56 protein-coding genes and 1 tRNA gene (1 of these 57 cut by a window edge) are annotated in these 55,954 nt (G+C 68.9%); 30 read left to right on the top strand and 27 right to left on the bottom strand.

All coding sequences use genetic code 11. The annotated features are described in order from the left end of the window. A partial coding sequence (locus ACP96_RS19440; protein WP_237561585.1) for a hypothetical protein occupies positions 1-228 on the top strand: 228 nt, incomplete at its 5' end. Positions 229-513: 285 nt separating this feature from the next. On the opposite strand, the gene ACP96_RS00385 is transcribed toward ACP96_RS19440, so the two are convergent. After that, positions 514-586: transfer RNA gene (locus tag ACP96_RS00385), tRNA-Arg, on the bottom strand. A 349-nt stretch (positions 587-935) separates the two neighbouring features. Between ACP96_RS00385 and ACP96_RS00390 the strand changes: the two genes are divergently transcribed. The 6 genes from ACP96_RS00390 to ACP96_RS00415 all read left to right on the top strand — a co-directional run bounded on the left by ACP96_RS00390 (position 936) and on the right by ACP96_RS00415 (position 6,623). After that, complete coding sequence (locus ACP96_RS00390; RefSeq protein ID WP_050031701.1) at positions 936-2,546, top strand: PAS domain-containing protein; 1,611 nt, start codon at positions 936-938, stop codon at positions 2,544-2,546. A gap of 103 nt (positions 2,547-2,649) precedes the next feature. After that, positions 2,650-3,123, top strand: coding sequence for a ribosomal protein S18-alanine N-acetyltransferase (gene rimI, locus ACP96_RS00395; protein WP_050024695.1), 474 nt, complete (start codon positions 2,650-2,652; stop codon positions 3,121-3,123). 82 nt (positions 3,124-3,205) lie between these two features. Next, positions 3,206-5,005 (top strand): oligoendopeptidase F, encoded by a 1,800-nt coding sequence (pepF, locus tag ACP96_RS00400; protein ID WP_050024697.1) that lies wholly within the window; start codon positions 3,206-3,208, stop codon positions 5,003-5,005. Between the two features lie 88 nt (positions 5,006-5,093). Next, positions 5,094-5,993: a tetratricopeptide repeat protein gene (locus ACP96_RS00405; RefSeq protein WP_050024722.1), complete on the top strand. Its 900-nt coding sequence runs from the start codon at positions 5,094-5,096 to the stop codon at positions 5,991-5,993. Then, positions 5,994-6,293: a DUF424 domain-containing protein gene (locus ACP96_RS00410; protein ID WP_004047822.1), complete on the top strand. Its 300-nt coding sequence runs from the start codon at positions 5,994-5,996 to the stop codon at positions 6,291-6,293. 18 nt (positions 6,294-6,311) lie between these two features. Further along, entirely contained in the window at positions 6,312-6,623 is a 312-nt protein-coding gene (locus tag ACP96_RS00415; protein ID WP_050031702.1) for a hypothetical protein, read from the top strand. 26 nt (positions 6,624-6,649) lie between these two features. On the opposite strand, the gene ACP96_RS00420 is transcribed toward ACP96_RS00415, so the two are convergent. Next, a complete protein-coding gene (locus tag ACP96_RS00420) occupies positions 6,650-7,762 on the bottom strand; it encodes a pyridoxal-phosphate-dependent aminotransferase family protein (RefSeq protein ID WP_050031749.1) in 1,113 nt (370 codons plus the stop codon). Positions 7,763-7,995: 233 nt separating this feature from the next. Between ACP96_RS00420 and ACP96_RS00425 the strand changes: the two genes are divergently transcribed. Further along, positions 7,996-10,380 carry an amino acid permease gene (locus ACP96_RS00425; RefSeq protein ID WP_050031703.1) on the top strand — a complete coding sequence of 795 codons (2,385 nt, stop codon included), beginning with the start codon at positions 7,996-7,998 and terminating at the stop codon, positions 10,378-10,380. A 41-nt stretch (positions 10,381-10,421) separates the two neighbouring features. Here the strand turns inward: ACP96_RS00425 and ACP96_RS00430 are convergent, their stop codons facing one another. The 3 genes from ACP96_RS00430 to ACP96_RS00440 form a co-directional block, all read right to left on the bottom strand. Beyond that, positions 10,422-11,975: a TrkH family potassium uptake protein gene (locus ACP96_RS00430; RefSeq protein ID WP_050024708.1), complete on the bottom strand. Its 1,554-nt coding sequence runs from the start codon at positions 11,973-11,975 to the stop codon at positions 10,422-10,424. 46 nt (positions 11,976-12,021) lie between these two features. Continuing rightward, positions 12,022-12,729 (bottom strand): potassium channel family protein, encoded by a 708-nt coding sequence (locus ACP96_RS00435; protein WP_050024709.1) that lies wholly within the window; start codon positions 12,727-12,729, stop codon positions 12,022-12,024. A gap of 131 nt (positions 12,730-12,860) precedes the next feature. Continuing rightward, positions 12,861-13,217 carry a hypothetical protein gene (locus tag ACP96_RS00440; RefSeq protein ID WP_050024711.1) on the bottom strand — a complete coding sequence of 119 codons (357 nt, stop codon included), beginning with the start codon at positions 13,215-13,217 and terminating at the stop codon, positions 12,861-12,863. Between the two features lie 241 nt (positions 13,218-13,458). Between ACP96_RS00440 and ACP96_RS00445 the strand changes: the two genes are divergently transcribed. Beyond that, entirely contained in the window at positions 13,459-14,208 is a 750-nt protein-coding gene (locus ACP96_RS00445; RefSeq protein WP_050024713.1) for an Lrp/AsnC family transcriptional regulator, read from the top strand. Between the two features lie 39 nt (positions 14,209-14,247). On the opposite strand, the gene ACP96_RS00450 is transcribed toward ACP96_RS00445, so the two are convergent. From ACP96_RS00450 to ACP96_RS00465, 4 genes are all read right to left on the bottom strand, one after another. Beyond that, entirely contained in the window at positions 14,248-14,505 is a 258-nt protein-coding gene (locus ACP96_RS00450) for a DUF7561 family protein (RefSeq protein ID WP_050024715.1), read from the bottom strand. 393 nt (positions 14,506-14,898) lie between these two features. Further along, entirely contained in the window at positions 14,899-16,002 is a 1,104-nt protein-coding gene (locus ACP96_RS00455) for an ABC transporter ATP-binding protein (RefSeq protein WP_082222420.1), read from the bottom strand. Then, positions 15,992-17,836 (bottom strand): ABC transporter permease, encoded by a 1,845-nt coding sequence (locus ACP96_RS00460; protein ID WP_050031705.1) that lies wholly within the window; start codon positions 17,834-17,836, stop codon positions 15,992-15,994. The genes ACP96_RS00455 and ACP96_RS00460 overlap by 11 nt, the downstream gene beginning before the upstream one ends. 7 nt (positions 17,837-17,843) lie before the next feature. Further along, positions 17,844-19,151 carry a thiamine ABC transporter substrate-binding protein gene (locus ACP96_RS00465; protein WP_050031707.1) on the bottom strand — a complete coding sequence of 436 codons (1,308 nt, stop codon included), beginning with the start codon at positions 19,149-19,151 and terminating at the stop codon, positions 17,844-17,846. 168 nt (positions 19,152-19,319) lie between these two features. On the opposite strand from ACP96_RS00465, the gene ACP96_RS00470 reads away from it, so the two are divergent. Together ACP96_RS00470 and hisA are read left to right on the top strand one after the other, a co-directional pair. After that, positions 19,320-20,165 carry a hypothetical protein gene (locus tag ACP96_RS00470; RefSeq protein WP_050031708.1) on the top strand — a complete coding sequence of 282 codons (846 nt, stop codon included), beginning with the start codon at positions 19,320-19,322 and terminating at the stop codon, positions 20,163-20,165. Between the two features lie 73 nt (positions 20,166-20,238). Beyond that, positions 20,239-20,979, top strand: a complete 741-nt coding sequence (gene hisA, locus ACP96_RS00475; protein WP_050024268.1) for a 1-(5-phosphoribosyl)-5-[(5-phosphoribosylamino)methylideneamino]imidazole-4-carboxamide isomerase — start codon at positions 20,239-20,241, stop codon at positions 20,977-20,979. Between the two features lie 22 nt (positions 20,980-21,001). Here the strand turns inward: hisA and ACP96_RS00480 are convergent, their stop codons facing one another. Continuing rightward, complete coding sequence (locus ACP96_RS00480) at positions 21,002-21,850, bottom strand: universal stress protein (protein ID WP_080509922.1); 849 nt, start codon at positions 21,848-21,850, stop codon at positions 21,002-21,004. A 1-nt stretch (position 21,851) separates the two neighbouring features. Then, positions 21,852-23,300 carry an APC family permease gene (locus ACP96_RS00485; RefSeq protein ID WP_050031709.1) on the bottom strand — a complete coding sequence of 483 codons (1,449 nt, stop codon included), beginning with the start codon at positions 23,298-23,300 and terminating at the stop codon, positions 21,852-21,854. A 102-nt stretch (positions 23,301-23,402) separates the two neighbouring features. Here ACP96_RS00485 and hisB point away from each other — a divergent pair, with 102 nt between their 5' ends. The 4 genes from hisB to ACP96_RS00510 all read left to right on the top strand — a co-directional run bounded on the left by hisB (position 23,403) and on the right by ACP96_RS00510 (position 28,171). Beyond that, the gene (gene hisB, locus ACP96_RS00490) at positions 23,403-23,999 is read left to right on the top strand and encodes an imidazoleglycerol-phosphate dehydratase HisB (protein WP_050024272.1); all 597 of its coding nucleotides are present in this window, start codon (positions 23,403-23,405) and stop codon (positions 23,997-23,999) included. A gap of 73 nt (positions 24,000-24,072) precedes the next feature. After that, positions 24,073-26,550 (top strand): ATP-dependent DNA helicase, encoded by a 2,478-nt coding sequence (locus tag ACP96_RS00495; RefSeq protein ID WP_050031710.1) that lies wholly within the window; start codon positions 24,073-24,075, stop codon positions 26,548-26,550. Continuing rightward, entirely contained in the window at positions 26,547-27,125 is a 579-nt protein-coding gene (gene cgi121 / locus ACP96_RS00500) for a KEOPS complex subunit Cgi121 (RefSeq protein ID WP_050024274.1), read from the top strand. The genes ACP96_RS00495 and cgi121 overlap by 4 nt, the downstream gene beginning before the upstream one ends. Before the next feature lie 437 nt (positions 27,126-27,562). After that, positions 27,563-28,171, top strand: a complete 609-nt coding sequence (locus ACP96_RS00510; protein WP_050024276.1) for an IMP cyclohydrolase — start codon at positions 27,563-27,565, stop codon at positions 28,169-28,171. Between the two features lie 4 nt (positions 28,172-28,175). On the opposite strand, the gene ACP96_RS00515 is transcribed toward ACP96_RS00510, so the two are convergent. The 4 genes from ACP96_RS00515 to ACP96_RS00530 all read right to left on the bottom strand — a co-directional run bounded on the left by ACP96_RS00515 (position 28,176) and on the right by ACP96_RS00530 (position 29,952). Then, positions 28,176-28,553, bottom strand: a complete 378-nt coding sequence (locus tag ACP96_RS00515) for a helix-turn-helix domain-containing protein (RefSeq protein WP_050024279.1) — start codon at positions 28,551-28,553, stop codon at positions 28,176-28,178. Positions 28,554-28,623: 70 nt separating this feature from the next. Beyond that, positions 28,624-28,866 carry a hypothetical protein gene (locus ACP96_RS00520; protein WP_050024280.1) on the bottom strand — a complete coding sequence of 81 codons (243 nt, stop codon included), beginning with the start codon at positions 28,864-28,866 and terminating at the stop codon, positions 28,624-28,626. A 68-nt stretch (positions 28,867-28,934) separates the two neighbouring features. Then, the gene (locus ACP96_RS00525; RefSeq protein ID WP_050024282.1) at positions 28,935-29,621 is read right to left on the bottom strand and encodes a DUF5828 family protein; all 687 of its coding nucleotides are present in this window, start codon (positions 29,619-29,621) and stop codon (positions 28,935-28,937) included. Positions 29,622-29,718: 97 nt separating this feature from the next. Further along, positions 29,719-29,952 carry a hypothetical protein gene (locus ACP96_RS00530; RefSeq protein ID WP_050031712.1) on the bottom strand — a complete coding sequence of 78 codons (234 nt, stop codon included), beginning with the start codon at positions 29,950-29,952 and terminating at the stop codon, positions 29,719-29,721. Positions 29,953-30,100: 148 nt separating this feature from the next. On the opposite strand from ACP96_RS00530, the gene ACP96_RS00535 reads away from it, so the two are divergent. Together ACP96_RS00535 and ACP96_RS00540 are read left to right on the top strand one after the other, a co-directional pair. After that, positions 30,101-30,481: a cupin domain-containing protein gene (locus tag ACP96_RS00535; RefSeq protein ID WP_050031713.1), complete on the top strand. Its 381-nt coding sequence runs from the start codon at positions 30,101-30,103 to the stop codon at positions 30,479-30,481. Continuing rightward, on the top strand, positions 30,474-31,106 hold the full coding sequence (locus ACP96_RS00540; RefSeq protein WP_050024286.1) for a hypothetical protein: 633 nt from the start codon (positions 30,474-30,476) through the stop codon (positions 31,104-31,106). The genes ACP96_RS00535 and ACP96_RS00540 overlap by 8 nt, the downstream gene beginning before the upstream one ends. A 53-nt stretch (positions 31,107-31,159) precedes the next feature. Here ACP96_RS00540 and ACP96_RS00545 read toward each other — a convergent pair whose 3' ends face one another. From ACP96_RS00545 to ACP96_RS00560, 4 genes are all read right to left on the bottom strand, one after another. Further along, a complete protein-coding gene (locus ACP96_RS00545) occupies positions 31,160-33,013 on the bottom strand; it encodes a carbon starvation CstA family protein (protein WP_050024289.1) in 1,854 nt (617 codons plus the stop codon). 162 nt (positions 33,014-33,175) lie between these two features. Continuing rightward, positions 33,176-34,153, bottom strand: a complete 978-nt coding sequence (locus ACP96_RS00550; RefSeq protein ID WP_050024291.1) for an ArsA family ATPase — start codon at positions 34,151-34,153, stop codon at positions 33,176-33,178. Beyond that, positions 34,153-34,449 (bottom strand): hypothetical protein, encoded by a 297-nt coding sequence (locus ACP96_RS00555; RefSeq protein ID WP_050024293.1) that lies wholly within the window; start codon positions 34,447-34,449, stop codon positions 34,153-34,155. Before ACP96_RS00555 ends, ACP96_RS00550 begins: the two co-directional genes overlap by 1 nt. 60 nt (positions 34,450-34,509) lie before the next feature. Then, positions 34,510-34,719 (bottom strand): hypothetical protein, encoded by a 210-nt coding sequence (locus tag ACP96_RS00560; RefSeq protein WP_050024295.1) that lies wholly within the window; start codon positions 34,717-34,719, stop codon positions 34,510-34,512. A gap of 155 nt (positions 34,720-34,874) precedes the next feature. Here ACP96_RS00560 and ACP96_RS00565 point away from each other — a divergent pair, with 155 nt between their 5' ends. The 7 genes from ACP96_RS00565 to ACP96_RS00595 all read left to right on the top strand — a co-directional run bounded on the left by ACP96_RS00565 (position 34,875) and on the right by ACP96_RS00595 (position 39,771). Next, entirely contained in the window at positions 34,875-36,137 is a 1,263-nt protein-coding gene (locus ACP96_RS00565; RefSeq protein WP_050024298.1) for a CobW family GTP-binding protein, read from the top strand. 118 nt (positions 36,138-36,255) lie between these two features. After that, positions 36,256-36,471 (top strand): hypothetical protein, encoded by a 216-nt coding sequence (locus ACP96_RS00570; protein WP_050031715.1) that lies wholly within the window; start codon positions 36,256-36,258, stop codon positions 36,469-36,471. A 78-nt stretch (positions 36,472-36,549) separates the two neighbouring features. Then, on the top strand, positions 36,550-37,227 hold the full coding sequence (gene upp / locus ACP96_RS00575) for a uracil phosphoribosyltransferase (RefSeq protein WP_050024301.1): 678 nt from the start codon (positions 36,550-36,552) through the stop codon (positions 37,225-37,227). Between the two features lie 103 nt (positions 37,228-37,330). Next, positions 37,331-37,549, top strand: coding sequence for a DUF7569 family protein (locus tag ACP96_RS00580; protein WP_050024304.1), 219 nt, complete (start codon positions 37,331-37,333; stop codon positions 37,547-37,549). Between the two features lie 90 nt (positions 37,550-37,639). Continuing rightward, a complete protein-coding gene (gene thrC / locus ACP96_RS00585) occupies positions 37,640-38,923 on the top strand; it encodes a threonine synthase (protein WP_050031716.1) in 1,284 nt (427 codons plus the stop codon). Positions 38,924-39,034: 111 nt separating this feature from the next. Continuing rightward, positions 39,035-39,373, top strand: a complete 339-nt coding sequence (locus ACP96_RS00590) for an antitoxin VapB family protein (RefSeq protein ID WP_050024305.1) — start codon at positions 39,035-39,037, stop codon at positions 39,371-39,373. After that, positions 39,370-39,771 (top strand): type II toxin-antitoxin system VapC family toxin, encoded by a 402-nt coding sequence (locus ACP96_RS00595; RefSeq protein WP_050024307.1) that lies wholly within the window; start codon positions 39,370-39,372, stop codon positions 39,769-39,771. Before ACP96_RS00590 ends, ACP96_RS00595 begins: the two co-directional genes overlap by 4 nt. Positions 39,772-39,842: 71 nt before the next feature. On the opposite strand, the gene ACP96_RS00600 is transcribed toward ACP96_RS00595, so the two are convergent. The 3 genes from ACP96_RS00600 to serA form a co-directional block, all read right to left on the bottom strand. Beyond that, positions 39,843-41,156, bottom strand: a complete 1,314-nt coding sequence (locus ACP96_RS00600; RefSeq protein ID WP_050031717.1) for a hydroxyacid-oxoacid transhydrogenase — start codon at positions 41,154-41,156, stop codon at positions 39,843-39,845. Next, complete coding sequence (locus tag ACP96_RS00605) at positions 41,153-41,959, bottom strand: N-acyl homoserine lactonase family protein (RefSeq protein ID WP_050024310.1); 807 nt, start codon at positions 41,957-41,959, stop codon at positions 41,153-41,155. The genes ACP96_RS00600 and ACP96_RS00605 overlap by 4 nt, the downstream gene beginning before the upstream one ends. A 189-nt stretch (positions 41,960-42,148) precedes the next feature. Further along, positions 42,149-43,753: a phosphoglycerate dehydrogenase gene (gene serA / locus ACP96_RS00610; protein ID WP_050031718.1), complete on the bottom strand. Its 1,605-nt coding sequence runs from the start codon at positions 43,751-43,753 to the stop codon at positions 42,149-42,151. A gap of 224 nt (positions 43,754-43,977) precedes the next feature. On the opposite strand from serA, the gene ACP96_RS00615 reads away from it, so the two are divergent. Both ACP96_RS00615 and ACP96_RS00620 read left to right on the top strand, forming a co-directional pair. Beyond that, a complete protein-coding gene (locus ACP96_RS00615; RefSeq protein ID WP_050031719.1) occupies positions 43,978-45,309 on the top strand; it encodes a hemolysin family protein in 1,332 nt (443 codons plus the stop codon). A 77-nt stretch (positions 45,310-45,386) separates the two neighbouring features. Then, on the top strand, positions 45,387-46,217 hold the full coding sequence (locus ACP96_RS00620; protein WP_050024314.1) for a DUF7504 family protein: 831 nt from the start codon (positions 45,387-45,389) through the stop codon (positions 46,215-46,217). 30 nt (positions 46,218-46,247) lie between these two features. Here ACP96_RS00620 and ACP96_RS00625 read toward each other — a convergent pair whose 3' ends face one another. The 3 genes from ACP96_RS00625 to ACP96_RS00635 all read right to left on the bottom strand — a co-directional run bounded on the left by ACP96_RS00625 (position 46,248) and on the right by ACP96_RS00635 (position 50,612). Then, positions 46,248-47,579, bottom strand: coding sequence for a HEAT repeat domain-containing protein (locus tag ACP96_RS00625; protein WP_050031720.1), 1,332 nt, complete (start codon positions 47,577-47,579; stop codon positions 46,248-46,250). A 151-nt stretch (positions 47,580-47,730) separates the two neighbouring features. After that, on the bottom strand, positions 47,731-48,321 hold the full coding sequence (thpR, locus tag ACP96_RS00630; RefSeq protein WP_050031721.1) for an RNA 2',3'-cyclic phosphodiesterase: 591 nt from the start codon (positions 48,319-48,321) through the stop codon (positions 47,731-47,733). A 497-nt stretch (positions 48,322-48,818) separates the two neighbouring features. Further along, the gene (locus tag ACP96_RS00635; protein WP_050031722.1) at positions 48,819-50,612 is read right to left on the bottom strand and encodes an excinuclease ABC subunit C; all 1,794 of its coding nucleotides are present in this window, start codon (positions 50,610-50,612) and stop codon (positions 48,819-48,821) included. A 142-nt stretch (positions 50,613-50,754) separates the two neighbouring features. On the opposite strand from ACP96_RS00635, the gene ACP96_RS00640 reads away from it, so the two are divergent. The 3 genes from ACP96_RS00640 (at position 50,755) to ACP96_RS00650 (ending at position 54,085) form a co-directional block, all read left to right on the top strand. Continuing rightward, positions 50,755-52,365: a methyl-accepting chemotaxis protein gene (locus tag ACP96_RS00640; protein ID WP_050024326.1), complete on the top strand. Its 1,611-nt coding sequence runs from the start codon at positions 50,755-50,757 to the stop codon at positions 52,363-52,365. Positions 52,366-52,457: 92 nt separating this feature from the next. After that, complete coding sequence (locus ACP96_RS00645; RefSeq protein ID WP_050031723.1) at positions 52,458-53,867, top strand: cytochrome P450; 1,410 nt, start codon at positions 52,458-52,460, stop codon at positions 53,865-53,867. Between the two features lie 5 nt (positions 53,868-53,872). Beyond that, complete coding sequence (locus ACP96_RS00650) at positions 53,873-54,085, top strand: hypothetical protein (RefSeq protein WP_050031724.1); 213 nt, start codon at positions 53,873-53,875, stop codon at positions 54,083-54,085. Positions 54,086-54,506: 421 nt separating this feature from the next. Here ACP96_RS00650 and ACP96_RS00655 read toward each other — a convergent pair whose 3' ends face one another. Beyond that, positions 54,507-55,103 carry a 2'-5' RNA ligase family protein gene (locus ACP96_RS00655; protein WP_050031725.1) on the bottom strand — a complete coding sequence of 199 codons (597 nt, stop codon included), beginning with the start codon at positions 55,101-55,103 and terminating at the stop codon, positions 54,507-54,509. Positions 55,104-55,106: 3 nt separating this feature from the next. Then, positions 55,107-55,310, bottom strand: a complete 204-nt coding sequence (locus ACP96_RS00660; RefSeq protein WP_050024341.1) for a DUF7554 family protein — start codon at positions 55,308-55,310, stop codon at positions 55,107-55,109. Between the two features lie 97 nt (positions 55,311-55,407). Between ACP96_RS00660 and serB the strand changes: the two genes are divergently transcribed. After that, positions 55,408-55,954, top strand: partial view of a phosphoserine phosphatase SerB gene (gene serB, locus ACP96_RS00665; RefSeq protein WP_050031726.1) — the 5' portion only. The gene runs 98 nt beyond the window's last position; 547 of the gene's 645 nt are visible here — the first part of the coding sequence; the start codon lies at positions 55,408-55,410; its stop codon lies beyond the right edge, outside the window.

The following is a 55,954-nucleotide window of genomic DNA, read 5'->3' on the forward strand; positions in this document are numbered from 1 at the left end:
ACAGCGATTCAACACAGCCGGACGAAGACAAATATTCAAACGATTATCGAACTTGTAACAATTGCAACTGTCAGTTTAGTAGTTATTAATAGTCTTGTCCTGTCAGTAGACAGTTTCTCACCGACTACACCCACTTATGCCTCCTTCCTTGCAGGATTAGGAATTGTCATTACAAAACATTTTCTCGATACATATATCACGACTGTTGAAAATACGGCCGAGATGTAGGCCTTGGATTCAAATATGTTGAATTAATGTTCTATTGAGATGGTGGTTGGAACCGCTGTACCGACCGTTTGAGGATCGGGATACGAACTTTTGTATAAGTCTTCTGACACTAGAACTACCAACTACCCAAAGGACTTTACCCCGACTCCGTCACGTGTATTTCACGAACCGCACGAAGGCGACGACCCCCGTCACGCTGCGTGACGAACTCAAAATCGTCACTGGGGGTTCGGCTTATATACACCCGGCCGCCGTCCTGTCAATCCACCCCGTCAGAAAATATGACGGGCGCGACGGGATTTGAACCCGCGGCATCTTGGTCCGGAACCAAGTGCTCTGTCCGCTGAGCTACGCGCCCTCACGACCGGATATCCGCGGCGAGCGTTTAACGCTTCTGACTGCGGTCGTCGGATCGATCGATGGCGGGGGATCGACGCGGCTCGAAGCGGCTTCCGCTCTTTAACCAGATCTTCGATCAGGTGCGGGCTCCACTCGAAATCGCTCCCTTCGTCGACTTCGACGGTCCCACTGTCGGTACGCGCGGGGGTCGGCGGTGGTGGACGAGGAACTCTGCTCGACGACCGAGAATTTCCGACTCGATGACTGGAAATCGCCCGTAGTCGTCCGATATCTTCTCTGATTATCTCTTGTGATATTTCTAGGGCGCAGCTTTATCCGATCGCGTCCGAAAGGGAAACAGAATCAGCGTGACCCTCCGTCCAACCGACCGCCCGTCGACCGCCCGCGGCGACGACGACCGACGGGAACCGATCGACGAGGCCGGCGACGGCACCGGTCCCGGACCGAGGGACGAGGACGGCGAGTCGTGGACCGGCGGGCGGCCCGACGCGGGTGGATTGCCCGACTCCACTGCGTCGGCCGGCCCGTCGGTCCCGGGCGCCGACCGGTTCGTCTCGGCCGTCGCGGTCGACGGCGAGGTGCTCTTCGCCGGCCCCTCGGTGCCCGCGGTACTCGGGGTCGAGCGGGCGTCCCTCGCCGGCGAGAACCTGTTGGACCGCGTCCATCCGAACGACCGCGAGCCCGTCTCCGACGCGCTCTCTGCGGTCGCGACCGACCGCGTCGTCACCCACCGGCTCCGCCACGCCAACGGCGGGTTCGTCTGGGTCGAGTCCGTCGTCGACGAGGAGCTGGCCCCCGAGTTCGGGGGGCGCGTCGTTACCGCGCGCCGCGTCGACTCGGAATCGGCCTTCCCGGAGCGGTTCCGTGAGTTTCTGGAGTACGGCACGGATCTCGTCACCGTCGTCGACGGCGACGGCCGGGTGCGCTACGAGAGCCCGTCGGTCGAGGAGGTGCTCGGGTACGAACAGGGGTCGACCGTGGGACGCTCGCCGCTCGGCTACGTCCACCCGGACGACCGCGAGCGCGTGACGGAGCGGTTCTACCGCGCACTCAACGACTCCGACGCGACGCCTACGATGGAGTACCGCTACCGCACCGCCGACGGCGACTGGGTCTGGTTAGAGTCCCGGACGCGGTCGCTACCGGCCGACGCCGCGGTCGGGCGCCTGCTCATCAACTCGCGGGACGTGAGCGAGCGAAAGGCGCGGGAACGCCGGCTCACGGACCGAAACGAACGGCTCGACCGCTTCGCCAGCATCGTCTCCCACGACCTCCGGAACCCGCTGTCGGTGATCCGGGCGTCGATGGAGATGGCGCAGTTGAAAGGGGAGACCGAGCCCCTGGAGCGCGGCGAGCGCGCCGTCGACCGGATCGACCAGCTGGTCTCGGAGCTGCTGACGCTCGCCAGACAGGGTTCGGGGATCGACGAGCCGACCGAGTTCGCGCTCGGGGCCGTCGCCCGCGAGGCGTGGGACACCGCCGGGAGCGCGGATGCGAGACTCGTCGTGGGCGCCGACGCTCGGGTGCGCGGCGACCGCGGCCGGCTGCAACAGGCCTTCGAGAACCTGTTCCGGAACGCGACGGAACACGCCGCGCAAGGCGGTGCTGGCGGCGGGGACGCCCACGCGACCGACGGCGGCGAGGACGCGCCCCTCACCGTCGTCGTGACCGCGACCGACGAGGGGTTCCTCGTCGCCGACGACGGCCCGGGGATCGACCCGGCACACCGCGAGGAGGTGTTCGACCCGGGCTTCACGACCCGCGAGGACGGGACCGGCTACGGGCTCGACATCGTCCGCGAGGTCGTCGAGTCGCACGGCTGGACGGTCGACCTCCGGGGAGACGACGCCGACCCGGCGAGTCCCGACGACGTGCGGGTCCCCGACGGGGCGTGCTTCGTGGTCCGCGCTCCCGACCCCGACGCGGCCGACACGGGCGAGCCCTGGATCGACGGGTGACCGCTGTCGGCGCGGCGGCGTTCCGTCGCTGAGTCCGGGCCGCCCCCTCGTCGACGCCGCGCCGTCCCGTCGCGTTTATTTCTCTCGCGGGCCAATCCGACCCGTGACCCCCGTCGACGCGACCGTCCGGCCGGTCGAGCGCGCCGACCTACTCGCCGTGGTGCGGATCGAGCGCGCGTGCTTCTCGGACCCGTGGCCGTACGACGCCTTCGAGCGGCTGCTCGACGAGCCCGCGTTCCTCGTCGCGGAGCGGGAGGGGGCGGTCGTCGGCTACGTCGTCGCGGACTCCACCCCGAACCACGGGCGCGACATCGGCCACGTGAAGGACCTCGCGGTCCACCCAGAGGCGCGCGAGGAAGGGATCGGCCGGACGCTGCTGCGGTCCGCACTCGCGCGGCTCCACGCCGTCGGCGTCGCCGTCGTGCGGCTGGAGGTCCGCGAGAGCAACGCGGCGGCGCGCTCCCTGTACGCGGACGAGGGGTTCGACCCGATCCGCCGCGTCTCGAACTACTACCGGGACGGCGAGGACGCGCTCGTGCTCGTCGTCGACCTCGCGGAGTGGACGGCGGGGGAGTGACCGGCGGGGGAGACGGCCGACGCCCCTCACGCGAACTTCCGCGTTTGACAAGCCTTAGTGCCCCGGCGGCGAATCTCGTAGTATGAGTTCGGTTCCCGAGCGGGCAGAGATCGACGAGGCGTACAAGTGGGACCTCCAGAGCATCTACGCCGACGACGAGGCGTGGGAAGAGGCGTACGAGGCAGTCTCGGAACGGATCGACGAGCTGGCGGCCTACGAGGGACGCGTCACAGACGACGCCGCGACCCTCCTCGAACTGCTGGAGCTGCGCGAGGAGATCTTCCGCGACCTCCAGCGGGTGACGACGTACGCCCGGCTCCGCAGCGCCGAGGACACCCGGAACCAGGAGTATCAGGCGATGTCCGCGAAGGCGTCGTCGCTCGGCTCCGAGGCGTCGAGCGCGATCTCCTACCTCGAACCGGAGCTCCAGTCGCTCACCGAGGAAGAGGTGGAGTCCTTTGTCGACGCCGAGCCCGCCCTCGCCGAGTACGAGCACTACCTCGACGACGTGTTGCGGATGAAAGCACACACGCGCTCGGCCGAGGTCGAGGAGGTGCTCGCCGACCTGTCGGAGGTCACCGACGCGCCGAGCGAGATCTACTCGATGCTGACGAACGCCGACATGACCTACGGCGTCGTCGAGGACCCCGACGGCGAGGAGGTGGAGATCACGCAGGCGAACTTCACGAAGCTCCAGAAGAACCCGGACCGCGAGTTCCGCGAGCGCGTCCACGAGACGTTCTACGACGAGTGGGCGAGCGTCCGCAACACGGTCGGCACCTCTCTCGAAAAGGCCGTCAGAGAGCACGCGACGAGCGCCGAGATCCGCGGATACGACTCGGCGCGCGAGGCCGCGCTTGACGGCTCGAACGTCCCGGTCGAGGTGTACGACACCCTCGTCGACAGCGTCGACGACAACCTCGACGTGCTCCACCGCCACGCCGAGCTGAAGGAGGAGGCGCTCGGCGTCGACGGGCTGCAGAGCCACGACCTCTACATGTCGCTGACGGGCGATCAGGGCCCCGACGTGGAGTACGAGCAGGCCCGCGAGTGGGTGATCGAGGCGGTCGCGCCGCTCGGCGAGGCGTATCAGGACCGGATGGCCGAGGGGCTCGACTCGCGGTGGGTCGACGTGTACGAGAACCGCGGGAAGCGCTCGGGCGCGTTCTCGTCGGGCACCTACGACACCCAGCCGTTCATCCTGCTGAACTACCAGGACGACATCGCCTCGATGTTCACGCTCGCGCACGAGCTGGGCCACTCGATGCACTCGGAGCTGGCCGGCGACGCCCAGCCGTGGCACGACGCGAGCTACGAGATCTTCGTCGCCGAGATCGCCTCCACCGTCAACGAGACGCTGCTCACCCACCACCTGCTCGACACCGTCGAGGACGACGAACTCCGCACCCACGTGCTCGACGAGTACCTCGAACGCTTCCGCTCGACCCTCTTCCGGCAGACGATGTTCGCGGCGTTCGAACAGCGGATTCACGAGCGCGTCGAGGCGGGTGAGGCGCTCACCCCCGACGCCTTCGACGAGATCTACGCTGACCTCAAGGGCGACTACTACGCGCCCGCGGAGCTGACCGGCGGCATCGAGCGCGAGTGGGAGCGGATTCCGCACTTCTACTACAACTTCTACGTCTACCAGTACGCGACCGGCATCTCCGCGGCCGCCGCCATCGTTGAGCGCGTCCTCGACGAGGGCGAGTCCGCGGCCGCCGACTACCGCGAGATGCTGAAGGCGGGCGGCTCCGACTACCCCCTCGACGTCGTCGAACTCGCGGGGATCGACATGGCCTCGCCCGACCCGATCGAGTCGGCCGTCGGGATCTACGACGACTACCTCGACGAGGTCGCGGCGCTGCTGGATCTGGAGTAATCGGGCGAGGTGACGGACGCGGCGGGCGCATCCTCACCGCGACGCTCCGACGCAACCCTTACGCGTCGTGACCGTCAAAACCGGGTATATGACCGACGAACGCGACGACGACCGCCACGAGTTCTCCGCCGGGCAGGGCGTCGACGCCGGCTACGAGGAGTTCACCCTCGACCCCGAGGAGATCGACGCCGACCCGAACACGGTCGACCCCGTCGACTCCCGCGTCCTCACCGACATCATGGACAAGCGCAACGTCGAGAGCGACGCCGTCGACGTCGAGCGCCTGGTCGACGTGGGGCTGTCGTACATGGGGATCAACCGCTTCGAGGAGGCGACGGAGACGTTCGAGCGCGCCGCCAGCTTCGCCGAGGAGGACTCGCTGGACGCCCAGGAGGCGTGGGTGAACAAGGGCGCGGCCCACGCGGAGCTCGAGGAGTACGATCAGGCGATCGGGGCGTATCAAGAGGCGCTGCGCATCGACGGCGACTCCGAACACGCCGCGACCGCCGAGACCAACCTCGCGTACGCACTCTGGGAGTCGGGGCAGGGCGAGCAGGCCCTCGAACACGCCGAGCGCGCCGTCGAGACCGACCCGCGCTTCGCGGAAGCGTGGTACAACCGCGGGTTCCTGCTGGTCGAGCGCGGGCTCGCCGAGGACGCCGTCAGCTGCTTCGACAACGCGATCCGCCTCGGCTACCGGAGCGCGGGCGTCTTAGAGGAGAAGGCCCGCGCGCTCGAAGAGGCCGGCGAGCACGAGCAGGCCGAGGAGGTCGCTGACCGCGCCGACGAGATCCGCCGCGAGGCGGAAGAGCAGATGGTCGAGGAACAGACCGGCCAGGCACCCGGTCCCGGCGGGGCCCGTCAGGGCGGTCGCCCCGGAGCCGGCGGACAGCCCGGTGCAGGGGGTCGCGGCGGTCGCGGCGGGCAGGGCGGCGGCCGCGAGGAGCCGGAGCGAGAGCTCCAGGGCGAGGGGCCTGAGGGCTTCTGAATGCTCCTCCGCGAGCGCGAGACCGCCGAGGGGCGGCTCGTCTCCGTCTGCGACGCCGACTGCCTCGGCGAGACGTACGACAACGGGCGCGCGACGATCACCGTCAGCGAGGAGTTCTACGGCGGCGACGACGCGGTCGAGGCGACCGCCGAGGAGGTCGTCGCGGGGCTCCACCGCGCGCAGGTCGCGAACATCGTCGGCACCGAGGCCGTCGGCGTCGCGGTCGAGGCCGGGCTCGTCGACGAGGAGACCGTCTTGGAGTTCGAGGAGACTCGACACGCACAACTGCTCTGGCTGTGATCGATCGGCGGTGACACGATGAAGCGACTGACGAGAGCCGAATTGGCCGAGCGCGTGGGGCCGCAACCGCCCTCGGACGCGTTCTGGAATCGCGTGATCGCGGCCGAGAGCGGGACGATCAGCGTCGGACCCGAGGTCGTCGGCGACACCGACCGCCGCGCGCGGGAGAACCGACGGCGACGCGGCGAGTCCGGCGACGACGGCCCCCTCTCGCCGGGCGACATGATCGACGTGGGCGAGAAGTCGTTCGTCGTCGTCGGGGTCGAGGAAACGGAGCCGGGCGGTCGGCGGTACCGGATCGATCTGGTCGAACCGCGGCGGGACGACTGAAAGAGGGCTCCGACTGGTCGGCCGCGCTACAGGTCCGCGACGTCTTCGATCGCGTCGGTGAGCTCCTTCACGCTCGCGACGGTGTGTTCGCCCATGTGGCCGATCCGGAACGTCTCCTCGCCGAGCTGCGAGCCGTAGCCGTTCGAGAACGCCATGTCGTACTCCTCGCTCACTTCCTCGATGGTCGCGGCGACGTCGATGCCCTGCGTGTTCTCGATGCAGGCGACCGTCTGCGACTCGTAGCCCGCCTCGGGGAACATCGCGAAGTGCTCGTCGGCCCAGTCGTGGACGTACTCCATCATCTCGCGGTGGCGCCCGTCGCGGGCGCGGTGGCCCTCGTCGAGCATGTGTTTCATCTGCTTGCGGTACGCTAACATGACCGGGATGGCCGGCGTCGAGTGGGTCTGGCCCTTCCGGTCGTAGTAGTCGATGGTGCGGCGGAAGCCGCCGTACCACGAGGAGTCGCCCTTCTCGACCTCGCGGTCGTAGGCGTCGTCGCTGACGACGCAGACCGCGAGCCCCGGCGGCATCGCGAACGCCTTCTGGGTGGACGCGAAGATCACGTCGATGTCGTGGTCGTCGATGTCGACGTGGTCGCCGCCCAAGGCGGAGACGGCGTCGACGACGAAGTAGGTGTCCGGGTAGTCGCTGATCACGTCGCCGATCTCCTCGATGGGGTTGCGGACGCCGGTCGACGACTCGTTCATCACGGTCGCGACCACGTCGTACTGTTTATCGGTCGATTCGAGGTGCTCGCGGATGTCCTCGGGCTTGACGGCCTCGCCCCACTCGTACTCCAGTCGGTCGACATCCTTACCGAGCCGCTCGGCGACGTTGGCGTGGCGCTCGCTGAAGCTCCCGCAGGTCGGCACGAGGATGTTCTCGTCGACGAGGTTGAGCGTCGACGCCTCCCAGAACTCGGTGCCGGAGGCGGTGAGGATGACGACCTCGTTGTCGGTGCCGAGGAACGTCTTCGTGTCCTCGACGATGGTGGTGTAGAGGTCGGTCATCCGGTCCATCCGGTGACCGAACATCGGCTCCGCCATGGCCTCGATCACGTCGTCGCGGACCTCGGTCGGACCGGGGATGTACAGCGTCTTGTCGTCGTAGTCGTCGCGGTATTCGCGTTTCTTCGTCACGGGATCCACCTGATGGATCGTATCGCGTCGCGCTGGGGTATGTTCCTTGTGATACGTTCGAAAGTCGCGGTCGTCGCGGCCGCGTCCGCGGTCGGAGCGACGGTCGGTACGGATCGCCGCGCTCCTTCCGGAGACGGCGCCGTTGCCCGGATTAGTCGGGTTTATACGAACAGGGACAAGAGAGACGGTATGACACACGCCCGAAGAGTTACAACCGTCCGAGGTGGTCCGCCGTGAGCGGCGACGAGGAGCTCGCGAAGGACCTCGGCCCGCTTGCGGCGCTCACGATCGGGATCGGGACGATGATCGGCGCCGGGATCTTCGTGCTTCCCGGCACCGCGGTCGCCCGTGCCGGGCCGCTCGCGGCGGCTACGTTCGTTCTCGGCGGCGTGATCGCCTTATTCACCGCGCTGTCCGCCTCCGAATTGGGGACCGCGATGCCGAAGTCCGGCGGGGCGTACTTCTACGTCAACCGCGCGCTCGGGCCTATGTTCGGCTCGATCGCGGGGTGGGCGAACTGGCTCGGGCTCGCGTTCGCGTCCGCCTTCTACATGTACGGGTTCGGCGAGTACGTCAACGCGCTCGTCGGGCTCGAACCGGTCGGACTCGGGATCGTGACGCTGGAGGCGGCGCAGGTGATCGGGCTCGCCGGCGCGCTGCTGTTCATCGCGGTCAACTACTTCGGCGCGAAGGAGACGGGCGGACTCCAGATCGTCATCGTGATGTCGCTGCTCGGCATCCTCGCCGTCTTCACCGTCGTCGGCCTTCTCAATGCCGAGATGTCGTCGCTACGACCCTTCACGACGCCGGAGACGGTGAGCGAGATACTGCCGGTGACGGGGGTCATCTTCGTCTCGTATCTCGGCTTCGTCCAGATCACCTCTGTCGCCGAGGAGATCAAAAACCCCGGCCGGAACCTCCCGCTCGCGGTCCTCGGCTCGGTCGTCATCGTCACGGTCGTGTACGCGCTGTTCCTGCTGGTGCTGCTCGCGGCGGTGCCGAACGAGCTCGTCGCGAACAACGAGACCGCGGTCGTCGACGCAGCGAGGCTGCTGTTCGGTCAGTACGAGGTGTTCGGCTACTCTCTCGGCGCGGTCGGCGCCGGGATGCTCCTGATCGGCGGGCTGCTCGCGACCGCCTCCTCGGCGAACGCGTCGATCCTCTCGTCGTCACGGATCAACTTCGCGATGGGCCGCGAGAAGATCGTCACCCCGAAGCTCAACGAGATCCACGAGCGGTTCGGCACCCCCTACAAGTCGATCGCGCTCACCGGCGCGCTCATCCTCGTGTTCCTCGTCGCCGGCGGCGTGGAGTCGCTGTCGACGATGGGCTCCGTCCTCCACCTCATCGTCTACGGGCTGCTCAACCTCGCGCTGATCGTGATGCGCGAGTCGGAGGTCGAGGGGTACGACCCCGACTTCGAGGTCCCCTTTTACCCCGCCGTCCCGATAATCGGGACGCTGTCATCGTTCGCGCTGATCGCGTACATCGAGCCGCGGATCATCGCGCTGTCGGCCGGGCTCGTCGCCTTCGCAGTCCTCTGGTACCTGCTGTACGCCCGCGGGAAGGTGGAGGCGCGCGGCGTGTTGGGGACGTGGATCCTCGATCGGTCCGACGAACTCCCGAAGGCCGCCGTGTCCGCGGCCACGTCGGTCCAGCCGAGCGGCGACGACTACCGGGTGATGGTGCCGCTGGCGAACCCCAAGACCGAGGAGCACCTGATCACGCTCGCGTCCGCCATCGCCAAGCAGCGGAACGGGACGGTCGTCGCGGTCAACATCGCGAACGTCCCCGACCAGACCTCGCTGGAGGCGGCTCGCGACCGCGGCGCCCACGAGGCGGCCCACGACCTGTTAGCGCAGGCCCGCGAGGACGCCGAGACGTTCGGCGTCGACGTGGAGACGCACGTCGTCCTCTCGCACCGCGTGTTTGAGGAGGTGTTCGACGCCGCGCGCACCTACGGCGCTGACATGACCGTGATGGGCTGGGGCGAGGACTCCCACGGGGCGCCGGGGCGCGCCGAGTCCGCCGTCGACGAGCTGGCGCACTCGCTGCCCTCCGACTTCCTCGTGTTCCGCGACCGCGGCTTCGACGCCTCCCGAATCCTCGTGCCGACCGCCGGCGGCCCGGCCTCGGACCTGTCCGGCGCGGTCGCGAAGATGTTGCAGGCCGAGTTCGGCAGCGAGGTCACGCTGCTGCACGTCGCCGACGACGAGGCCGAGGGGCGGCGGTTCCTCTCCGCGTGGGCCGACGAACACGGCCTCTCGGACGCGACGCTGCGCATCGAGAGCGGCGACGTCGAGGCGTCCATCGAGCGCGCCGCACGCGACGCGACGATGCTCATCATCGGCGCAACGCAGAAGGGCCTGCTCTCGCGGCTGGTCCGCGGATCGCTCGTGTTGGACGTGCTCGGCGACGTGGAGTGCTCCGTACTGCTCGCGGAGAAGCGTAGCGACCGCGGCGTCTTCGCCCGGCTGTTCGGCAGCGGCGCGGGGGCGAACGACATCGTCGAGACGAGCGAGACGCCCGCCGAGACCGGGGTCGAACCGGAGCCGTCGACGCCGGAGATCGACGACTCCGGGGACGACTCGACGGGCGATTCGAAGGACGGCGCCTGACCGACGAGGCGGGGTCCGAAGCCGCGTCCCTCACGCCTCCGTCAGGCGGAGCGGTCGAACCGTCGGATGATCGCTCCGAGCAACACCGCGACCGGGATGATTTCGAGCCGACCGACCCACATGTTGACGATCAGCATCGCCTTCCCCGTCTCGGGCATGGTCGGCCCGGTGACCCCCGAGTCGAGGCCGACGTTGCTCTGCGCGCTCATCACGTCGAAGATCACGTACTCCAGCGGGTACGTCGGGGGGAGGACCCGAAGCAGGACGGCGACGCCGATCACGAGGAACGCGATCCACAGCAGGAACACGACGGTCGCCTCGGTGTACTCCCGCTGCGCCTGCGCCTCGCTGAGGCGCCGGTCGCCGATCCGGAGGTAGCGAATCGCCGCCTGCGGTCGGAACACGTCCTGTATCTGCCAGACCGTCCCCTTGATCAGCGTGATGACGCGGATGAGCTTGAGGCCGCTCACCGTCGACCCGGCCGCCGCGCCGGTTAACATTCCGAGGCAGGCGAACAGCGTCGGGCCCGCGGTCCAGACGCGTTCGGTTCCCCCGCCGATCGACGTGCTCCCGAAGCCGGTGTTCGACGTCGCGGAGACGAACTGGAACAGGCTCACTCGGAACGTCTCCTCCAGCGTGGCGTACTGGCCGTTCGCGTAGAGGATCGCGGTCAACACGAGCGACCCGACGGTGAACCAGATGAACACCCACCGCGTCTGGAGGTCGGCGTAGAAGTTCCGGAGCTCCCCTTTGAAGATCAGGTAGTGAATCGGGAACGCGATGCTCCCCGCCACCATGATCGGGACCGTGGCGTACTCGATCAGCGGGCTGCCGTAGTGGCCGATCGAGTCCGCGTGGACGGAGAACCCGCCGGTCGCGATGCCGGTCATCCCGTGGTTGATCGCGTCCCACAGGGGCATCCCGGCGAGTAGGAACAGGGCGATCGAACCGAGCGTGAGGCCGACGAAGATCTTCCAGATCTCGCGGACGGTCGTCACGATACTGGGGTGGATCTTCTCGGAGCGCGCCTCGCTCTCGTACAGCGTGTACGAACCGCTGCTCCCGCCGGAACGACGGAGGATCGCGACCGTCAAGACGATCACGCCGACGCCTCCGACCCACTCGATGAACGACCGCCACCAGTGGATCGCCCGGGGGAGCTCCTCCTCGACGGCCGCCATCGTGAGCCCGGTCCCGGTGAAGCCGCTCATGCTCTCGAACACCGCGTCGAGAGGGTCGAGGAACACCACGGTCGTTGAGTCCATCGGCGGCGTGTTCATCCAGACGGGAAACGGGTTCACCTGGATCGTCCACGCGATCAGGACGAACGGGAGCCCGCCGAGGACGCCGACAAACGCCCACGCCGTGGCGGCAGTGACCATCGCCTCGCGTTTCTCCGGCGGATCGGCGCCGCGGTACCGCCGGACCAATCCAGTGCCGATCCCCGCCATGACGACCGCGGAGACCACGAACGCGGGGACCGTGTAGAACTCCCCGTTGACCGCCGCCACAACGAGCGATATCAGCATCATCAGCGAGACGGCCTGGACGATGCGACCCACGTCGCGTCCGACGGTGTCCGTCTTGACTCTCATGAGTCACCCGCGTTGGATCGATCGACCCACGAGACCGGACTGACGGTCACAGTCGCACCCCGTTCGAGCCGTTCTCCTGATCCTCGTAGTGACCGAAGATGTCTGTCACGTCCGGCGTCGCGCCGGTCCCGGAGTAGACGGTCAGCAGGTCGCCCGTTTCGATTCGAGTCCGTCCACGCGGCGTGATCGGCGAGTCTACGTCGTCCCGTTCGATGGCCACGACGAGCGTCTCGTCGCCGAGGAGCCCCTCCTCGTCGGCCTCAATCAGGGTCTTCCCGGCGATCGGCGCCTCGTCGGCGACCGTGATCTCGAACACCTCTGCGACCTCGCCGACCCGCATGTAGTCGACGATAGAGGGGCGATCGACCGACCGGAAGAGCGACTCCGCGATGAGCCGCTGCGGGTTCTGCATGGTGTTCACGCCGATCTGGCGGAACAGGTTCATGTGCTCGGGGTTGTGGACGACCGAGACGACGTTGGGAACGTCGAGTTCCTGTGCTAGCAGCGAGACCATCACGTTGGTCGCGTCCTGATCGGTCGTCGTGATGATCGCGTCCGCGCGGTCGCTTCCGGCGTCGACGAGGTTCTCCTTGACCGTTGCGTCGGCGTTGAGGACCATACAGTCGTAGTCGCTCGCGGCCGCGTCGGCCCTTTCCGAGTTGGACTCGATGACGACGACCTCGTACCCGGCGCGTGTTGCGATTTCGATGAGCGGCGTACCGATGTCGCCGGCTCCGACGATGATGATGTACATGGGTTGTGTTCGTGTCTGTGATCGATCGGTTTCTCAGGCGATTCCCGGTCCGAGTCGCGGGCTCGCGTCCCGGTCGCTCGGCCGGCAGTCACGGTCGGGTACCGGACCGCCGATTCGGTGGGAGCACTCACTCATCGTCCCTCCCCGTCGGGCTCACCGTGGAGCTTTCCGAGGTAGTGCCACCGGTACTGACCGTCCCCGTCATCCTTTGTGGGCTCCCAGTTGACCCTGTACGCGAACGGGCCGCGCGTCCAGCCGGTCTCTGTCGGACGCTCCACGACGGCGATCGTGTACGCGCCGTGGTCCTCCGTGTAGACAAGTTCCTCGTCGCCTCTAGATTCGATCGCGTCCGTCAGCGACGGATGGTCTCGGAGGAGCCGTTGGGCGTAATGGATGATCTCCCTGAGTTGCGTGTCACTGCAGTCTTCGAGGGCAGCGATCACGTCGTCCGAGACGCCGTCAGGGGGATCGATGTCGGATGAAGTCATGGTGTGAGTGTGTGACGGCTGGTTCGATTCCGGCCGAGATGGTCCCGGAGATCGACCGGGAATCATCGTGTGTTTCCGTTTCGGAACCTGTTCTGCCTCAAATTTTCGCTTAAGCATAAATATTGCTTTTTGATTTTTCTTCTCCTAATCTAGAGAGTGCGTAGATTTCTTTTGGAAAAGTAATATTCCCAGAGAGAACAGTTATGGGAAATCCTTTGTGGCGTCCGATCGTTGTTCAAGTATGGAACACCGCATCGACGAAATAGACAAGCGAATCCTCTACTATTTCGGGGTGGACGCGCGGAACACGGCGACATCGGAGGTCGCCGAGGAGATGGGGGTGACGCCGGCGACGATCCGAAACCGGATCGACCAACTCGAAGAGCAGGGCATCCTCCGCGGCTATCTCGCCGACATCGACTACAAGTCGATCGGCGGGTACATCACCTACCTGTTCAGGTGTACGGCCCCGATTCCGGAGCGGACGCAGCTCGCGCAGTCGGCGTTGGACGTATCAGGGGTCGTGGGCGTCCAAGAACTGATGTCCGGTTCGGGCAACCTCCTCGTAACCGTAGTCGGTGCGGACACCGACGACATCAACCACGTCGCCGGCGAGCTCTCTGATCTCGGGCTGACGATCGAAGACGAGAGCGTGATGCAGGGGGAGTACCACAGGCCGTACGACCCGTTCGGTCCCGAGACTGTCCCGAAGGGACCGTCGCTGACCGACTTCATGAGCCTGGCGGGCGACGCCGAAGTCGCCGAGTTCTCCGTCTCGGAGGACGCCGAAATCGCGGGCAACACCATCGAGCAAGCGGTCGCGTCCGGACAGATCTCGCGAGAGGCCCACGTTGTCGGCATCGAACGCGACGGCGACGTGCTCACGCCGAAGGGTGACACGGCGTTTCAGACGGGCGATGTCGTCTCGCTGCTCTCGACGGCGCCGTTCAAGAAGGACTCGCTGAAGGCGTTCGGGACGCAGCGGGAGTGAGTCGTCGCTCGGCCGTACCTCTACCGCCGGCGATCGAGTCTACCCCCAGTGCCAGAAGTCGTTCCCGTCCTCCTCGACGGGGTCGGTGCGCTCGCGAAGGGCGTCGACATCCGCTTCGGTTGGTTCGTGATCGTCCGGCAGCTGCTCCATGCACTCGAAACAGAGGAAGAATTCGGAGCCGTCCGTCAGTTCGAGGGTCATTCCCTGTGTCGACTCGAACGCGAAGTTCCACAGGTCGCCGATCCCGCCGGCGATCCTGACGGACCGCTCGCAGACGAAACAGGACTCCGAGGCCATACGCAGGGTAGCGGCTCGGAGCGGTAATGCGTGTCGCCCTCGATCGATGTCGTGACCGTGTATCGGTTGTGAACGACTTCAAAGGCCCAGCCGCTCGCTTATAAATGATTGCTATCGGCGGATCGACGGTGAACTCCTCCAAAGCCCTACGGGAGGGCGGCGCACACTCGTTGCGGTCCCCAGTCGGTCGCTTCGCTCCCTCGTTGCGGTGTCGCCGGCGGCTGCCCCTTTGAGTCCCACCCCGCACCGCACAGCACCGCAGCCTCACGCCTCCCCAGCCTCGTCGGTCGCCCGTCGCTTCGCTCGGGCGACCGACTCCCTCACGGGCTCCTCGCGGGCCGATGGCCCGCTCGGAGGCGCGCCACCGCCTCGTTCAGTTATAAATCGTCGCACTCACTCCTCGCCAATCCCGATCACGTGCGCGTCTTCGGGATCGAAGCCGACGACGACCTCGCCGGAGAGGGGGTCGCGCGTCCGGACCACGAGGTCGCGGCCGCCCCAGTCGAGGGTCACCCGAGTCGTCTCGCCGAGGAACTCCGCGCTTGCGACGGTCGCCGTGAGTCGGCTCTCTCCCTCGTCGATCCGGAGGTACTCGGGCCGGACGCAGAAGGTGAGGTGGTCGCCAACAGTCACCTCAACCCCTTCGTCCACCCCCACCCGGAGCGTCTCGCCGCCGACATCGACGACGGCGATTCGGAGCTCTCTCCCCACCTCATCACCCTCGACGTCCACCACCCGCCCAGCGAACACGTTGTTGTCGCCGACGAACTCCGCGACGAACCGGCTCGACGGCTCCCGGTACACCGTCCGCGGGGGCGCGATCTGCTCGGGCCGCCCGTCGCGCATCACCGCGATGCGGTCGGAGATCGCCAGCGCCTCCTCCTGATCGTGGGTGACGTAGACGGTGGTGATCCCGAGCTCCGACTGGATGCGCCGGACCTGCACCCGGAGGCGCTCGCGGAGCTGCGCGTCGAGCGCACTCATCGGCTCGTCCAGCAGGAGGAGGTCGGGACCCGGCGCGAGCGCGCGGGCCATCGCGACGCGCTGCTGTTGCCCGCCCGAGAGGCTCTCCGGGTCGCGGTCGGCGGCGTCGGGGAGGTCCACCAGTTCGAGCAGTTCGTCGACGCGCTCCGAGCGGCTCATTCCTTTGGGCGGATCGGCGAAGTTGAGTCCGTAGCCGACGTTCTCGCCGACGGTCATATGCGGGAACAGCGCGTAGTTCTGGAAGACGACGCCCACGTCGCGGTCCTCGGGCGGTACCCCCGCGACCGACTCGCCCGAGAAGCGGATCGCCCCCGCGGTCGGCTCCTCGAACCCCGCGATCAGCCGGAGCGTGGTCGTCTTCCCGCAGCCGGAGGGGCCGACCAGCGTGAAGAACTCCCCCTCGCGCACCCGGAGGGTCACGTCGTCGACGGCGGCGGTGTCGCCGTATCGCTTCGTCACGCCGTCGAGCTCGACGGCGGGATCAGCCCCCTCGCCTCCCGACTCAGAACCCACGGTGTTCACCTCCGAGCCGCTCGATCACCACGAAGCTGAGCCCGGTGACCACGAGGAGGACGACGCCCATTGCGGTCGCCGGTCCGAGCCGGCGCCCGATGAAGCGTTCGATGGCGACCGGCATCGTGTACGCGTCGGCGCCGGTTGCGAGCACGACGGTCGCCGTGAACTCCCCGATCGAGATGGCGAACGCGAACGCCGCGCCCGCGACGACACCCGGCCACACGAGGGGGAGTTCCACGTCGCGGATCACCCGCGCCCGCGACGCGCCGAGCGCCCGCGCCGACTCGATCAGCGAGCGGTCGAGCCCCTCGAGCCCGGGCGCGACCGTCCGGACGACGAAGGGGTAGCCCGCGACTGCGTGCGCGACGACGATGGCGACCGCGCCGGTCGCCGCGAACCGCCAGCCCGCGATCTCGACGCCGAAGACGAGCCCCCGGAGGAGCCCGAGGCCGACGATGATCCCGGAGACCGCGAGGGGGGCCATCGCGGCCGCGTCGACCAGCTTCCGCCCGCGGTACCGCCGGGTCGTCAGCACCGCGACGACGACGCCCATCGGGAGGGCAAGCAGGGTCGCGGCGCTCGCGAACGTCAGCGAGTTGCGAATTGCGGGCCACGGCCGCACCTGGAACGCCGCCCCCGTCTGCTGGCGGTCAAGGAGGAACCGGTAGTGGTCGAGCGTGAGCGCGCCGTCCCCGCCCATGACGCTCGCGAGGACCATCGAGGCGATCGGCGCGACGAAGACGAGCCCCGCGACGACGGCGTAGGCGGCGAGTCCGAGTCGGGGGACGACCTCCCGGAGGGACGGCGCCGAAGGAGTCAGAGACTTACGCGGGAGGGGCCGAACGCCCCGCGAGCTGACCGTGTTTTTCGCCTCGTACCGCAGGTACGCGAGCAGCACGCCGAGCGATATCACGAGTTCGACGATCGCCAGCGCGGCGGCCTCGGCGTAGCTCAGGTCGCGCACCAGCCGGTAGACGAACACCTCGACGGTCGCCAACTGGAACCCGCCGAGCGCGAGGACGATGGGGAAGGTGCCGAAGGTGAACACGAACGTCAGCGCCGCGCCGGTCAGCACGGCGGGGTACACCTGCGGCGCGACCACGTCGAAGAACGCCCGGACCGGCCCCGCGCCGAGGCTCCGGGCGGTCTCGACCGCACTCGCGTCGACCGACTCCCACGCCGCGGTCGTCACCCGAGCGACGAGCGGCGCGTTGTAAAAGGCGTGGGCGATCACGATCGCCTCCAGCGTGAACATGAGGTCGACGGGCGGGAGCCCGACGGCGGCCAAGACCGCGTTCAGCGTCCCGTTGGTGCCGAACGTGGCGACGAAGCCGACGGCGACCATGATCGACGGGAGCACGAACGGGACGATCGTCAGCGACCGCAGGGTGCGCCGCCCCGGGAACTCGAAGCGCGCGAGCAGGTAGGCGGCCGGGAGCCCCAGGGCGACGCTGGCGACCGTCGACAGCGCGGCCTGATACGCGGTGAACCCGACGATCCCGAGCCGGCGGTCCGGCGAGAGGAGGGCGCGCGCGACCGCCACCGGCGACTCGCCCGCGAACAGCCGGGCGAACTCCCCGAAGTAGAACGGGTCGCGGAGCAGCTCGGCAAAGACGGCGAGGGTAGGGGCGCCGTCGACGACGACCGCCTCGATCAGGACCGTCCCGACCGGGTAGTAGAACGCAGCGACGAGCACGGCGCTCGTGACGACCGCGAGCGCGGTCAGGAGGCGACCGCGGAGGCGTCGCGCGAGGCGGTCGCGGAGGGAGCGGCCTCGGCGGGGGTCGGCGGCGTCGCCGCCCTCGCCGGCACCGGGGCTGGCGTCGGACACGCTGCCGTCAGTTCCCGGCGAACTGCCGCTCCCAGTCTTCGACCCACTCACTGACCGAGCCTTGGAGCTCGTCGTACGTGAACGTCACCGGTTCGGAGGGCTCCTGCGCCAGCTCGGCGTAGTCGTCGGGGAGCTCGGCCGTGTCAGTCGCGGGGAAGGCGACGTTGCGCTCGGCGATCTGCCCCTGCACGTCCGGCTCCAGCATGAACGACATGAACTCGCGGGCGAGCGCCGGCTCGTCGGCGTCGGCGAAGACCGCCATCCCCTCCGGGTTGGCGTACGCCTGATCGTTCAGGAAGCGGACCTGGTGTTTCTCCAGGTCCTGTCCCTCCATGTTCGCGAATACCTGATCGGTCGAGTAGGAGACGACCATCGGGGCCTCGCCCCCGCTCCAGGCGCTGTAGGCGTCGTCCCACGACCCGAGCACGCGCACGTCGTTGTCCTGCAGCTCCGCCCAGTAGTCGAGGTAGTCGTAGTCGGGGTCGCCGTCGCCGCCCTCGACCGACCCGTCCGACCCGTCGCCGAACCGGTGGACCGTGTGGAGCAGGAACGACCGCCCCGTCGACGACGCACCGGGGTTCTGCGCGATGAGTGCGCCCGCGTGCTCGTCGTCGAGCAGGCCGTCGAACGTCTCCGGCGCCTCGATCGCGGTGCCGTCGTACACGAGGCTCACGTAGCCGGTATCGAAGGGGACGGCGCGGTCGAACGGGTCGAACAGCAGTCCCTCCCGCACGTCGTCGAACCCCTCGACCTCGCCGCGCTCGACGAACAGGTCGTCGTCGAGCGTCTCGTCGACGCGCACGAGGTCCTCGGTGGTGAGCCCGACGTAGAGGTCCGCGTCGATCGAGACTCCCGAACCGGCGCGCTCGACGTAGTAGTTCACCTCGTTGTCCGGGGTCGCCCATTCGAGTTCGGCGTCGACCCGCGACTCGAACTCTTCTTTGAGCCACTCGCCGGGGCTCACCGACGGCGCGTCGATGAAGCTGCTGTAGGTCGCGACCGTGAGGGTCGGGGTCTCGTCGTCGCCGTCGGAGCCGCCCTCGCCGTCCTCCCCGTCCTCGCCGTCGCTTCCGTTCGCTTCGTCGTCGCCGTCAGTCCCGTCTGAGCCGCCACTCGCGTCTCCGCCGTCCGTCGGCTCGGCGCTACACCCCGCGAGCGCGACGGCTCCCGCCGCGCCGCCGAGCGCGAGGAACCGGCGGCGGGTGGGCCGATCGGCACGTCTCGCGGTGCGTCCGGCCGTACCGCCGCGGGAGCCCGCCCGCCGGTCGTCGGGGGCGTCACGCCGGTTCGTCTCGGTCGCGTCGTCGTTGGTCATTACCGGGTTGTTACACTCAGTGGTTACATAAGGGATTCGTGTCGCGGGCGACGGGAGCAGAGGCGGTGAGACGGGAGAGACACGGAGCGAAACGCGCGAGCGATGGAGCGTATCAACTTCGATAGCGCCGCCGACATCGATTTACCGCGTCACGGCTTTCTCATCTTCATGAACGAGGGACCGGCCGGGCGCGAGGCCGAGAGATCGATCCGGGAGGCGGCCGGCGTCACGCGACGACGCCTGCTCGCGGGCGGCGCGGCCGTCGCCGCCGCGGGGCTGGCGGGCTGTCTCGGCGGGCGCGACGGGCCGTTGCCGGAGCCGACGGTGACGAGCGACCGGATCGACGACGGCTGGCGGCTCCTCGACGAGTCGGAGAGCACGGTGTTCGAGCAGTCGTACGGCCCGGTGACGGTGACGGCGCTCGAACACACGCGGATCTACGAGTACGTCTCGGTCGCCGAGGCGCTGTCGGAGACGTTCGGCGCGAGCGGGTCGCCGGTCGTCTTCTTTGCCACCCGGATCGACGTCCGGCCGGCGATCGACAGCCTCCCGGCCGGGGTCGGGCGGGACCGGCTGATGGCAGAGGTGGAGACCGCCGCGGTCGACGCGTTCCGGTCGCAGCTGAGCGCGAGCGGGATCGAGAACGTCGAGATCGTCGACGAGGGGACGAGCACCGTGCGGAGCGGTCACACCGCGACGACGTGGCAACTGGAGGGCGAGTTCGCCGTCGACGGCGAACTCCCGCTTCCCGACGGGTCGACGAGAGATCTCGCCGAGACCGTCGAGATCGAATCGCGGCTGGGCGTCTGGCACGACGGCACCGACGTGTTGGTTGCGGGGGGCGCGCACCCGGCGGAGCCGCTCACGGGAGTGATAGACGACGCCCTCCCGAGCCTGATCGACGCCGAGACCTTCCTCGAAGAGACGGCGGACGAGGAGACGAGGGACGCGCTCGCGACCGAGCCCGGAACCTTCGACGAGGAGATCTCGGCGCTGCTCATCTCGGTGGAGTGAGCGGCTGCGGGCCACGGGCTTCCGGCCCCGCCGAACCGACCCGTTTAATCCGCGCCCGCGACTCCGTCCCGGTATGAGCGGTTTCCCTTCCTTCGAGGTGATCCCCGCCGTCGACGTGCAGGACGGCGAGGTCGTCCAGCTGGTCGGCGGCGAGCGCGGCACGGGCAAGCGCTACGGCGACCCGGTCGAGGCCGCCAGGCGCTGGATCGAGGCGGGCGCGGAGACGCTCCACCTCGTCGACCTCGACGGCGCGTTCGAGGGCGAGCGCGTCAACGCCGACGCGATCGAGGCGGTCGTCGAGAGCGTCCCGGACGAGATCGGTCTCCAGCTCGGCGGCGGCATCCGGGCCGCCGAGGGCGCGCGAGAGCTCCTCGATCTGGGACTCGACCGAGTGATACTGGGGACCGCGGCGGTCGAGACCCCCGAGATCGTCGCCGAGATCGACGAGACGCATCCGGGAAGCGTCGTGGTCAGCCTCGACGCGAAGGACGGCGAGGTTGTCGTGTCGGGCTGGACCGAGGGGACCGGGCTGGACCCCGCCGAGGCGGCCGCGCGCTACGAGGAACTTGGCGCGGGCGCGATCCTCTTCACGAACGTCGACGTCGAGGGACAGTTGGAGGGGATCGATCGGGAAGCAGTGGAGAGCGTGGTCGACGCGGTCGACATCCCGGTGATCGCCTCCGGCGGCGTGGCAGCGATTGACGACGTGGTCGCGCTGAAGGAGGCGGGCGCGGCCGCGGTCGTCGTGGGGACCGCACTGTACGAGGGCAAGTTCACGCTTCGGGAGGCGCAGAGAGCGGCCGACGGGGTTTGAACCGCACGAGTCGAGTCGGTGGTTACTCCTCCGACTCCTCGTCGGCGTCCGTACGCTCCCGCTGAACGACGAGCACCGGGCCGAGGAACCGCTCCGCGACCTGTTCCGACGGCATTCCGAAGACGAACGTGGTGACCGAGGGGTCCGTCTCTCCCATGACGACCGCGTCATGCGTCTCGCCGAGCTCCGCGATCGCGTCGATGGGAGTCTGTTCAGACGGGGTTTCGACGAGAACGTCGATGGCGCCCGGCTCCATCCCGCGCTCGACGAGTTCGCTCCGCACCCCGTTCAACAGCGTCTCCGCGTCGTCTTCGGGCTCGCCTTCGCCGAGGATGTGGTACAGGGTGACACCGATATCAGTGCCGGCGAACAGCCCGGCGACAAGCCGCGTGTTTCGGCCGATACCGACGGTTCCGCGCACGGCGACGAGGACGGATTCGAGGCTCTCGACGCTATTCGGCACAAGCACCGCGAGAGAGTCGTACTCGTAGATGAGGCGGTCGATCGTGGTCTGTTCGTCGTGGGTAAAGACGAGCCGCGTCTCGACGGTCGCCCCCGTCTCGGTGAGCGTATCGGCGAAGCCGTTGAGCTTCGACATCGCTTTATCCCCGAACTGCTCGCGGGCCTGTTCGGTCGCCGTCTGATCGGGGAGCACGTGGTAGCCGAGCAGCACGACGTGCGCGTTCGCGAGGAGGTCCGGGACCCCAGCCGGGAGCGAGTCGCCCTCCAGCACTTCCAGCGGAACGAGGACCGTTGGGCGTTCGGGGGGCCGCTCCGAGTCGTCGCGCCCCGAAGTCCCGCTCTCGTCCGTGGGTCGTCCGCCGTCAGTCGTCGGCTGTTCGTCCGTCGTCGGCGTGTGTGTCAGTGTCATCTCAGAACTCACCCTTGAGATCAACGCCGGTCGCGTAGTAGCGGTACCACGCGTAGCTCAGCGCCATCACCACGAATCCGATAGCGATCGAGGCCGGCTGCATGAACGCGATGAGCGCGAAGCTCGCGAGCCCGCCGACCCCCGCGACGGCGAATCCGGCCGGACAGCGGAACGTCGGGGTGTACCAGTCGGGCCGCTCGCGGCGGAGCTGGATCAGGGCGACGCAGATCAGCCCGTACATCACGAGGTGGAGGAAGGAGGCGACCTCCGCGAGCAGTTCCACCTGCCCCGTCGCGGAGAGCACCACGATCGGGCCGCCCGCGAGCCCCAAGGCGACGTGCGGAGTGCCGTACTTGAGGTTGAGCCGGCTCGCCGCCTCGGGGATGAGTCCGTCGCGACTCACCGCGTACACCGCCCGCGAGGCGCTGAGGATCGAGGCGTTCGCGCTGGAGAAGGTCGCCAACAGCCCCGCGATGACGATGGCGAGCGCGCCGGGGAACCCGGCGAACTCGCGGGCGACCTCGACCATCGCCGTCTCGCCGAACTCGCCGAGGCGAGCGCTCCCGAACGCGCTCGTCGCGACGAAGATGGTGACGACGTAGAAGACGCCGACGACGATCACCGAGCCGACCATCGCCAGCGGGAGATTCCGGGAGGGCTCTTTGATGTCGCCGGCGACCGTCGCGACCTGCGCGAAGCCGAGGTAGGAGGTGAACACGAGCGCGGCGGTCTGCAGCACCGGAAGCGCCCCACCGGGCGGGAAGAAGCGTTCCGGCACGCTCTCGGACCCGAACACGCCGAGCGCGTCGAGGCTCCCGTAGCTCAAAAACAACGTGAGGATGACCAGAAGCACGATCACGATGCCGTTCTGCAGCGACGCCGTGTTCTCTGTCCCGAAGAGGCTGAGGACGGTCAGCCCGATTCCGAACGCGACGCCGAGCGGGACCGCCGGGTTAACCGGGAGGGCGATCCCGGCTTCGAGAAACACCTGCCCGGCGTAGCTGCCGAGCCCGACGAGGTAGAATGCGGCCGCGAACACGAGCCCGAGCCACAGCCCGAGCCCGACGATGGCGCCCGGGCCGGTTCCGAGCCCGCGCGAGATGAAGAAGTAGCCGCCGCCGCTGCGCGGCATCGCCGTGGCGAGTTCGGAGGTCGGCAGCGCGACCAACAGCGCGACCACCGCGCCGATCGCGAACGACAGCGCGGCCGCCGGGCCGGCGTTCTCGGCCGCGAGGCCCGGGAACACGAAGATCCCCGCGCCGATCATCGTCCCGATGCCGATCGCGAGGCCGCCGACGAGCCCGATCGTCCGTTCGAGCTCCCCCTCGCCGGTGTCGGCGTCGACGATGTCGCCGAGAGCGTCGGAGACCTCGACGCCGCCGGGCGACGGGTCCGGCTCGGGACCCGCCGGTGACGGGCCGGACCCGTCGGAGGGTTCTGTATCATCCATGCCGGGGGAGACGACTCGCGGAAGGGGCAAATATCCACCGGCGGTCGGGGCGCGGTCCGCCACACCCGCAATCCACTTACGAATCGCCCGCGACGGGCCGGTATGAGCGAGCACGACCGGACCGCGGCCGTCACCCGCGAGACGAGCGAGACGACGATCGAACTCACACTCGCGATCGACGGCGACGGCGACAGTGAGGTCGACACCGGGATCGGCTTCTACGACCACATGCTGGCGTCGTTCGCCAAACACGGCCTCTTCGACCTGACGGTCAACTGCAACGGCGACCTCGACATCGACGACCACCACACGGTCGAGGACGTGGCGATCTGCCTCGGCGAGGCGTTCGACGAGGCGCTCGGCGACAAGCGCGGCATCCGGCGGTACGCCGACCGACGGGTCCCCCTCGACGAGGCGGTCGCGAGCGTCGTCGTCGACGTCGCAGGCCGGCCCTACTACGAGTTCTCCGGAGAGTTCTCTCAGGAGTCGGTCGGGGAGTTCACCAGCGTCATGGCCGACCACTTCGCGCTGTCGTTGGCACAGAACGCCGGCCTGACGCTCCACGCCGAGATCGAGCGGGGCGACAACGCGCACCACGAGGTCGAGGCCCTTTTTAAGTCGCTCGCGCGGACGCTCGACGACGCAACGCGGCTCGACGAGCGTCGCAGCGACACGCCGAGCACGAAGGGCGAGCTGTAGCGGGGAGCGGCTGCCGAGGCGCACACGACGGCGTTCCGACGGTTTAAATCGGGTCGGGACCCACCCTCCGGTAATGCAACCGAGTTCGCTCTCCGGGCTCCCCGCGGGCGTCGGCGAGGCGCTCGAAGCGGAGGGCGTCGCAGAGCTGTACCCCCCACAGGAGGCCGCGGTCGAGGCCGGCGTCGTCGACGGCGAGAGCCTCGTCGCCGCGGTCCCGACCGCCTCCGGGAAGACCCTGATCGCCGAGCTCGCCATGCTCTCGTCGGTCGAGCGCGGCGGGAAGGCCTTATATATCGTCCCCCTGCGCGCGCTCGCCAGCGAGAAGAAGACCGAGTTCGAGCGCTGGGAGGAGTTCGGCGTCACGGTGGGCGTCTCCACCGGCAACTACGAGTCCGACGGCGAGTGGCTCGCCACGCGCGACATCATCGTCGCCACCTCGGAGAAGGTCGACTCGCTGATCCGCAACGGCGCGCCGTGGATCGACGACCTCACCTGCGTCGTGAGCGACGAAGTCCACCTCGTCGACGATCCGAACCGCGGCCCCACCCTCGAAGTGACCCTCGCGAAGCTCCGCAAGGTGAACCCCGGACTCCAGACGGTCGCGCTCTCGGCGACCGTCGGCAACGCCGACGTGATCGCCGAGTGGCTCGACGCAGAACTCGTCGAGTCCGACTGGCGGCCCATCGACCTCCGGATGGGCGTCCACTTCGGTAACGCCATCGACTTCGCAGACGGGAGCAAGTGCGAGGTGCCCGTCGAGCGCGGCGAGGACCAGACCGCCCGGCTCGTCGCCGACGCGCTCGACACCGAGGAGGACGGGCAAGGGGGCTCCTCGCTCGTCTTCGTCAACTCCCGGCGCAACGCCGAGTCCTCGGCCCGGAATCTCACCGACGTGACCGGGCCCAGACTCACCGACGACGAGCGCGATAAGCTCCGCGAGCTCGCCGACGAGATCCGGTCCGGCTCCGACACCGACACCGCGTCCGACCTCGCGGACGCGGTCGAGCAGGGGTCCGCCTTCCACCACGCGGGGCTCCGGAGCGAGGACCGCGCCCGCGTCGAGGACGCCTTCCGCGACCGGCTGATCAAGTGCATCTCGGCGACGCCGACGCTGGCCGCCGGCGTCAACACCCCTGCCCGCCGAGTGATCGTCCGCGACTGGCGCCGCTACGACGGTGAGTTCGGCGGGATGAAACCCCTCGACGTGCTCGAGGTCCACCAGATGTGCGGGCGCGCCGGCCGACCCGGACTAGACCCGTACGGGGAGGCGGTCCTACTCGCGAACGACGCCGACACGAAGGAGGAGCTGTTCGAGCGGTACCTCTGGGCCGATCCCGAGCCGGTCCGGTCGAAGCTCGCCGCCGAGCCCGCGCTCCGGACCCACGTGCTGGCCACCGTCGCCTCCGGCTTCGCCTCCACGCGCGACGGGTTGCTCTCCTTCCTCGACAACACCCTCTACGCGACTCAGACCGACGACGAGGGACGGCTCGCGGCCGTCACCGACACCGTCCTCGACTACCTCGCCGTCAATGACTTCATCGAGCGCGACCGCGACGGCGGGAGCGAGAGCCTGACCGCGACCGGCATCGGGCATACCGTCTCGCGGCTCTACCTCGACCCGATGAGCGCGGCCGAGATGATCGACGGGCTGCGGTCGGTCGCCGGGGACGCCGACGCCGCAAGTGCGGGCGCCGAGGGGGAGACCGGCGAGTTCGTCAGGACCGGGGACGACGACGGCGACGAGCCCGGATTCGGGACGTACGCGCGGCCGGGGGAGGAGGAGTCGGCCGAGGGCAAGAGAGAGGCGGACGAAGGGGAGACGGAGACGCCCGACGACTCCGACGCCTCAGTCCTCGAAGTCACCGCTCTCGGCCTCTATCACCTTATCAGCCGCACCCCCGACATGTACGAACTCTACCTGAAGTCGGGGGACCGCGAGGAGTACACCGAGCTCTGTTACGAGCGCGAGACCGAGTTCCTCGGCGACGTGCCCTCCGAGTACGAGGACGTGCGCTTCGAGGACTGGCTCGCGTCGCTGAAGACCGCCCGACTGCTGGAGGACTGGGCCGACGAGGTCGACGAGGACCGGATCACCGAGCGGTACGGTGTCGGTCCCGGCGACATCCGCGGGAAGGTCGACACCGCCGAGTGGCTCCTGCGCGCGGCCGAGACCCTCGCGCGCGACGTTGAGGGCGTCGACGGCGACGTCGTCGTCGCGGTCCGCGAGGCCCGGAAGCGCATCGAGTACGGCGTCCGCGAGGAGCTGCTCGATCTGGCCGGCGTCCGCAACGTCGGCCGGAAGCGCGCCCGGCGGCTGTTCGAGGCCGGGATCGAGACCCGCGCCGACCTCCGCGAGGCCGACAAGGCGGTCGTCCTCGGCGCGCTCCGCGGCCGCGAGCGCACCGCCGAGCGGATCCTCGAACACGCGGGTCGCGAGGACCCCTCGATGGACGACGTGCGGCCGGACAAGTCGGCCTCCGCGGCCGCGACCGCCGGCTCCGCGAGCGACGAGGACGGCGACGGTCAGGCGAGCCTGGGTGATTTCCGATGAGTGGTGAGTCCCACCCGACCCCGTTCCACCGCCTCGTCGCGGGCACCGCCGTCATCGACGACCTCGACGCGTTCCTCGCGTCGCTCGACGAGATCGCGGCAGAGACTGGCGCGGTCGTGCAGGCGTTCGACGCCGATTTCGTCGTCTCCGCCGCCCACCTCCGGGAGGCGACCCGCCTCGCCGCCCGCGCGATCGCCCGGGACGAGGCCGTCGCCCGCGATCCGGGCGTCGAGATCATGCTGTACGCGGCCGGTAGACGGCAGATCGATCGCGCGTTCGCGCTCGGCGTCGAGGAGGGCGAGGGGCGCGCGGTCGTCCTCGTCGCCGACTTCGGCGGGGTTCCGGGGGCGGACCGCCCCGACGCGGACCTCGACGCCGCCGTCGCGTCAGTGGAGGACCTGCTCGCGTCGCCGACGGGGTCCAACGGTGCCATCAACGAGGGGTCCGATCCCGCCTTCGACGCGAAACGCGTCCGAGAGTTCTACGACATCGGCGACCGCGAGATCGCGGCGACCGCCGGCGATCTCTCCGACATCGTCCGCGAACGCGTCGCGCTCCTCGACGTCGAAAAGTAGAATCCGAACCCCCTTGCTTCGATTGGAAAACGCCGTACGTGGCGGCGATATCGTTCCAGTAGAAATTCTGACTCCAACCGAAACGAAGGGTGACAGCGAGGGAGCGGGACGCGGCTCCGACGGCGGACAGATCGACGAGTCGGACGAGAATTGACCGGAGCGAACCGCGAGAATAGTCCATCCTGGATTCGAACCAGGGTCGTTGCCCCCAGAAGGCAACAGGATTGGCCACTACCCCAATGGACTGTGCGCACTCACCGATAGCCAGTGGGTCTTTGTAAGCGTTGCGCGTCGCCGGCCCTCTGTCACGAGTTCACAGGCGTTCGGGGAGGAAGCGGGGGCAGCCGAGGGGACGGACGCGGAGGAATCCCGCGATACCGATCGCCGAACGTGCGTATATCGATGCGCTTTAGCCGGTCGGATAGCCACGAGCCTGTATGTACGTCGGACGATTCGTCGTCGTCGCGCCCGGTATCGGCGCCTACCGCGTCTCCTCGCGCTCGTTCCCGAACCGCCGAGTGACCGACAGGGACGGAACGCTCACCGTCGGGCCCACCCCAGACGCGCCCGAGACGGACAACCCCTACGTCTCGTACAACTGCGCGCGCGCGGTCCACACACCGACCGACGAGCCGCTGGCCGTCGTCGGCAACGGCTCCCACGTCGACCCGATCGCGGAGAAGCTCGAACTGGGGTACCCCGCCCGCGACGCGCTGGCGACGCCCCTACTCGCGCTCGACTTCGAGAAGGACGACTACGACACCCCCCGTATCGCCGGCGTTGTCGGGAGCGAGACCGCGACGATCGGGGTCGTCCGCCGCGACGGGCTCGTCGTCGAGGCCGTCGAGGAGCCGACGATCGTGGCCACCTACGAGACGGACAGCCCCGAGCCGTACGCCCTCGCGGCCGCGGACGCCGAGACGTCCGACGCCGCGGCGGCCGCGACGGAAGTTCTCGACGCCGACTTCGAGCACCCGGTGTGCGCCGCGGGCGCGACCGTCGACGGCGACGGCGTGACGCTGGCGTTCGACAACGACGCGGAGTAGCGCGTTACTCCCGTTCGTCCGGGTCGAACGCGTCGATCGCGGCGTGAACGCCCTCCACCCACTCGTCCAAGGCGCCGTGGAGGCGCTCCTTCGCTTCCGGGACCGATATCGCGGTGTACTGGTAGACGTAGCCGCCCGAGTCGAGCAGCCGGCGGCGGCGCTCGACGAGCCCCTTCTCGCGCAGCGTCGACAGCGACCGATTCACGTTCGACCGGTCCCGGTCGAGGGTCTCGGCGAGCTCGGCGACGGTGCTCCCCGGATGATCGAGCAGCGTCAGGTACGTGCGGCTCTCGTGGTCCCGGACGCCGAACACGCAGGAGAGCACGTGATCGAAGGAGGGAGACACGTCGCCGACGAGGTCCTCGATCTCGGGGTCGCTCATGGGCGCCGTTCGGCGGCGGTCGGGTTAAAAGTCGCCATCCGCTCGGCGCTCGATCGGCGGCCGCCGACGCTCAGTCGTCGCCTGCGGCGTATCCCATCCGGCGAACGCAGCCGCGCATCCCCGACTCGTCGCTGTGGCGGTGGAGGTTCGTCGGCGTGTCGCAGTGGTAGGTCTCCCCGTCGTACCGGAGCACGACCTCGTGGTCGCCGCCGGCGACTTCGACGTCGACGAGGATCCGTTGCCCGTCGTTGAGGGCGTCGATGATCTCGTCGACCGACAGCTCGCCGGCCGCCACTCGGAGTACCTCGGCCATTGTCGTGCGTTCGGGGCTCCGCGAGTTAAGTTCGACGTGTTCGCGTCGGCGGTGGAGCGAAATCGGAGTCAGGTCATCGTTGAGTCCGGACCGCCCTCCTTCTCCGGCGGCTCGATCCCCTCGGCGGCGGCCACGTCCTCGGTCCGTTTCTCGGCCTCGACGTGCCAACGGTCAATCTCCGACTCGTAGTCGGCGAGGATGTCGCTCACCTCGGCTTTCAGCTCGTCGTCGTTGACGTTCACCTCGAAGACGAACGTCTCGCCGTCCTCGCCGCGGCCGACCTCTTGGATGTTGGCGCTGACGAGCTCGTTGTCGAAGTAGTACGGCGCCATCTGCGTCATCACCTTCCGGTACACCGTGTCCTCGACCTTCCGGAGCGCCTTGCGGCTCGCGGAGTCGGCCGCGCGGGCGACGTGACCGATCGACTCGCCCCAGCTCTCCATCGCGCTCTCCGTGTCGTTCTCCTCGACTTTCTCGTAGGACTCGGTGAGCTTCTCGCCGGCCGTCTGGAGGTCCTCGCCGGGCGACTGCCCGGCCTGTTCGCCCTCCCCCTCGCCGACGGACGCCTGCTCGGCGGTCTTCTCTGACACGTCCTCGTCGATGCGCTCGTGAGACTTCGGGCGCCAGTCGTCGAACTCGTGGAACGCGTCGCCGTCGGCGCCGGTCTCTCGAAGGGCCAGAGCGATCCGTTCGCCGTGTTCGACCGCGTCGCCCCAGTCCCCGCGCACCTTGAAGCCGGAGATGCTCTCTTCCATCGTGTTGCACCCTATAAGAAACGAACGCGTATAAGTCTCTCCGACTTGACGTAAGCCGGCGCACGCCCCGATCGTTTCATGGGCGGCGAGCCTCGGCCTATTTCCCGTACGCGAGCCGGCGACCGAGCGCGTCGATCCGGTCTTTGAGGTCGCTGAGAAATCCCCCCGGCGAGACCCGGCGGAACGACGACTCGTCGACCTCGATTCGCTCGCCGGCGAAGGGGTCGTGATCGGTGCGCTCCTCGGAGTCCTTGTCGCCGTTCACCGCGCCGACGACGGTCGACATCGAGCACCGACCGCACGCCTCCGCTTGGATCTCTTCGTCAGTCATAGACGTATTCTTCCCGGACGTTCGTGTCTGATCGTCTTAAAACCCGGGCTCGGAGCCGTTACGGTGGATTCTCGGGAGCGACCACGGTGCGGAAACCGGCCGACACCGGCCCGATGCGCTTTTCAATCGGACCATGGAATGAGTTCACATGGGATACCGCGTCGTCGACACGGACTCGGTGGAGCCGAAGCCCGACCGCCCCTGCGAGTGCCGGAAGCTCTCCAAGCCGGGCGGGCTCGATGCCGCGGCGATCAACCGATTCCGCGCCGAGCCGGGCGAGCAGCTCCCGCTCGCGTATCACTACCACGAGACTCAACAGGAGGCGTTCTACGTGCTCAGCGGGACGCTCTCGGTGGAGACGCCGGACGAGACCTACGAGGTCCCCGCGGACGACCTGTTCGTCGTCGATCCCGAGAGCCCGCAGCGAGCGTACAACCCGGCCGACGCCGACGGTCCCGTGACCGCGCTCGCGATCGGCGCGCCGCCGGCCGACGACGACGCGGTCGCCTACGACCCGGACGATGAGTGACGCCGCCGGCGGCGGGGGCGACGGCCGCCGCGACCCCGAGGAGCTGCCGTCCGAGATTCGCGAGGCGGTCCCCGACTACGACGACGAGTACCTCGACCGCGTCTCCGACCGACTGATGTACAGCTACGACCTCGACGCCGACGTCGTCGTCGACGGCGAACGCTTCGATCTCACCGCCGAGATGCGGATGCGCAACCAGAAGCAGTTCCTCCACCCCGCGCTGAGCTACGCGGACCACGACGTGATGGAGTACGTCTTCGCTCGTCGGGTGTCGACGCCGAGCGTCGGCGAGTTAGAGCGGCTCGCGGAGTTCGCCCACGGCGTCGCCGACGACCGGGTCGAGGGGAACGAACAGCACTACGGCACCGACATCACGGTCGTGCTCGTCGGCGACCGGATCCCGGAGGCCGTCGCCGAGTTCGTCGACGGGTTCCGGGACCGGACGCTGCTGAAGTTCGGCTACTACGGCCACTACGAGGTGAACCTCATCGTCGTCGCGCCCGACGAAGAGCGGCTCGTCGCCAGCGAGGCCGCGGACAGCGCCGAAGCCCTCCGGCTGTGGGAGCCGGTCGAGAAGCCGGACGAGGGGATCTTCTCGAAGTTCGCGAAGCGGTTCTGGCGCTGATCGAGGCGAAAATAGTTGTTAAAACGAAGCGGTGCCGCGGAGCGGCGTCGCCGTCAGTCGTCGCTCGGCTCCGCCGCGGGCGCGTCGCCGCCGCGGACCGTTCTGAGGTTCCCGACCCCGATCCGGACGAGCGACAGGGCGATGTAGATCAGCGCCAGTCCGAGGAGCATCTGCGCCACGGACGAGAGCTGCGCGCCGAGCGTCCCGGCGCCGCCCTGTATCAGGTTGACGTAGAGGTTGTTGTACAGCGCGACCCACGTCAGCCCGAGCACAGTGATGGTCACCATGACCGCCATCGGGACGCCGGTGGAGACGAGCTGCTTGGACTCGTCCCAGTTGGCGAGCCACACGGTCGCCGTCAGCAGCGCGAGCGCCGCAAGCAGCTGGTTCGCGCCGCCGAACAGCCCCCAGAGCGTCTGCCACTGCCCCGAGATGACGAGCACGTACGCGATACCGATCTGGATGACCGGGTTCGTGTACCGGCCGCGGGCGGCCGCCCCGATCCCCCCCGAGAGCCCGGAGACGGTCATACCGTCGTCCATGCCGACGATCTCCTCCATCATGTACCGACCCAGTCGCACGGCGGTGTCGGTGGAGGTGAGCAGGAAGCTCACCAGGACGAGCGCCATGAACACACTCCCGATGGCCTCCGGGATCCCGAAGCTGGTGAGGATGATCCCGCCGCCGGTCGCGAAGTTCGGCAGCGCGCCGCCGATGCCGCCGCCGGCGGCGTCACCGGCGAAACCGGCGACCGCGAGCGTCGACAGCGCGAGGGCGCCGAGCAGCCCCTCGCCGAGCATCCCGCCGTAGCCGATCAGGCGGGCGTCGCTCTCCTTGTTGAGCTGTTTCGAGGTCGTCCCCGAGGAGACGAGCGAGTGGAACCCGCTGATCGTCCCGCAGGCGATAGTGATGAAGAGCAGCGGGAACAGCGGGAACAGCCCCGCCGCCTCGATGCCCCAGAAGCCCTCGAAGACGCCGATCGAGGAGTCGATAACGAGCGGCTGGCTCGATGTGGAGAAGATCGTACCCACGATGATCGCCAGCACGCCACCGCCGACCCCGGTGTACAGCAGGAACGACGAGAGGTAGTCGCGCGGCTGGAGCAGCACCCAGACGGGGAGCGCGCTCGCGATACCGGCGTACACCATCACGATCGGGATCCAGGCGGCGGTGTTGCCGCCGAGCGCCGCCGCGCCGGGGACCCAACTGCCCGTGCTCCCGCTGAACAGCACGAACGTCCCCGCGTCGTGACTCCCCTCAGCGAGTGCGAACAGCGCGAACGGGTACTGGATGCCGACCCAGACGCCGGCGAACACGCCGGCGACGAACAGGATCGTCCCCGGGACGAACGGGCCGTTGAGCTGGTAGAGGTAGACCCCGAAGACGAGCGCGAGCGCCACGTACACGGTGCTTGCGGTCGTGACCTCCGGGAACGCGTTGAACACGATCCCGACGACCAGTGCGAACACCGCGACGACGAGGATGATCGTGAGGAACGCGAACCACAGCAGCAGGTTCTTCCCCCGTTCCCCGACGTACTGCCCCACGATGTACCCGATCGAGCGACCCTCGTGGCGGATCGAACTCGACAGCGAGATGAAGTCGTGGACGGCGCCCATCAGCGGGTTTCCGATCGCGATCCACAGCATCGCCGGGACCCACCCCCAGATGGCCCCCGCGGTGATCGGACCGACGATCGGCGCGCCGCCTGCGATGCTCGAGAAGTGATGCCCCAGCAGTACCGGTTTCTTCGACGGTACGTACTCCTGACCGTCCTCGTACTTGTGCGCCGGCGTCTCGCGCTCGTCGTCGAGTTCGACGAACCGCGAGAGGTACCGCGAGTACCCCATGTATCCGACGGTGAACGTTCCGAGAACGGCGACCATAATCCAAATTACACTTGTCATGAGTTCCCCTGCCTCACGAGACCGGTTCGGAAAGAGCGTATTAAATATTGGCTTCGACCGTGATAGATAGGCGATCGATCCGATCGAATCACCCGACTGGAAGCCGTACGTCGATTAGTTTCTCCAGCTCGCGTGTTGATTTCGCTGTTCGGATTTCGGTTCTTACTCGCGCGCACTCACGGGTTCCCCCGTCTCGACGTCGAGCGCGGCCGCGACATCGGAGAGCACGTCTCCGCGAACCTCTCGCGTTCGCGACTCGATCTCGGCGACCAGCGGCGGGTCGAACTCCTCGCGGACCTGATCGAGCCGCTCGCGTTCGGTCGCGATTTTCTCACGGAGATAGGTGGCCCCGCGTCCCTCCTCGTCGTCGTCCGGCGACGGGGTGAGCTTGTTCGCGACGAGCCCGCGGACGCGCAGGTCGCGCTCGGTGAACCCCTCGATCGCCCGACCAGTCTCGTTGACCGACAGCTGATCGGGGTTCAACACGAGGAAGAAGGCGGCGTCGTTCCGCATCGTGTCGCCGGCGAACTCGAAGAACTCCTTGCGGCGGTGGAGCCGCTCCAAGACGGGGTCGCCGTCCATCAGGCGCCGCGGCTCCATGTCGCCGATCGCGGCCTTCTCGAACAGGTCGATCGACTGCTTGCGCTTGTACAGCAGGCGGTCGATCCAGTCGCCGAGAAAGTCGGGGAGCCCGAGCAGCCGCAGCGTCGACCCGGTCGGCGCGGTGTCGAAGACGACGCGGTCGTACGGCTCGCTCTCCTCGCGCATCACGCCCACGAACGCGTCGAAGAGGGCGGCCTCGTACGCGCCCGGCGTCCCGTGCGACATCTCCAGCTGCCGGTTGATCTCCGAGACCATCGCCGCCGACACCTGCTCGGAGAGCCCCTCGCGGATCTCCTGGAGGTGCCGCTGCATCTCGTCTTCGGGGTCGATCTCCATCGCGTCGAGCCCGTCGACGCCGTCGACCGACTCGGGGTCGTCGCCAAACTGTTGGTCGAACACGTCGGATACGGAGTGCGCCGGATCGGTCGAGACGACGAGCGTGCGAAGCCCCGCGTCGGCGCAACGATACGCGTACGCACAGGAGACGGTCGTTTTGCCGACTCCGCCCTTCCCGCCGAAGAAGACGAACTGCTCCATCAGAAGTGGTACTGCTGGCCTTTCCGCTCGATCAGGCTCTCGCGGTCCCACAGCCGACGTTCCCACGCCTCGAACTCGTCTTCGAGGTAGGGGAGCAGCTCGGCGGTGTAGTACGAGACCGGCGAAGGGATCCCGAAGGCGTCGGGGAAACACGCGAGCATGAACTCGTCTTCCGCGTCCTCGGCCTCCTTCTCGATCTTCTCGTAGGCCGGATGAGTTATCATCCCGTGGTACAGCCCCCGGAGCCACTCCTCAAACGCGGCCCGAAAGGCGGCGATCCGATCGGCTACTGTCATGATTCATCGTGATACGCGGGCGCGGTAAAAGCTGTCGCGGAGCCGCGACCGCCGCGCCGATTAGGCCGAGTTGCCGTCCGCGGCGAGCTCGCCCTGCGGCTCCTCGGCGTCGTTGCCCTCGTCCTCGCCGAGCTCCGGCCGATCGTCGCCGGGACTCGGCGTGTGGACGCTGTTACCGAGCGCGCCCCAGACGAGATACAGCATCGCGATGACCATGAGCAGTGTCATGACCGTCGCGACGATCCCCACTACCGACACGTACTGGAACATGGTGCGCGGTCCGCGGGCGCGACGTATCAACGTATCGGCTTCTAGCGGACGAGAGGCGCGACGGTCGCCGACGCGGACGGAGCGGTCGGCGCGGCACCGGCGACCGCGACCGCTTCCGCCGCCGACTTGAAGGGAACCGCCGACCGAGCGACCCCATGGACGACCGGATCCCGGTGACCGTGCTCTCGGGGAGCCTCGGCGCGGGCAAGACGACCCTGTTGAATCACCTCCTGCGGAACGCCGGCGACCGCGACATCGCGGTACTCGTCAACGACATGGGCGACGTGAACGTCGACGCGGAGCTGATCGCCGAGGAGTCCGAGGTCGACGTCGACGGCGTCACGGAGCTGTCGAACGGCTGTATCTGCTGTGAGCTGCAAGACGACCTCGAAACGGCGGTGGTGCGGCTCGCGAACGAGCGCTCCTTCGACGCCCTGGTCGTCGAGTCCTCGGGGATCTCCGAGCCCGCGCCGGTCGCGCGGCTGTTCACGACCGAGTCGCGCGCGGCGGCCCGATACCGGGTCGACGCGCTGGTGACCGTGATCGACACGCGGCAGTTCCTCGACGCCTTCGCGGGCGACGACGTCCCCGAACGCCGCGTCGATCCAAACGATGACGAGGAGGACGCCCGCCCTCTCTCGGACCTCCTCGTCGAGCAGATCGAGGTGTCGAACCTCGTGGTGTGCAACAAGGCGGACCTCTGTACCGACACGGAGATGGACGAGGCGCTCGATCTCGTGGGCGCGCTCCAGCCCGACGCGGAGACGGTGGTCACGGAGTTCTCCGCGGTCGACCCGGACCGGATCTTCGGCGTCGGACTGTTCGACGCGAGCGAGCTCGGCGACCTGCCGGGGTGGAAGCGGGCGCTGGCCGAGGGGCGCGAAGACCACGCACACGAGACCGACGGGGACGACCACGGCCACGACGGCCACGCCGACCACGCCCACCGCCACCCCGACGAGGTGTACGGCGTCACCTCCTTCACCTACCGCCGCCGGCGACCATTCCATCCGGACCGGCTCGCCGCCGTCCTCCGCGACCTCCCGGACGACGTGGTCCGCTCGAAGGGGGCGCTGTGGGTCGCGGGCACGGACCAGCGCCAGCAGGTCGGGCAGGCCGGGCGGTCGGTCCGCGTCGAGGCGCTCGGCCCGTGGATCGCGAGCCTCCCGGCCGTCGAGCGCGACATGCTGCGCTCGAACCGCCCGGACCTCGACTGGGACGACGAGCACGGCGACCGCCTGACGGAGTACGTCGTCATCGGGACCGGCATCGACGAGGCGGCGATCCGCAGGGAGCTCGACGGCGCGCTCGTCACCGACGAGGAGTGGGAAGCCCTCGAGGCCGACGACGCCGAGATCGACGGGAACCTCTCCTTCCCGACCGAGCAGGGCGAGGAGCTTACGCTCCGCGAACCTTAAAAATGGGTCGAGAGCCGTGTAAGAGGGAGTCGAAGGGACGGGCCGGCGTCGAGGGACGGTGCGCGGCGGACGAGCCGCACGGACAAGAGCTAAGTGCCGGTCTCCCGCGGGCTTCCCTATGAGCGAGGAGTCGAAGGGGATCCGCGAGGGCGTCGAGGAGTCGAAGGGCGACCCGCGGCTGGTCCTCCTGTTGAACGCGGTCCTGTCCGCGTGGTTCGCGTGGGTCGTCGTCTGGGGGCTCGACCGCCTCGGCGTGACCGCGCTCAACACGGCGAACGTCGGGACGCTCGCGCTGATCATCTTCGGGGTGACGTACCTCGCCGTGTTGCGGTGAGTCGGTCGCCGGCGACGGACGACGCCGAACCGGCGAGTTTCGCCATCTTTTAACTCGAACGCGGCTCTTCTCTCGACAATGACGATCGAAGACCGCGACGACGCGCACCTCATCACGCACGCGCTGGCAAAGGACACCCTCTCGCGGCTCCGCGACGTCGAGACCGAACAGGTCGCGTTCCGGAAGGGACTCGTGAAGCTCGGTCGGATCTGCGGCTACGAGGTCATCGACGGCGCGATGGAGACGGAGTACGTCCCCGTCCAGACGCCGCTCCAGGAGACCACCGGCGAGCGCGTGAAGGGCCTCGACGACGTGGTCATCATCAACGTCCTCCGGGCGGCCACCCCGTTCGTCGAGGGGCTCCTCAAGGCGTTCCCGCGGGCGAAGCAGGGCGTCATCTCCGCCGGCCGCGACGAGGAGGCCGGGATGACCGACGAGGGGGAGTTCCCGATCACCATCGACTACGTGAAGCTGCCCGAGATCCGGCCCGACGACACCGTGATCGTCGCGGACCCGATGCTCGCCACCGGGTCGACGATGTGCGCCGTCCTCGACCACGTCCTCGACGAGGCCGACGACTTCGAGGACCTGTTCGTCCTCTCGGCGGTCTCCGCGCCCGAAGGGCTCGTCCGCGTGAGCGAGTCGGTGCCCGAGGCCGACCTGCTGACGGTCGCTATCGACGACCGCCTCGACGACGACGGGTTCATCCTCCCCGGACTCGGGGACGCCGGCGACCGCGCGTTCCGAACGGTCTGAGGCGAACCGGGCACCGACCACCGCGATCGACCGCGCGGACGCCCCGCTCGCCGTCGACGCGCCGCCGACGTACTTTTAAGAGCCGCCAGCGCGACCGATCCGTATGAGCGACGCGCCGACGACCGAGCCCTGCGACGGCTGCGGCGACCCCACCACGGACGCGCTCGCGCGCACCGTCCGGTTGAGCGTCGACCGGGCGAACATCGACACCCAGCGACTCTGTCCCGACTGTTTCGCCGATTGGATCCAGCGCTACCAGGACCGGTTCGGCTCCGGCCCCGACGGCGGCGACAGCGGTAGCTCCGAGATCATCGTGGACTGAGCGGTCGGGGGCCGCTGGCCCTCTCGATCCACACGGCAACGTCCGTCCCGACCGCCCGTCTTAAGCCGCGGCGGGACGGACAATGACGTAATGGATCTCGCCATCGACGCCCCGGCCCCGGCGGCGCCCGACTGCGCCGACGACGGGACGTGGCTCGCCTGCATCGCGTGCGACGAGACGTTCGCTCCCTTCGAGGCGGTCCGGTACACCTGCGACGAATGCGACGGCCTGCTGGAGGTGCGCTACGCCGACCCGCCGACCTTCGAGGAGTTCGGCGCGGGCGCGCCCTCCGAGGGGCCCGACCGCGGCGTCTGGCGCTACCGCGAGGCGCTCCCCTTCGACCTCGGCGTGACGCTCCCCGAGGGCGACACCCCGCTCCACCGCGTCCCCCGGATCGAGGAGTCGGTCGGCGTCGACGCGCTCCGGATCAAACACGAGGGGATGAACCCCACCGGCTCGTTCAAGGACCGCGGGATGACGGTGGGCGTCCGGGTCGCCGAGGAGCTGGGCGTCGGCGCGCTCGCCTGCGCCTCCACCGGCAACACCTCCGCCGCGCTCGCGGCCTACGGCGGCCGCGGCGGGATGGAGACGCTCGTGCTCCTCCCGGAGGGGAAGGTCGCCGCGGGGAAGATCGCGCAGGCGAGCCTCCACGGCGCCCGCATCCTCGAAGTCGACGGCAACTTCGACGCCTGCCTCGACATCGTCCAAGAACTCGCCGCCCGCGGCGAGGCGTACCTGCTCAACTCGCTGAACCCGTTCCGCTTAGAGGGACAGAAGACGATCGGCTTCGAGATACTGGAGGAGTTCCGCGACGACTACGGCGCCTTCCCGGACCGGATCGTCCTCCCCGTCGGCAACGCGGGCAACACCTCGGCGCTTTATAAAGCGTTCCGCGAACTGGTCCAATCGGGCGCGCTCGCTGTCGACGAGGTCCCCAAGCTGACCGGCGTGCAGGCCGCGGGCGCCGCGCCGATGGTCGAGGCGATCGAGGAGGGGAACGACGAGGTGCGGCGCTGGGAGGAGGTGGAGACGCGCGCGACCGCGATCCGGATCGGCAACCCGGTCAACGCGCCGAAGGCGCTCCCCGGCATCCGGAACACCGGCGGCACCGCCGTCGCCGTCAGCGACGACGAGATCACCGACGCGCAGCGCGACCTCGCCGAGGAGGGCGTCGGCGTCGAGCCGGCGTCCGCCGCGAGCCTCGCCGGGCTCAGGAAGCTCCGTCGCGAGGGCGTCGTCGAGGACGACGAGCAGGTCGTCTGCCTGACGACGGGCCACCTCTTAAAGGACCCCGACGCCGCCTACGAGGCCGGCGGCGACCCCGAACCGGTCCCGAACGACGTGGACGCAGTCGTCGAGCACCTGCGCGACTGATCGGTCGTCCGCGCGGGCGTTTCTCCTCTCACGTTTCTCTCTACTCGCGTCACTCTCCCTCCTTCCGTCGCCGCTACTCTTTACATACGCAAACACGTACACAAGCCCGAGATGCCCACCAAGACGATCGGGGTTCGCGAGGAGGTGTACGAGCGGCTCCGCGCTCGGAAGCGCGACGACGAGAGCTTTACCGATCTCATCGATCGCCTGATCGACGAGAGCGAGGGCGACTGGCGCGACGGATTCGGATCGCTGTCGACCGAGGAGGCTGACTCGCTTCGAGAGGCCGCGGCCGCCTCGCGGGAGCGCTTCGACGAGTCGGCGGGAGACCGACAGACCGCAGCGATCGATCGGTTGGCGGGCTCCTCCGGCGACGACCAGTCGGGCGACGAGGGTCGGACGGACGACGGCGCTGACACCGACGACGCCGACGGCGGGAGGTCGGCGTGACGCGGTACCTGCTCGACACCACGTTTCTCATCGACTACTTAGACGGCTCCGACGGTGTCCGACGGTTCCTCGAAGCACACGAGGACGGCGAGTTCGCGACGACCGCGATGAACTACAAAGAAGTCGCCGTCGGCCTCCGTCTCGACGACTCGTTCGACCCGGAGCGGCTCGCGTCCGCGTTCGGGTGGCTCGACGTGGTCCCGGTCGGGAGCGACCACGCCCTCGCGGCGAGCGCCTTCGAGGCGGAGCTGTACCGCTCCGACAACCACACGCGACGGGCAGTCGACGCGGCGGCCGCCGATCTGCTCATCGCCGGGGTCGCCGACGCCGAGGGCATGACCGTCGTCACCCGGAACGTCGACGACTTCGAGCGGTTCGTCCCGGTCACCGAGTACTGAGCGCCGCGTGCCGATCGACGTATACCGATCGCCGCGTCCCGATCACCCGCGCTCGATCGGTCCGAGATTCGTCACTCCCAGTTGTGCAGCGCGTCCTGGAACACCTCCTCCACGTCCTCCTTCGTCACGGGCCGCGGGTTACACCGGAGCAGCCGCTGCTGACTCTCGACGGTGCTCTGGGCGAGCGCGCCGGTGTCGTCGACGGTGACCCCCGCGAGTTCGTTGAGCCCGCTCGGGAGCACGTTGAGGTCGCGCTGGAGCCGCACGAACTCCTCGCGGGCCTCGTCGGCGGCCTCGCGGGTGCTCATCCCGGAGGTGTCGGCGCCGAGCATCTCCGCCACCTTCGCGAACCGCGGCGGGTCGCTCGCGACGTTGTAGCCGAGGGTGCTGGCGGGCGTGAGCGCCGCGATCGTCTCCCCGTGGTACGTGTGGTAGTTGTTGCCGACGGGATACGCCATGGCGTGCGCGAGGCTCGCGCCCGCGGTGAGGCCCGCGATCGCGCCGAACAGCGCGCCCTTCAGCATCGCGCCGCGCGCCTCGATGTCGTCGCCGTTGTTGACGACGCGGCGCACGTTCGACGAGAGGAGGTCGATCGCCTTCTCGCTGAACATCTCGGTGAAGCCGGTCCGCCCGGCGTAGACGGGGCGGTCGGCGGGGTTCTCGGGGCGCAGCAGATCGTCGTAGCGGTGGGTGGTGTACCCCTCGATCGCGTGGCCGAGCGCGTCCATCGCGGTCTTCGCCGTGAGGTCCGGCGGCAGCGTGGTGGTGAGCGTCGGGTCGAGCACCGCGGCGTCGGCGCGGACGTGCGGGCTGGAGATCCCCTCCTTGATGTTCTTCTCCGGCACTGAGAGGATCGCCACCGGCGAGATCTCCGACCCCGTGCCCGCGGTCGTCGGGAGCAGGATCAGCGGCGCGCCGGACTCGGTGAGGTCCTCGCCCGCGCCCGTCGGCGCGGCCACGTAGTCGAGCACGTCGCCGCCGTTCGCGATGACGGCGCGGGTCGCCTTCGCGGTGTCCATGCAGCTTCCGCCGCCCAGCCCGAGGTAGAAGTCGTACCCGTCGTCGCCCATCTCCTCGCGGACGAACGCGATGCACTCCCCGACCGCCTCGACGCTCGGCTCGCGCTCGACGCCGTCGTACACGTCGACGTCGAGGCCGTCCGCCGCCAGTTCGTCCGCGACGCGGTCGGCGTGGCCCAGCGAGACGAGGTCCGGGTCGGTGACGATCAGCCCGCGCTCGTCGCCGTCGAGCCCGAGTTGCCCGAGCTGGTAACCCAGTTCGTCGGCCGCGCCCGCGCCGACGCGGACCGCCGGCATCTGGACCTCCCAGACGGTCTCGGGCGAGAGCTCGTGCGGCTCGGCGGAGACGGAGCGCTCGTAGCTCACACCCCCCACCCCGGCTGGATCGCCTCGAACTGCTCGGGGTCGTGCCCGAACACGACCTCGGCGTCGTGGCGGCGCTCCAGCTCGCGGATCCGGCTCATGCTCTCGGCCCACTCGGTTTTCCCCCACACGAGGGGCCCGCCGAGCGGCGTCCCCGCCTCGTAGTTCTCGTCCATGTACACCTGATCGCCGGTGAACACGACGGTGCCCTCGGCGTCGAGGTGGATCACGGAGCCGGTGAGTCCGGGGGTGTGTCCGGGGAACCGGACGAACTCCAGGTCGGTGAAGTGTTCCTCGCGGTCGCGGTGAAGAATCTGCCAGTTCAGGTCGTGATCGAAATCCTCGAGGACGTACGCGCCGCTCCCCTCGTCTGTCTTCGCGCTGTAGTAGGCGAACTTGAACTCCTCCTCGTGGACGTAGACCGGCGTGTCGGTGCCCGCGAAGAACTCCAGCCCGCCGGCGTGGTCGAGGTGGAGGTGGCTCTGGAACACCGCGTCGATGTCGTCGATGGAGTAGCCCGCCGCCTCCAGGTCGTCGTCGAGGCGGTGCTCGCTCGCGTCGTGCGGGTAGAAGGCCTGCACGAGCCCCTCGGGCCAGTGGCCGTCGGCGGCGTCGTGGTGCGAGCCCGTGTCCCAGAGGACCGTCGCCTCGGGATGGTCGATGATGAGATTCCACACCGGGATCTCGTCGTACTCGGTGTCGGGGTTCGGCTCGTCGTGACTCCCGATCGTGTTCGCCTCCATCATGTAGTTCATGTCGCAGTACAACCCGCCGCGATCGATGACGTGGACCTCAGCGTCTACCATACGGCCGGACATCCATCATGAATATTCATAAACATGATCCCGGAACGGATTTCCGTCTCTCCGGCGCGCCGAGCGATATCGCGGCGCCGGGGCTCCGCGTTTCCGTCGAATCGTCGATTCGAGAAGGGCTTTGACTCCGGTCGTTCGGGCCGCGACACGCTCAGCGCGGGCCGCAGTGCGAGGAGGTCGCTACTCCGCCGGCCGCTCGTCGGCCTCGTCCAGCGTGATCTCGGTGACCTCGACGATCCGGTCGTCGGCGAGCAGGTCCTCGACGACCTCGTCGGGCACGTCCTGATCGAGGTTGTAGACGGTGAGCGCCTCGCCACCCTGCGTCTCGCGGGCGTTGTACATCCCGGCGATGTTCACGTCGTGGTCGCCGAGGACGGTCCCGATGAGCCCGATGACGCCCGGCTCGTCGGTGTTGCGCGCGACGAGCATGTGACCGTACGGGACCGCGTCGACGCGGAACCCGTCGATCCGGACGATCCGCGGGTCCTCGCCCGCGAACAGGGTCCCCTCGACCGCGATCGAGTCCTCGCCGTTGTGGACGGTGACGCGCACCAAGCTCTGGAAGTCGTCGGTCTGACGGGTCTTCGACTCGGTCACCTCGATGCCGCGCTCCTCGGCGAGCCGGGGCGCGTTCACCGCGTTCACCTGCCACTCCAGCGGCTCGAAGACGCCCTTCAGTGCGCTCGCGGTGACGAGCTCCACGTCCTCCTCGGCGATGTCGCCCTCGTAGGTCGCCTCCACCTCCGTGATCCGGCCGTCGAGCAGCTGCGCGGCGACCTTGCCGGCGGTCTCCGCCACGGCGATGTACGGCTTGATCCGGGGGAACGCCGTCTCGTCGACCGAGGGCGCGTTGAGCGCCGTCAGGACGGGCTCGTCGTCGAACGCCGCGAGCACCGCCTCCGCGGTGTCGACCGCGACGTTCTCCTGTGCGGCCTCCGTCGAGGCGCCGAGGTGCGGCGTCACGACGATCTCATCGACGTCGAGCAGCGGCGAGTCCCGCGAGAGCGGCTCCTCGGCGAACGAGTCGAGCGCGGCGCCCGCAAGGACGCCGTCGTCGACGGCCTCCGCGAGCGCGTCCTCGTCGACGATGCCGCCGCGGGCGCAGTTGATGAGGTAGCCCCCCTCGAGCTGCGCCAGTTCGTCCTCGCCGATCATCCCCTCGGTCTCGGGGAGGAGGGGCGTGTGGATCGTCGCGAAGTCGCCGCGCGCGAGCGCCTCGTGGAGGTCCTCGACGAGCTCGGCACCGAGCCGGTCCGCGCGCTCCTCGGAGATGTACGGGTCGTAGACGACCAGATCCATCCCGAGCGAGTCGAGTCGCTTGGCGACCTCTTGGCCGACGCGACCGAGGCCGACGATGGTGAGCGTCTTGTTGTTGACCTCGGTGCCGAGGAACTCGCCCTTCGCCCACTCGCCGCCGACGAGGCGCCCGTGCGCCTGCGGGATCGAGCGCGCGACGGCGAACGTCATGGCGACCGTGTGCTCGGCGGCGGCCCGGACGTTCCCGTCCGGCGCGTTGGCGACGATGACGCCGTGGTCGGTGGCGGCCTCGATGTCGATGTTGTCGACGCCGATGCCGGCGCGCCCGACGATGACGAGATCGGAGGCGGCCTCGAAGACCGCCTCGTTCACGTCGGTCCCGGAGCGAACGATCAGCGCGTTGGCGTCGCTCACCGCGTCGAGCAGGGCGTCGCCCTCGACGTCGTAGTCCGTTTCGACCTCGTGGCCGGCGTCTCGGAGTCGGTCCAACCCCGCGTCCGCGATGGGGTCGGTCACGAGTACCTTCATGGGCGGTTTCACCGGCGGCGTGAGGTTAACCCTTTCCTCATCGCTCCGTTTTGCCGCCCCTAGCGATCCTCGATCTCGGATTATATCTCTTTTATTTCGAGTGAAAACCACTCGTTCGTGGGTACCGATCGTCCGGTTCGAATATCACCGTTCTTCGGGGTCGAGAATAGTCCGGACCGCGCCGCCGGCGGTACTGCCTTTTATATCCGGACGCTTGGTCGGGTATGGACATCACGGTCGCGCTCGCCGGCGTGGGCGCAATCCTCGTGTTGACGGGGATAAGCGCCTTCTTCTCCAGCTCGGAACTCGCCGTCTTCTCGGTTCCGACCCACCGCGTCGACTCGTTGCTCGCCGCCGACGTTCCCGGCGCGCGGGCGCTGTCGACGCTTCGGGAGGACTCGCATCGCTTCCTCGTCACCGCCCTCGTGAGCAACAACGTCGCCAACATCGCGGCCGCGTCGGTCGCGACCGCGGTGTTCGTGCGGTTCGGCTTCTCGGGGGGCGAGGCGGCCACGGGGTCGACAGTCGTCACGAGCGTGTTCGTCATCGTCTTCGGCGAGATCGCCCCGAAGTCGTACGCGGTGGCGAACGCCGAGAAGCACGCCCTCCGCGTCTCCCGTCCCGTGGTCGCGCTCCAGCGCGTCATGCGGCCCGTGCTGTACGTGTTCGAGGCGCTCTCCGGCGTCGTCAACCGGTTCACCGGCGGCGAGTCCGACATCGAGTCGTACCTCACGCGCGAGGAGATCGAGACGCTCGTGCTCTCGGGCGAGGCGGCGGGCGCGCTCGACGCGGACGAGGGCGCGATGATCCGCGGCGTCCTCGACTTGGAGTCGACCCGCGTGTCCGCGGTGATGGTCCCCCGGACCGACATGGTCGCGCTGCCCGACACCGCCACGCCCGCCGAGGCGGTCTCGACCGCCGCCGCGGAGGGCGTCACGCGCATGCCGGTGTACGGCGAGAACCGCGACGACGTGGTCGGCGTCGTCGACCTGCGCGACGCGGTCACCGCCGACGAGCGGGGAGAGCCCCTCGCGAGCGCGCTCCGCGAGCCGATCTTCGTCCCGGAGACGCAGGCCGTCGACGAGCTGTTCGCGGCGATGCGGTCGAGCGACCTCCGGCTGGCCGTCGTCGTCGACGAGTTCGGCGCGGTGGCGGGGATCGTGACCTTGGAGGACGTGGTCGAGGAGGTCGTCGGCGAGCTGGTCGGACGGTGGGAGACCGACCACGTCGACGTGGTCGCGCCCGACGCCGCGGTCGCGCGGGGATGGACCACCGTCGCGCACCTCAACGAGACACTCGGGCTGGCGCTCCCGATCGACGGGGGCGCAGAGACCGTCGCGGGGCTGATCACGCAGCACCTCGGGCGGGTCCCGGCCGAAGGCGATCAGATCGAGATCGGCGACGTGACGCTCGCGGTCACGGGCGCGACCGCGACGCGGGTGACCCGGGTGCGGGTCGAGCATCCGGGAGCCGGAGCCGGAAGCGACGCTGAGTCGGAGACCGGAGCCGGAAGCGACGCTGAGTCGGAGACCGGAGTCGGCGGCGACGGCGAGTGAGCCGACCGAGTCGTCGGTTTCTCGTAACACAACATACATATCTGTCCGACTGAATCTGACAGTATACGTTCTCGATCATGATGGCTCGATGGGGGTGCGACCGGTGTGGGTTCGTCGCGTGGACGCCGGACCGGGCGTCGATGCGCGAGGTCACCGGCTCGCACCTGCTGGCGCATCACTCGGAGGCCGTCAGTCGCTCCGACTTCCGAACGACGTGGGACTGCCCGTACTGCGCGACCGCGAAGACCGCCTACGACACCGACGACGCGGTCGAGGAGTTCAAGACGCACCTCCACGAGCACGTCGCCGACCGGATCGAGGAGGGCGTTCACGTCGGCGAGCGCGTCTCGTGGGACGGGACGGTCCAGGTCGCCGCACCGGTCGACAGCGCGGACGCGGACGCGCTCCGCGCGCACTTCCACGACGGCGGCGACCTGGTGATCGCGGTCACGGCGAGTCCGGAGCGCACCGTCCGGCTGCTCCACGACGAGCTGGAGGCGTGGCCGCGCCGAACCGTCGTCGTCAGCACGGAGGCGTACCCGTTCGAGAAGGCGCCGGACCTCGACTTCTCCGAGATCCCCATCGAGGTCGTCGAACTGGACCCCCGCCTCGGGCCGGACGAACTCGGCGAGACGGTGTCGCGGATCATCGACGCCAACCGGGTCGCGGGCGACGTGATCTCGCTGGAGGTGAGCGTGTTCCACGAGATCGTGCGCTCGTTCGACCTCCAGACCGCCTGCGACTTCGTCCGAATGCTCTCGGCCCGGCTCGACGACGACGGCGGCGTCCTCCAGCTGTACGTCGACGCCGACGCGGACCCGAACGTCTCGACGGTGCTGAACTTCCTCGACGACGAGATCGATCTGAAGGTCGCGGCGGAGGACGGGCGGTTCGTGCGCCGCGGGTGAGGGAACCGTCCGCCCGACCGGTCGGCCCCGCTACTTCGCGTGTTTCTCCGTGTAGTCCGCCGGCCGCCGCACGTAGACGTACTCGATGGACCGGTCCGCGGCCGACGCCGCCGTCTGTCGCTTGAGCCGTTTGAGGACCGACCGCGCGCGCTCTCTCGCGTCCGGGTCGGCCTCGTCGTCGCCGGCGAGCGCGCGGACCGCCCCTGCGAGGTCCGGCGCGTCGAGCCGCGGCAGGTAGGCGGCGGCGATGTCGGCGGCGTGCGGGTCGTCGTGTGCGAGCGCGTCGAGCAGCCACGGAACGGCCTCATCTCCCGGGCCAGACCCCGCCTCCCCGTGCTCGACGAGCTCGCAGCACAGCCACATCGCGTGTCGCTCGGTCGGCGGGGTGACGCGGTCCGACGGCTCGCCCGACGCGACCTCGTAGAACAGTCGCGTGACCGTGCGGTCGTCGCCTCTGTCGCTTCCCGCGTCGCTCCGGGCGGCGCGGTCAGCGAGCAGCCGCTCGCGGACGTCTCGGCCCCGAACGGCGTCGCCCTCCGCGACGAGTCGCGCCAGCGACGCCGCGGCGGCGCGTCGCACCGCGGGCGAGGGGTCCCGAACCGCGTCGAGGAGGATCTCCGCCGACTCGGGGCGGTCCAGTCGGTGAAGGCGTTCGACGACGGTCCTCCGGAGCCGGTTCCCGCCGTCGTCGGCCGCGGTCGCCAGCAGGTCCGTCGCGTCGGGCGTGCCGATCGACACCAAGGCGTCGACGGCGGCACGCCGGACGAGGGCGTTGGGGGTTCCCAACAGCGGTCGGAGCGGAGCGATCTGTTTGCCGCCGAGAGCCGCGTACGACCGCACCGCCCGGGCTCGCACCCGCGCGTCGGTGTCATCGAACGCGTCGCGGAGCCGGGCCGTCGCGTCCGGGGTCTCCGCATTCGACGGCGCCGACGCGGACGACGCCGCGTCAGAGCCGCCCCGCGTGTCCGAGGGGTCAACCGCACCCAGTCCGGTCGCGCCGACCATCCGGTAGGCCGCGTTGTCGCTCGTCAACCACCGGACAAAGACGGTTCGGGGGTCGGAAGCGCTGTCGCGACGCCGAACCGCGGCCGCGATCCGCGAAACGAGCTCCTCGACGTACCGGTCGCCGTGGAAGTACAGCGCGTCGATCGCCTCCGCGCGCACCCTCGGGTCGTCGTCGGTGAGCACGACGCGGAGCAGCCGATCGACGATCCGGCGCTCGCTACCCCGCATCGAACTCGACGGGTTCCCGAGCGCCTCGACGCCTTCCAGTCGAGTGGCCGCGTCGTTGCTCTCGTCGAGCAGCGCGAACGCCTGCGGGCGCTCGCCGCCGCTCGGGTCCGAACGCGAGTCGTCAGCCATCTGTCACCGGCTCGGTCGCCCCCCGGATTAAACGTGCCCCCGTAAGTATCACGGGCGAGAACGCCGGGGGCGCCGCCGTGGCCGCGGTCGGTCTCGCGCCGGTCGCCGTGATAGTCGCGGTCGGTCTCGTCACGGTCGCCGGCGTCGATTCCTAGAGGCCGAACGACGTGACTGTCTCGTACACCGGCCCGTCGCTCGTCAGCGTCGACTGCACGAGCCGGACCTCGTCGACCTCGAACCGACCGATCTCGGGGTCGCGCTCGCGGACGACCTCCTGCACCAGTTTCTTCCCGCGAGCGTCGTCCATCCGGGCGAGCGTGACGTGCGGCGTGAAGTCGTGGTCCGCGGGATCGACGCCGAGCGCGGTCGTCTCCGCCTCCAGCGCCTCGTGGAGCGCGGTCAGTTCCGCGCTCCCGGCGTCGACGCCCGCCCAGACGACGGAGATGTAGTCGAGGCTCGGGAAGACGCCGAACCCCTCGACGCCGCACTCGAAGGGACCGACGCCGGCGCTCTCGACCGCGCGCTCGCCGGCCGCGATCACGTCGGCGAGCGCGGGTGCGGTGTCGTCGGCGGCCTCGCCGCGGTCGTCGCCGGCGCCGATCTCGCCGAGGAACTTCAGCGTCACGTGCGCCTGTTCGGGGTCGACGAGCGTCAGTCCCGCCGGGTTCCCGAACGCGGCCTGTGCGTCCGCGACGGAGTCGACGAGGTCGTCCGAGAGGTCGACGGCGAAGAACGCGCGCATTATCGAGTACGGATCGAACGCGTTCGCTTATAAATCGTTGATGACGTGGGGAACGATCTCGCGGCGAACACCTTCAAAGCCCCAGTCGGCTCCGGTCGATGGGCTCGCTGTCGTTCGAAAGGCGCTTCGCGCCTTTCGTGATGTCGTCAGAACGCAAAGCGTTCTGACTGCTAGCCAGAAATCTCTGATTTCTGGCGATGACGAGACGCCGAAGGCGTCTCGAACCACGCTCCTCAGTCGCTCGTTTCACTCGCTCCTTGCGGTGTCGCCGGCGGCGAAGCCGCCGGCTGCCCGTGGCGCGTAGCGCCACGCTGCTTGCGTCGCCCGTCTTCCCGGAGCCGACTGCCCCTTTGAGTCCCGCCCGACCGCACCGCACAGCCTCACGCCTCCCCAGCCTCGCGGTACGCGCTCTCTGAGCGCTCACCGCGTCCCTCGCACGCGCTCCTCGCGGCCGCCAGAGGCGGCCACTCGGAGGCGCGCGCCACCGCACGGTTCCTTTATAAACGCTCCCGCAAGGTCTCGGCGGTCGCGTCGCCGACACCGTCGACGTCGGTGAGGTCGTCGCGGGAGGCGTCGCGAACGCTCTCGACCGATCCGAATCGGCGCAGGAGCCGGCGGCGGGTCTGGGGGCCGACGCCGGGCACGTCGTCGAGGACCGTCTTGACCTCGTCGCGGACGGTCTGGTGGTAGGAGACGGCGAAGCGGTGCGCCTCGTCGCGCACGCGCTGGAGCAGGTGGAGTTCGGGGGCGTCGTCGGGCCATTTTCGGGTGCCAGTCGGCGTGACGACCAGCTCCTCGGCCTTGGCGAGGGCGACGACGGGGGCGTCCCAGCCGGTCTCCGCGAGCGCGTCGCGGGCGGCCCCGAGCTGGCCCTCGCCGCCGTCGATCAGGAGGAGGTCCGGGTCGGGGCGGTCGTCCTCGCCGGCGACCGCGCGCTCGGCGCGCCACCGGACCAGCTCGCGCATGTTCGCGTAGTCGTCGTTGCGGTCGGTGAGCTTCTTCCGGCGGTAGTCGGCGGTCTCCGCGCTCCCGTCGACGAAGCACACGTCGGAGCCGACCACCGCGGTGCCCTGCGCGTGGCTCACGTCGAACCCCTCGATCCGGGCGGGGCGGTCGATCCCGAGGCGCTCGCCGAGCGCGCCGACGGGGTCCTCGCGACCGCCGCGCTTGCGGGCGTTTTTGAGGGCGAGTTCGACGAGCTTCGCCTCCCGCCCCGCGCCGGGGACGCGGACCGAGACGCCCTCCGCCTCCAGCCAGTCGACCACGTCGGAGTCGGCGGGGCGCTCGGCGAGGAGGACCGCATCCGGGAACTCCCGCTCGGCGTAGTACTGCGCGAGGAACGCGGACAGCACCGCGGCGGGGGTGTTGGCGTCCTCCCCGGCAACGTCCTCCCCGACATCGTCTCCGTCGCCTACCTCCTCGTCGTCCCCAACCGCCGCCGCGTCCAGCCGGTGTCGACTGCGGTCGACCAGCTGGCCGCGCTCGCTGTGGAGCCGGGCGACGCGGGCGGTGTCACCCTCGACGGCGGCCGCGAGCACGTCGACGGTGCGGTCGTCGGTGCGGTCGCTGACGGCCTCGCCGCCCTCGCCGTGGAACGCCTCGACCGCTTCGAGCCGGTCCCGGAGGTTCGCGGCGCGCTCGAACTCCGCGTTCTCGGCGGCGGCCTCCATCCGCCGGCGCAGGGGGTCGGCGAGGACGCCCGTCTCGCCCTCGAAGAACCGGCGGGCGGCCGCCACGTCCTCGGCGTAGCTCTCGGGGTCGATCTCGCCGGTGCAGGGGGCCGAGCAGATCCCCATCTCGTAGTCGAGGCAGGGCCGGTCGCGGTTCGCGTACTTGTGGTCGGAGCAGCCGCGAAGGAGGTACTCGTCCCGGATCGCCTTCAGGACCGTGTCCACGCGTTGCTTGTCCGTGAACGGGCCGTACGCGACCGCGCCCTCCTCGGGGTCGCGAGTCACCTCAATCCGCGGGATCGGGTGGTCCGTGATCGCGACCAGCGGGTACGACTTGTCGTCTTTCAGTCGGACGTTGTACCGCGGCCGGAGCCGCTTGATGAGGTTCGCCTCCAACAGGAGCGCCTGCGTCTCCGTGTCGGTGACCGCGAACTCGATCCGTTCGGCGCGGCCGACCATCCCCCGAATGCGCCCCGAGCGCGGGTCGGCGTACGACCTGACGCGGTCGCGGAGGTCGACCGCCTTGCCAACGTACAGCGTCGTCTCTCCCGCTCGGAACTGGTAGACGCCGGGCTCGGTCGGGAGGTCCGCGGCCCGCTCGCGCACGGCGTCGGCGTCCATCGGATCTCCGTAGCCGCCGCGCGCGTTTGAACGCTACGGGCGGATCGCGTGGCGTCTTGTCGCCTCTCGAATCATATGATTATCAATCGTGAATAACGGAGGGGACCGTTTATGCGGGCGCTTGGGAGAGCCCCACGTAGAAATGACGGGACTTCGAGAGCTGCTCCGACGCGCGTTCGGTCGGGATCGGGACTCGCGGTCGGTCCCGGACGGCGGGGTCGTCGTGGAGGGTTCGGATGACGCGACCGGAGCGAGCGCGAGCGAGGGGGACGGGTACGACACCGCGGGAGGTGACGGGGGCAACTACGCCGAGACGCTCTCCGCCGCCGGTCTCGAACAGGTGTTCAACTCGACCGGCGTCCCGACGTTCATCCTCGATAGCGAGGGGAACGTCGCCGAGTGGAACGAGTCCATCGCGTCGCTCACCGGGAACGACCGCGAGGACGCCATCGGTCACGCGCACGTCTCGGAACTGTTCTACCCCGACGGGCGGCGGGCCGACACCCTCGCCGACAAAGTGCTCGACGCGCCGGAGACCGCCGACGAGGTGTACGGCGTCGAGCGCTGCGACTCGGCGCAGACCCGCTACCGCGACACCAGCACGATGGTCGACCGCCACGGCGACGAGAAGCACATCGAGTTCACGGCGACGCCCCTCTACGACGGTGACGAGGTCGTCGGCGTCACCGAGGTCGTCATCGACCGGACGGAGAACATCAACCAGCGGAACGCGACCGAGACGCTGGTCACGGAGATCCGCGAGACGGCCGAGTCGATCGGCGAGGGGAACCTCGAGGCGCGGGCCGTGCGTCACGAGGAGTGCGAGATCCTCGACGAGGAGCTGTTGAGCGTTATTGGCGTCGTCAACGAGATGGCGGAGAACCTCCAGGACCTCTCCGAGAGCGTCCACGAGCAGGCCCGCCAGATCGACCAGACGGTCCAGAAGGCCAGCACCGCGGCCGCGGACATCGCCGAGAACGTCGACGAGCAGAACGAACTCCTCGAAGAGAGCGTCTCCGAGATGCAGTCCTTCTCGGCCGGCATGGAGGAGGTTGCCGCGACGGCAGACCAGGTCGACTCCGCCGCGGTCGCGGCCAGCGAGGCCGCCGACGAGGGGCTCGACGCCAGCGAGGACGCCCGCGAGGCGACCGAGGACGTCGTCGAGATCGGCGACGAGCTCGTCGAGAGCGTCGGCGCGCTCTCCGAGCGCATGGACGACATCGAGGAGGTCATCGAGGTCATCTCCGACGTGGCCGAGCAGACGAACCTGCTCGCGCTCAACGCCAACATCGAGGCCGCCCGCGCCGGCGAGGGCGGGGACGGCTTCGCGGTCGTCGCCGAGGAGGTGAAGAAGCTCGCCGACGAGACCCGCGGCTACACCGAGGAGATCACGGAGAGCCTCGCGGAGCTGCAGGCGCAGTCCGACGAGACGAGCACCGCCGTCGAGCGCTCGCACGACCGCATCGAGGACGCGGGCACCGAGATCGAGACGGTGCTCGACTCCCTCGAAGATATCGCGGACGCGGTCGACGAGGCCGCCGCCGGCGTCGCCGAGGTCGCGCGAACCACGGACGATCAGGCCGCCACCGTCGAGGAACTCACCTCGTCGCTGGAGGCGGTCCGGGAGCGCTCCGACCGCACCGAGGAGGCGACCGACCGCATCGTCGACGCCACCGACGACCAGGAGATCGCCGTCGACGAGCTGATCACCCGCGTCGAGCGGCTCGACGCGAAGCGGGACCGACGGGAGTAACGCCCCGCCGGCCCCGGCTCACCCGTTTTTTTTAGTTGGTCCCGTTCTCCCCGCCGCCGAACGTTTAACCCCGACGAGACCCTATTTCTCGTATGTCCGCTACGCCGCCCGGACCGCACGGCGACCCCGTCTTCGGCAACGGTCGCCGGTACGCTAGCGACCCGTTCTCGTTCATGCGCGCCTGCGCCGACAGCTACGGAGACGTGGTTCGTTTCGACCTCGGCCCGCGCGAGACGTACCTCCTGACGAACCCCGCCGACATTGAGCGCGTGCTCGTCGCCGACGCGGAGCGATACCGGAAGCCGCAGTTCGGCGACGACGCGATGGATCGACTGCTCGGGAACGGCCTTCTCATGAGCGAGGGGGAGACGTGGCAACGCCAGCGCAAACTGGCGAACCCCTCGTTCCACAACCAGCGGATCGGGGCGCTCGCGGGGACGATGGTCGACCACACCGAGTCGCAGCTCGCGGACTGGGACGACGGCGAGGTCGTCGATATCCAACTGGAGGTCGCCCGGCTCACCGTCAAGATCATCGTCTCGGCGATGTTCGGCGCCGACATCACCGACGAGGAGGTCCGGACGGTCCAGGAGAAGCTGGAGCCGCTCGGCGCCCGGTTCGAGCCCGACCCGCGGCGCTTCCTGATCCCGGACTGGGCGCCGACCCGCGAGAACCGCGAGTTCGCCGCCGCGGTCGACACCCTCGAATCCGTGATCGACGGGATCGTCGAGCGCCGACAGGGGACCCAGCGCGACCCGAGCGTCGACCCGGCCGGCCCGGAAGGCGTCTCGGTGCGCGGCCCTGCAGGGGACGGCCAGGGTGGGGACGGGAGCGACGACCTCCCGATGGACCTCCTCTCGGTCCTGCTCCGCGCCCGCGACCGCGGCGAGCAGACGGACGAGAACCTCCGCGACGAGCTGGTGACGATGCTACTCGCGGGCCACGACACCACCGCGCTCGCGTTGACGTACACCTTCTACCTGCTCTCGAACCACCCCGAGGCGCGGGAGCGCGTCGCAAGCGAGGCCATCGAGGCGACTTCCGGCGGCCCGCCGACTGCTACTGACGCCCGAGAGATGCGGTACACCGAACGCGTGCTCAACGAGTCGATGCGACTGTACCCGCCCGTCTACACCCTGTTCCGCGAGCCGAAGCTCGACGTGAAGCTGGGGGGGTACCGGATCCCCGAGGGCTCCGCGCTCATGTGCTCGCAGTGGGTGGTCCACCGGTCGCCGCGCTGGTACGACGATCCCGACGCGTTCGACCCGGGTCGGTGGAAACCCGAGCGGCGGAGTCAGCGTCCGCGATTCGCCTACTTCCCGTTCGGCGGCGGCCCGCGCCACTGCATCGGGAAGTCGTTCTCGCTGCTCGAAGCGAAGCTGATCCTCGCGAAGGTCTGCTCGCAGTACGACTTGGAGTACGAGGGACCGGATCTCTCGCTGCGGGGCTCGCTGACGATGCATCCCGACCATCCGGTGCCGATGCGCATCCACGAGCGCTGATCGGGATGGCGGATGACGAACCGGCGTCGTACTGCCGGCGCTGCGGCGAGCGCCTCTCCCGAGGGGCCATCGCGAGCCGCCAGCGCGCCTGCTGTCTCAACGCGACCCCGATCGCCGGCGTCTGCCCGACGCACGGACCGGTCGGGCCGCATCACGCGGTCGACGAGCCGGGTGAGAGCAACGGCGAGAGAGCGGACGAGGACCTCGATCGAGCGTAATCGTTTTCGAGCGTGTTTATAAAGGCCGTGCGGTGGCGCGCCCCGGTGAGCGGCCGTCAGGCCGCGAACCGCCGGTGCGGGGGAGTCGGTTGCCCGAAGCAACGCGGAGGGCGACCGACGAGGCTGGGGAGGCGTGAGGTGCGGTTGCGGGCGGGTGGGACTCAAAGGGGCAGTCGCCGAGGACGCCGCAGGCGTTCACGAGAGCGGAGCTCTCGTGAGCCAATCAGAACGCGAAGCGTTCTGATGACGACGCAAGCACCGCAACGAGGGAGCGGTAGCGACCGAGTGAGGAGCGCAGCGAGCGTGCGGCGTCCTCGGCGACTGGGGCTTTGGAGGTGTTCACCGGCGATCTGCCACCAGCCATTTATAAATGATCACCAGGACCTTCAGACGTATCTACCGACCACCCACCACGAACCATTTATAAGTCGATCGACGCAGCGACCTCGCGGAACTCCGGGTCGTACAGGTCGAGCGCGTGGACGCGCCACCGGATCGGGTCGAACTCGGCGGCCACGAGGTCGGCGACGACGCCCGACTCGGGACTGCCACCGCGAGCCACGGTGACGTGCGGCACGTAGTCTTCGCCCTCGATCCCCTCAATCGCGCCGTACGCGGCGCAGAGCCGGCGGTGGATCCGGACGAGCGCGTCGCTCTCGACGGTCAGATAGAGCACGGGTCCCGACCCCGACGCGGGCGCGTCGAAGACGTCGAGTCCCGTCACGGCGACCGGGAAGGGGTCGGTTCCCGCGAGCAGCGGGCGGAGGTCGTCGCGCAGGGCGTCGAGCGCGTCGGGTTTGGGCGGTGACGGTCCGCGGGTGGGAGAGCCGGGCGACGCGTCCGCGCCGCCCCCGCCCCTCTCGTCGCTCGCGACGCGGTCCGGTACGTCCTCGACGCCGAACCGCTTGCAGACGAGCGTGCGTCGATCGCGGACCCGATCGAACCCCGAGGGTTTCGACTGGAGATCCGCTGCGAGACGGTCAACGGCGGGCGCGATCGGGACGTTCAGGCTGAACACGCCTCAGATCCGATCGGTGAGCCGTAACGCGATCAGTACGACGATCACGACGGCGATCAACGTTGGGATGGCGTCTAAGAGCGCGAACGTGAGATCGAGTACCGCTCCGAAGATCTCCACGAGAAGCCACACGACCGCGAGTACGAGGATCAGCTTCAGGAGGTCGTCGACGTCTACGTCGGCCCGGTCCGCGTCTGTTCGGTCCATACCGAGAGCGACGACCGCGACGGGCAAAAAGACCACCGGGGGAGCGTCACGTTGCGCGATCAGATGTTTAAAAACCTCTCCACGTCGAACGAACTCCATGAGCCTCATCGCGTTCGACTTCGACGGCACGCTCTCCGACTCCGAGATGACGGTCCTGCTCGCCCGGCGCGCGGGCGTCGCCGACGAGGTGGCCGAGATCACGGAGCGGGCGATGAACGACGAACTCAGCTACGCCGAGAGCCTCTATCAGCGCGCGGCGCTGCTCGACGGGCTCGACGAGGACGAGGTCGCGGCCGCGTTCGGCGAGGTGGCGCTCCGGCCGGGCGCCGGCGAGCTGATCGAGCGCCTGCAGGCCGAGGGCCACCACGTCGCCGTGCTCACGGGCGGGTTCGAGCGCGGCGTCGAGCGCGCGCTCGCGAAGCAGGGCGTCGAGGCCGACACGATCGTCGCCAACCGCCTCCCGATGGCCGGCGGAGCGCTCACTGGCGAGGCCGAGGGCCCCCTCATCGAGGGGACGAAAGACGACGCGCTGGCCGAACTCGCCGACGACCTCGGGATTCCGATGAGCGAGACGGTCGCGATCGGCGACGGCGCGAACGACCTCCCGATGTTAGAGGTCGCGGGGCTCGCCGTCGGATTCGTCC

Origin of the sequence: Halorubrum halophilum (assembly GCF_000739595.1) — an archaeon.
Lineage (GTDB): Archaea > Halobacteriota > Halobacteria > Halobacteriales > Haloferacaceae > Halorubrum > Halorubrum halophilum.

Bases quoted from the DNA above. Each gene is read 5' to 3' on its own strand.
- ACP96_RS00465 (WP_050031707.1), bottom strand. From the start codon at position 19,151: ATGACCAACGACGACGCGACCGAGACGAACCGGCGTGACGCCCCCGAC.
- ACP96_RS00525 (WP_050024282.1), bottom strand. From the start codon at position 29,621: ATGGAAGAGAGCATCTCCGGCTTCAAGGTGCGCGGGGACTGGGGCGAC.
- ACP96_RS00415 (WP_050031702.1), top strand. From the start codon at position 6,312: ATGAAGCGACTGACGAGAGCCGAATTGGCCGAGCGCGTGGGGCCGCAA.
- thpR (WP_050031721.1), bottom strand. From the start codon at position 48,321: ATGCGCGCGTTCTTCGCCGTCGACCTCTCGGACGACCTCGTCGACTCC.
- ACP96_RS00565 (WP_050024298.1), top strand. From the start codon at position 34,875: ATGGACGACCGGATCCCGGTGACCGTGCTCTCGGGGAGCCTCGGCGCG.
- ACP96_RS00520 (WP_050024280.1), bottom strand. From the start codon at position 28,866: ATGGCCGAGGTACTCCGAGTGGCGGCCGGCGAGCTGTCGGTCGACGAG.
- ACP96_RS00435 (WP_050024709.1), bottom strand. From the start codon at position 12,729: ATGTACATCATCATCGTCGGAGCCGGCGACATCGGTACGCCGCTCATC.
- hisB (WP_050024272.1), top strand. From the start codon at position 23,403: ATGAGCGAGCACGACCGGACCGCGGCCGTCACCCGCGAGACGAGCGAG.
- ACP96_RS00635 (WP_050031722.1), bottom strand. From the start codon at position 50,612: ATGGACGCCGACGCCGTGCGCGAGCGGGCCGCGGACCTCCCGACCGAG.
- ACP96_RS00535 (WP_050031713.1), top strand. From the start codon at position 30,101: ATGGGATACCGCGTCGTCGACACGGACTCGGTGGAGCCGAAGCCCGAC.
- ACP96_RS00605 (WP_050024310.1), bottom strand. From the start codon at position 41,959: ATGGTAGACGCTGAGGTCCACGTCATCGATCGCGGCGGGTTGTACTGC.
- ACP96_RS00640 (WP_050024326.1), top strand. From the start codon at position 50,755: ATGACGGGACTTCGAGAGCTGCTCCGACGCGCGTTCGGTCGGGATCGG.
- ACP96_RS00645 (WP_050031723.1), top strand. From the start codon at position 52,458: ATGTCCGCTACGCCGCCCGGACCGCACGGCGACCCCGTCTTCGGCAAC.
- ACP96_RS00615 (WP_050031719.1), top strand. From the start codon at position 43,978: ATGGACATCACGGTCGCGCTCGCCGGCGTGGGCGCAATCCTCGTGTTG.
- cgi121 (WP_050024274.1), top strand. From the start codon at position 26,547: ATGAGTGGTGAGTCCCACCCGACCCCGTTCCACCGCCTCGTCGCGGGC.
- ACP96_RS00650 (WP_050031724.1), top strand. From the start codon at position 53,873: ATGGCGGATGACGAACCGGCGTCGTACTGCCGGCGCTGCGGCGAGCGC.
- ACP96_RS00660 (WP_050024341.1), bottom strand. From the start codon at position 55,310: ATGGACCGAACAGACGCGGACCGGGCCGACGTAGACGTCGACGACCTC.
- ACP96_RS00540 (WP_050024286.1), top strand. From the start codon at position 30,474: ATGAGTGACGCCGCCGGCGGCGGGGGCGACGGCCGCCGCGACCCCGAG.
- ACP96_RS00530 (WP_050031712.1), bottom strand. From the start codon at position 29,952: ATGACTGACGAAGAGATCCAAGCGGAGGCGTGCGGTCGGTGCTCGATG.
- ACP96_RS00625 (WP_050031720.1), bottom strand. From the start codon at position 47,579: ATGGCTGACGACTCGCGTTCGGACCCGAGCGGCGGCGAGCGCCCGCAG.
- ACP96_RS00495 (WP_050031710.1), top strand. From the start codon at position 24,073: ATGCAACCGAGTTCGCTCTCCGGGCTCCCCGCGGGCGTCGGCGAGGCG.
- ACP96_RS00430 (WP_050024708.1), bottom strand. From the start codon at position 11,975: ATGAGAGTCAAGACGGACACCGTCGGACGCGACGTGGGTCGCATCGTC.
- ACP96_RS00570 (WP_050031715.1), top strand. From the start codon at position 36,256: ATGAGCGAGGAGTCGAAGGGGATCCGCGAGGGCGTCGAGGAGTCGAAG.
- ACP96_RS00440 (WP_050024711.1), bottom strand. From the start codon at position 13,217: ATGACTTCATCCGACATCGATCCCCCTGACGGCGTCTCGGACGACGTG.
- ACP96_RS00580 (WP_050024304.1), top strand. From the start codon at position 37,331: ATGAGCGACGCGCCGACGACCGAGCCCTGCGACGGCTGCGGCGACCCC.
- serA (WP_050031718.1), bottom strand. From the start codon at position 43,753: ATGAAGGTACTCGTGACCGACCCCATCGCGGACGCGGGGTTGGACCGA.
- hisA (WP_050024268.1), top strand. From the start codon at position 20,239: ATGAGCGGTTTCCCTTCCTTCGAGGTGATCCCCGCCGTCGACGTGCAG.
- ACP96_RS00560 (WP_050024295.1), bottom strand. From the start codon at position 34,719: ATGTTCCAGTACGTGTCGGTAGTGGGGATCGTCGCGACGGTCATGACA.
- ACP96_RS00410 (WP_004047822.1), top strand. From the start codon at position 5,994: ATGCTCCTCCGCGAGCGCGAGACCGCCGAGGGGCGGCTCGTCTCCGTC.
- ACP96_RS00590 (WP_050024305.1), top strand. From the start codon at position 39,035: ATGCCCACCAAGACGATCGGGGTTCGCGAGGAGGTGTACGAGCGGCTC.
- ACP96_RS00480 (WP_080509922.1), bottom strand. From the start codon at position 21,850: ATGACACTGACACACACGCCGACGACGGACGAACAGCCGACGACTGAC.
- ACP96_RS00555 (WP_050024293.1), bottom strand. From the start codon at position 34,449: ATGACAGTAGCCGATCGGATCGCCGCCTTTCGGGCCGCGTTTGAGGAG.
- ACP96_RS00470 (WP_050031708.1), top strand. From the start codon at position 19,320: ATGAACGAGGGACCGGCCGGGCGCGAGGCCGAGAGATCGATCCGGGAG.
- ACP96_RS00485 (WP_050031709.1), bottom strand. From the start codon at position 23,300: ATGGATGATACAGAACCCTCCGACGGGTCCGGCCCGTCACCGGCGGGT.
- upp (WP_050024301.1), top strand. From the start codon at position 36,550: ATGACGATCGAAGACCGCGACGACGCGCACCTCATCACGCACGCGCTG.
- ACP96_RS00450 (WP_050024715.1), bottom strand. From the start codon at position 14,505: ATGGCCTCGGAGTCCTGTTTCGTCTGCGAGCGGTCCGTCAGGATCGCC.
- ACP96_RS00405 (WP_050024722.1), top strand. From the start codon at position 5,094: ATGACCGACGAACGCGACGACGACCGCCACGAGTTCTCCGCCGGGCAG.
- pepF (WP_050024697.1), top strand. From the start codon at position 3,206: ATGAGTTCGGTTCCCGAGCGGGCAGAGATCGACGAGGCGTACAAGTGG.
- ACP96_RS00515 (WP_050024279.1), bottom strand. From the start codon at position 28,553: ATGAGCGACCCCGAGATCGAGGACCTCGTCGGCGACGTGTCTCCCTCC.
- ACP96_RS00510 (WP_050024276.1), top strand. From the start codon at position 27,563: ATGTACGTCGGACGATTCGTCGTCGTCGCGCCCGGTATCGGCGCCTAC.
- ACP96_RS00620 (WP_050024314.1), top strand. From the start codon at position 45,387: ATGATGGCTCGATGGGGGTGCGACCGGTGTGGGTTCGTCGCGTGGACG.
- ACP96_RS00445 (WP_050024713.1), top strand. From the start codon at position 13,459: ATGGAACACCGCATCGACGAAATAGACAAGCGAATCCTCTACTATTTC.
- thrC (WP_050031716.1), top strand. From the start codon at position 37,640: ATGGATCTCGCCATCGACGCCCCGGCCCCGGCGGCGCCCGACTGCGCC.
- ACP96_RS00545 (WP_050024289.1), bottom strand. From the start codon at position 33,013: ATGACAAGTGTAATTTGGATTATGGTCGCCGTTCTCGGAACGTTCACC.
- ACP96_RS00550 (WP_050024291.1), bottom strand. From the start codon at position 34,153: ATGGAGCAGTTCGTCTTCTTCGGCGGGAAGGGCGGAGTCGGCAAAACG.